The organism is Pseudomonas sp. GM60, from assembly GCF_000282415.1.
Taxonomy (GTDB): domain Bacteria; phylum Pseudomonadota; class Gammaproteobacteria; order Pseudomonadales; family Pseudomonadaceae; genus Aquipseudomonas; species Aquipseudomonas migulae.
Genome location: NZ_AKJI01000029.1, coordinates 56,752 through 111,581 on the forward strand (window position 1 = coordinate 56,752; position 54,830 = coordinate 111,581).

At 60.9% G+C, this 54,830-nt stretch carries 58 protein-coding genes and 1 pseudogene (2 of these 59 only partly in view); 23 read left to right on the top strand and 36 right to left on the bottom strand.

All coding sequences use genetic code 11. From position 1 onward, the window contains the following. The 5 genes from PMI32_RS22895 to PMI32_RS22875 form a co-directional block, all read left to right on the top strand. A protein-coding gene (locus tag PMI32_RS22895) for a putative 2-aminoethylphosphonate ABC transporter ATP-binding protein (protein WP_008026095.1) crosses the window boundary here: on the top strand, nt 1-523 show its 3' end. The gene continues 554 nt to the left of window position 1, outside the view; the window shows 523 of its 1,077 coding nt (coding positions 555-1,077); its start codon lies off the left edge, out of view; it ends in the stop codon at nt 521-523. Further along, on the top strand, nt 523-2,247 hold the full coding sequence (locus PMI32_RS22890) for a putative 2-aminoethylphosphonate ABC transporter permease subunit (protein ID WP_008026096.1): 1,725 nt from the start codon (nt 523-525) through the stop codon (nt 2,245-2,247). The genes PMI32_RS22895 and PMI32_RS22890 overlap by 1 nt, the downstream gene beginning before the upstream one ends. A 40-nt stretch (nt 2,248-2,287) precedes the next feature. Beyond that, entirely contained in the window at nt 2,288-3,313 is a 1,026-nt protein-coding gene (locus tag PMI32_RS22885) for a putative 2-aminoethylphosphonate ABC transporter substrate-binding protein (RefSeq protein ID WP_008026097.1), read from the top strand. A gap of 191 nt (nt 3,314-3,504) precedes the next feature. Next, nucleotides 3,505-4,638, top strand: coding sequence for a TIGR03364 family FAD-dependent oxidoreductase (locus tag PMI32_RS22880; RefSeq protein WP_008026098.1), 1,134 nt, complete (start codon nt 3,505-3,507; stop codon nt 4,636-4,638). Further along, nucleotides 4,638-5,195 (top strand): phosphonate degradation HD-domain oxygenase, encoded by a 558-nt coding sequence (locus PMI32_RS22875; protein WP_008026099.1) that lies wholly within the window; start codon nt 4,638-4,640, stop codon nt 5,193-5,195. The genes PMI32_RS22880 and PMI32_RS22875 overlap by 1 nt, the downstream gene beginning before the upstream one ends. A 112-nt stretch (nt 5,196-5,307) precedes the next feature. Here PMI32_RS22875 and PMI32_RS22870 read toward each other — a convergent pair whose 3' ends face one another. Then, nucleotides 5,308-6,684 (bottom strand): GTPase/DUF3482 domain-containing protein, encoded by a 1,377-nt coding sequence (locus PMI32_RS22870; protein ID WP_008026100.1) that lies wholly within the window; start codon nt 6,682-6,684, stop codon nt 5,308-5,310. Continuing rightward, complete coding sequence (locus tag PMI32_RS22865; RefSeq protein ID WP_008026101.1) at nt 6,677-8,047, bottom strand: DUF2868 domain-containing protein; 1,371 nt, start codon at nt 8,045-8,047, stop codon at nt 6,677-6,679. Before PMI32_RS22865 ends, PMI32_RS22870 begins: the two co-directional genes overlap by 8 nt. 99 nt (nt 8,048-8,146) lie before the next feature. Between PMI32_RS22865 and PMI32_RS22860 the strand changes: the two genes are divergently transcribed. Further along, on the top strand, nt 8,147-8,659 hold the full coding sequence (locus tag PMI32_RS22860) for a dihydrofolate reductase (protein WP_008026102.1): 513 nt from the start codon (nt 8,147-8,149) through the stop codon (nt 8,657-8,659). 122 nt (nt 8,660-8,781) lie between these two features. On the opposite strand, the gene PMI32_RS22855 is transcribed toward PMI32_RS22860, so the two are convergent. Continuing rightward, on the bottom strand, nt 8,782-10,173 hold the full coding sequence (locus tag PMI32_RS22855) for an L-cystine transporter (RefSeq protein ID WP_008026103.1): 1,392 nt from the start codon (nt 10,171-10,173) through the stop codon (nt 8,782-8,784). 240 nt (nt 10,174-10,413) lie between these two features. On the opposite strand from PMI32_RS22855, the gene PMI32_RS22850 reads away from it, so the two are divergent. Further along, entirely contained in the window at nt 10,414-11,469 is a 1,056-nt protein-coding gene (locus PMI32_RS22850) for an HAD family hydrolase (RefSeq protein ID WP_008026105.1), read from the top strand. A gap of 191 nt (nt 11,470-11,660) precedes the next feature. Here PMI32_RS22850 and ilvD read toward each other — a convergent pair whose 3' ends face one another. From ilvD to PMI32_RS22835, 4 genes and pseudogenes are all read right to left on the bottom strand, one after another. Beyond that, nucleotides 11,661-13,502: a dihydroxy-acid dehydratase gene (gene ilvD, locus PMI32_RS22845; protein WP_008026106.1), complete on the bottom strand. Its 1,842-nt coding sequence runs from the start codon at nt 13,500-13,502 to the stop codon at nt 11,661-11,663. Between the two features lie 258 nt (nt 13,503-13,760). After that, nucleotides 13,761-14,960 carry an MFS transporter gene (locus PMI32_RS22840; protein WP_008026108.1) on the bottom strand — a complete coding sequence of 400 codons (1,200 nt, stop codon included), beginning with the start codon at nt 14,958-14,960 and terminating at the stop codon, nt 13,761-13,763. Nucleotides 14,961-15,052: 92 nt separating this feature from the next. Then, a pseudogene (locus PMI32_RS30580) lies at nt 15,053-15,130 on the bottom strand (outer membrane lipoprotein carrier protein LolA); the annotation flags it as partial. Between the two features lie 37 nt (nt 15,131-15,167). Then, nucleotides 15,168-16,364, bottom strand: a complete 1,197-nt coding sequence (locus PMI32_RS22835; RefSeq protein ID WP_008026111.1) for a class I SAM-dependent rRNA methyltransferase — start codon at nt 16,362-16,364, stop codon at nt 15,168-15,170. Nucleotides 16,365-16,680: 316 nt separating this feature from the next. On the opposite strand from PMI32_RS22835, the gene PMI32_RS22830 reads away from it, so the two are divergent. From PMI32_RS22830 to PMI32_RS22820, 3 genes are read left to right on the top strand one after another with little or no spacing between them, the layout of a single operon-like run. Then, nucleotides 16,681-17,496, top strand: a complete 816-nt coding sequence (locus PMI32_RS22830) for an HDOD domain-containing protein (protein ID WP_162130726.1) — start codon at nt 16,681-16,683, stop codon at nt 17,494-17,496. Between the two features lie 29 nt (nt 17,497-17,525). Beyond that, nucleotides 17,526-18,338, top strand: coding sequence for a bifunctional DNA-formamidopyrimidine glycosylase/DNA-(apurinic or apyrimidinic site) lyase (gene mutM / locus PMI32_RS22825; protein ID WP_008026119.1), 813 nt, complete (start codon nt 17,526-17,528; stop codon nt 18,336-18,338). Between the two features lie 53 nt (nt 18,339-18,391). After that, on the top strand, nt 18,392-18,715 hold the full coding sequence (locus PMI32_RS22820) for a hypothetical protein (protein WP_008026125.1): 324 nt from the start codon (nt 18,392-18,394) through the stop codon (nt 18,713-18,715). Nucleotides 18,716-18,817: 102 nt separating this feature from the next. On the opposite strand, the gene PMI32_RS22815 is transcribed toward PMI32_RS22820, so the two are convergent. The 5 genes from PMI32_RS22815 to PMI32_RS22795 form a co-directional block, all read right to left on the bottom strand. Further along, a complete protein-coding gene (locus PMI32_RS22815; RefSeq protein WP_003195146.1) occupies nt 18,818-19,069 on the bottom strand; it encodes a YfhL family 4Fe-4S dicluster ferredoxin in 252 nt (83 codons plus the stop codon). Between the two features lie 175 nt (nt 19,070-19,244). Continuing rightward, nucleotides 19,245-19,724 carry a pantetheine-phosphate adenylyltransferase gene (coaD, locus tag PMI32_RS22810; RefSeq protein ID WP_003177462.1) on the bottom strand — a complete coding sequence of 160 codons (480 nt, stop codon included), beginning with the start codon at nt 19,722-19,724 and terminating at the stop codon, nt 19,245-19,247. Nucleotides 19,725-19,839: 115 nt separating this feature from the next. After that, nucleotides 19,840-21,435, bottom strand: a complete 1,596-nt coding sequence (locus tag PMI32_RS22805) for a GMC family oxidoreductase (RefSeq protein WP_008026128.1) — start codon at nt 21,433-21,435, stop codon at nt 19,840-19,842. A 132-nt stretch (nt 21,436-21,567) separates the two neighbouring features. Next, the gene (locus PMI32_RS22800) at nt 21,568-22,113 is read right to left on the bottom strand and encodes a hypothetical protein (RefSeq protein ID WP_008026129.1); all 546 of its coding nucleotides are present in this window, start codon (nt 22,111-22,113) and stop codon (nt 21,568-21,570) included. Nucleotides 22,114-22,141: 28 nt separating this feature from the next. After that, entirely contained in the window at nt 22,142-23,572 is a 1,431-nt protein-coding gene (locus PMI32_RS22795; protein WP_008026131.1) for a coniferyl aldehyde dehydrogenase, read from the bottom strand. Between the two features lie 146 nt (nt 23,573-23,718). Between PMI32_RS22795 and PMI32_RS22790 the strand changes: the two genes are divergently transcribed. Both PMI32_RS22790 and PMI32_RS22785 read left to right on the top strand, forming a co-directional pair. Next, nucleotides 23,719-24,390 carry a TetR/AcrR family transcriptional regulator gene (locus tag PMI32_RS22790; protein WP_008026133.1) on the top strand — a complete coding sequence of 224 codons (672 nt, stop codon included), beginning with the start codon at nt 23,719-23,721 and terminating at the stop codon, nt 24,388-24,390. A gap of 33 nt (nt 24,391-24,423) precedes the next feature. Further along, nucleotides 24,424-25,278 carry a sulfurtransferase gene (locus PMI32_RS22785; RefSeq protein ID WP_008026135.1) on the top strand — a complete coding sequence of 285 codons (855 nt, stop codon included), beginning with the start codon at nt 24,424-24,426 and terminating at the stop codon, nt 25,276-25,278. A 122-nt stretch (nt 25,279-25,400) separates the two neighbouring features. Here PMI32_RS22785 and PMI32_RS22780 read toward each other — a convergent pair whose 3' ends face one another. The 5 genes from PMI32_RS22780 to PMI32_RS22760 are packed head-to-tail and all read right to left on the bottom strand — an operon-like array spanning nt 25,401 to nt 30,751. Next, nucleotides 25,401-26,240: an AraC family transcriptional regulator gene (locus PMI32_RS22780; protein ID WP_008026138.1), complete on the bottom strand. Its 840-nt coding sequence runs from the start codon at nt 26,238-26,240 to the stop codon at nt 25,401-25,403. 4 nt (nt 26,241-26,244) lie between these two features. Beyond that, nucleotides 26,245-27,243: a hydrolase gene (locus PMI32_RS22775; RefSeq protein WP_008026140.1), complete on the bottom strand. Its 999-nt coding sequence runs from the start codon at nt 27,241-27,243 to the stop codon at nt 26,245-26,247. Nucleotides 27,244-27,298: 55 nt separating this feature from the next. Further along, nucleotides 27,299-27,913: a 16S rRNA (guanine(966)-N(2))-methyltransferase RsmD gene (gene rsmD / locus PMI32_RS22770; RefSeq protein ID WP_008026142.1), complete on the bottom strand. Its 615-nt coding sequence runs from the start codon at nt 27,911-27,913 to the stop codon at nt 27,299-27,301. After that, on the bottom strand, nt 27,913-29,403 hold the full coding sequence (locus PMI32_RS22765) for a M16 family metallopeptidase (RefSeq protein WP_008026144.1): 1,491 nt from the start codon (nt 29,401-29,403) through the stop codon (nt 27,913-27,915). The genes rsmD and PMI32_RS22765 overlap by 1 nt, the downstream gene beginning before the upstream one ends. Continuing rightward, nucleotides 29,396-30,751, bottom strand: coding sequence for a M16 family metallopeptidase (locus PMI32_RS22760; protein WP_008026145.1), 1,356 nt, complete (start codon nt 30,749-30,751; stop codon nt 29,396-29,398). The genes PMI32_RS22765 and PMI32_RS22760 overlap by 8 nt, the downstream gene beginning before the upstream one ends. A 343-nt stretch (nt 30,752-31,094) precedes the next feature. Between PMI32_RS22760 and ftsY the strand changes: the two genes are divergently transcribed. From ftsY to rpoH, 4 genes are all read left to right on the top strand, one after another. Then, complete coding sequence (ftsY, locus tag PMI32_RS22755) at nt 31,095-32,591, top strand: signal recognition particle-docking protein FtsY (protein ID WP_008026147.1); 1,497 nt, start codon at nt 31,095-31,097, stop codon at nt 32,589-32,591. After that, entirely contained in the window at nt 32,588-33,259 is a 672-nt protein-coding gene (gene ftsE, locus PMI32_RS22750; protein ID WP_008026149.1) for a cell division ATP-binding protein FtsE, read from the top strand. Before ftsY ends, ftsE begins: the two co-directional genes overlap by 4 nt. Beyond that, on the top strand, nt 33,256-34,278 hold the full coding sequence (gene ftsX, locus PMI32_RS22745; RefSeq protein ID WP_008026150.1) for a permease-like cell division protein FtsX: 1,023 nt from the start codon (nt 33,256-33,258) through the stop codon (nt 34,276-34,278). The genes ftsE and ftsX overlap by 4 nt, the downstream gene beginning before the upstream one ends. A gap of 112 nt (nt 34,279-34,390) precedes the next feature. Continuing rightward, nucleotides 34,391-35,245 carry an RNA polymerase sigma factor RpoH gene (rpoH, locus tag PMI32_RS22740; RefSeq protein WP_007897890.1) on the top strand — a complete coding sequence of 285 codons (855 nt, stop codon included), beginning with the start codon at nt 34,391-34,393 and terminating at the stop codon, nt 35,243-35,245. 200 nt (nt 35,246-35,445) lie between these two features. Here rpoH and mtgA read toward each other — a convergent pair whose 3' ends face one another. Then, nucleotides 35,446-36,168, bottom strand: a complete 723-nt coding sequence (gene mtgA / locus PMI32_RS22735; protein ID WP_008026152.1) for a monofunctional biosynthetic peptidoglycan transglycosylase — start codon at nt 36,166-36,168, stop codon at nt 35,446-35,448. Nucleotides 36,169-36,242: 74 nt separating this feature from the next. Here mtgA and PMI32_RS22730 point away from each other — a divergent pair, with 74 nt between their 5' ends. The 4 genes from PMI32_RS22730 to trmB all read left to right on the top strand — a co-directional run bounded on the left by PMI32_RS22730 (nt 36,243) and on the right by trmB (nt 38,596). After that, nucleotides 36,243-36,614, top strand: coding sequence for a DUF423 domain-containing protein (locus PMI32_RS22730; RefSeq protein WP_008026153.1), 372 nt, complete (start codon nt 36,243-36,245; stop codon nt 36,612-36,614). A 191-nt stretch (nt 36,615-36,805) separates the two neighbouring features. Then, the gene (gene thiS / locus PMI32_RS22725; protein WP_008026157.1) at nt 36,806-37,006 is read left to right on the top strand and encodes a sulfur carrier protein ThiS; all 201 of its coding nucleotides are present in this window, start codon (nt 36,806-36,808) and stop codon (nt 37,004-37,006) included. Between the two features lie 60 nt (nt 37,007-37,066). Further along, entirely contained in the window at nt 37,067-37,861 is a 795-nt protein-coding gene (locus PMI32_RS22720; RefSeq protein ID WP_008026159.1) for a thiazole synthase, read from the top strand. 9 nt (nt 37,862-37,870) lie between these two features. Then, nucleotides 37,871-38,596 carry a tRNA (guanosine(46)-N7)-methyltransferase TrmB gene (trmB, locus tag PMI32_RS22715; protein ID WP_008026161.1) on the top strand — a complete coding sequence of 242 codons (726 nt, stop codon included), beginning with the start codon at nt 37,871-37,873 and terminating at the stop codon, nt 38,594-38,596. Between the two features lie 120 nt (nt 38,597-38,716). Here the strand turns inward: trmB and PMI32_RS22710 are convergent, their stop codons facing one another. The 9 genes from PMI32_RS22710 to PMI32_RS22670 form a co-directional block, all read right to left on the bottom strand. After that, nucleotides 38,717-39,040, bottom strand: a complete 324-nt coding sequence (locus tag PMI32_RS22710; protein WP_008026163.1) for a DUF3392 domain-containing protein — start codon at nt 39,038-39,040, stop codon at nt 38,717-38,719. A gap of 22 nt (nt 39,041-39,062) precedes the next feature. Then, a complete protein-coding gene (gene hemW, locus PMI32_RS22705; RefSeq protein ID WP_008026164.1) occupies nt 39,063-40,268 on the bottom strand; it encodes a radical SAM family heme chaperone HemW in 1,206 nt (401 codons plus the stop codon). After that, entirely contained in the window at nt 40,265-40,861 is a 597-nt protein-coding gene (gene rdgB, locus PMI32_RS22700; protein WP_008026166.1) for an RdgB/HAM1 family non-canonical purine NTP pyrophosphatase, read from the bottom strand. Before rdgB ends, hemW begins: the two co-directional genes overlap by 4 nt. After that, the gene (locus PMI32_RS22695; RefSeq protein ID WP_008026167.1) at nt 40,858-41,292 is read right to left on the bottom strand and encodes a DUF4426 domain-containing protein; all 435 of its coding nucleotides are present in this window, start codon (nt 41,290-41,292) and stop codon (nt 40,858-40,860) included. Before PMI32_RS22695 ends, rdgB begins: the two co-directional genes overlap by 4 nt. Nucleotides 41,293-41,318: 26 nt before the next feature. Continuing rightward, a complete protein-coding gene (gene metW, locus PMI32_RS22690) occupies nt 41,319-41,939 on the bottom strand; it encodes a methionine biosynthesis protein MetW (protein WP_008026169.1) in 621 nt (206 codons plus the stop codon). A 7-nt stretch (nt 41,940-41,946) separates the two neighbouring features. Then, nucleotides 41,947-43,086, bottom strand: a complete 1,140-nt coding sequence (gene metX, locus PMI32_RS22685) for a homoserine O-succinyltransferase MetX (protein WP_008026171.1) — start codon at nt 43,084-43,086, stop codon at nt 41,947-41,949. A gap of 217 nt (nt 43,087-43,303) precedes the next feature. Further along, complete coding sequence (locus PMI32_RS22680) at nt 43,304-43,891, bottom strand: YggT family protein (protein ID WP_008026173.1); 588 nt, start codon at nt 43,889-43,891, stop codon at nt 43,304-43,306. 24 nt (nt 43,892-43,915) lie between these two features. Continuing rightward, complete coding sequence (proC, locus tag PMI32_RS22675) at nt 43,916-44,734, bottom strand: pyrroline-5-carboxylate reductase (RefSeq protein ID WP_008026175.1); 819 nt, start codon at nt 44,732-44,734, stop codon at nt 43,916-43,918. A 33-nt stretch (nt 44,735-44,767) separates the two neighbouring features. Continuing rightward, nucleotides 44,768-45,454, bottom strand: coding sequence for a YggS family pyridoxal phosphate-dependent enzyme (locus PMI32_RS22670; RefSeq protein WP_008026178.1), 687 nt, complete (start codon nt 45,452-45,454; stop codon nt 44,768-44,770). Nucleotides 45,455-45,511: 57 nt separating this feature from the next. On the opposite strand from PMI32_RS22670, the gene PMI32_RS22665 reads away from it, so the two are divergent. Further along, complete coding sequence (locus PMI32_RS22665) at nt 45,512-46,546, top strand: type IV pilus twitching motility protein PilT (RefSeq protein ID WP_008026179.1); 1,035 nt, start codon at nt 45,512-45,514, stop codon at nt 46,544-46,546. A gap of 131 nt (nt 46,547-46,677) precedes the next feature. On the opposite strand, the gene PMI32_RS22660 is transcribed toward PMI32_RS22665, so the two are convergent. Further along, entirely contained in the window at nt 46,678-47,298 is a 621-nt protein-coding gene (locus tag PMI32_RS22660) for a C40 family peptidase (protein ID WP_008026181.1), read from the bottom strand. Nucleotides 47,299-47,548: 250 nt separating this feature from the next. On the opposite strand from PMI32_RS22660, the gene PMI32_RS22655 reads away from it, so the two are divergent. Further along, on the top strand, nt 47,549-47,980 hold the full coding sequence (locus tag PMI32_RS22655) for an NINE protein (RefSeq protein WP_008026184.1): 432 nt from the start codon (nt 47,549-47,551) through the stop codon (nt 47,978-47,980). Between the two features lie 110 nt (nt 47,981-48,090). On the opposite strand, the gene PMI32_RS22650 is transcribed toward PMI32_RS22655, so the two are convergent. The 8 genes from PMI32_RS22650 to PMI32_RS30230 form a co-directional block, all read right to left on the bottom strand. After that, nucleotides 48,091-49,362 carry a dihydroorotase gene (locus PMI32_RS22650; RefSeq protein ID WP_008026186.1) on the bottom strand — a complete coding sequence of 424 codons (1,272 nt, stop codon included), beginning with the start codon at nt 49,360-49,362 and terminating at the stop codon, nt 48,091-48,093. After that, nucleotides 49,359-50,363, bottom strand: a complete 1,005-nt coding sequence (locus PMI32_RS22645) for an aspartate carbamoyltransferase catalytic subunit (protein ID WP_008026189.1) — start codon at nt 50,361-50,363, stop codon at nt 49,359-49,361. Before PMI32_RS22645 ends, PMI32_RS22650 begins: the two co-directional genes overlap by 4 nt. 27 nt (nt 50,364-50,390) lie before the next feature. Continuing rightward, the gene (gene pyrR, locus PMI32_RS22640; RefSeq protein ID WP_008026190.1) at nt 50,391-50,894 is read right to left on the bottom strand and encodes a bifunctional pyr operon transcriptional regulator/uracil phosphoribosyltransferase PyrR; all 504 of its coding nucleotides are present in this window, start codon (nt 50,892-50,894) and stop codon (nt 50,391-50,393) included. A gap of 82 nt (nt 50,895-50,976) precedes the next feature. Next, complete coding sequence (gene ruvX, locus PMI32_RS22635) at nt 50,977-51,414, bottom strand: Holliday junction resolvase RuvX (protein WP_008026193.1); 438 nt, start codon at nt 51,412-51,414, stop codon at nt 50,977-50,979. Further along, complete coding sequence (locus tag PMI32_RS22630; RefSeq protein WP_008026194.1) at nt 51,414-51,986, bottom strand: YqgE/AlgH family protein; 573 nt, start codon at nt 51,984-51,986, stop codon at nt 51,414-51,416. Before PMI32_RS22630 ends, ruvX begins: the two co-directional genes overlap by 1 nt. A 180-nt stretch (nt 51,987-52,166) precedes the next feature. After that, nucleotides 52,167-53,066: an energy transducer TonB gene (locus tag PMI32_RS22625; RefSeq protein ID WP_008026197.1), complete on the bottom strand. Its 900-nt coding sequence runs from the start codon at nt 53,064-53,066 to the stop codon at nt 52,167-52,169. A 77-nt stretch (nt 53,067-53,143) separates the two neighbouring features. Beyond that, nucleotides 53,144-54,097, bottom strand: coding sequence for a glutathione synthase (gshB, locus tag PMI32_RS22620; RefSeq protein ID WP_008026199.1), 954 nt, complete (start codon nt 54,095-54,097; stop codon nt 53,144-53,146). Between the two features lie 202 nt (nt 54,098-54,299). Continuing rightward, nucleotides 54,300-54,470, bottom strand: coding sequence for a hypothetical protein (locus PMI32_RS30230; protein WP_157214348.1), 171 nt, complete (start codon nt 54,468-54,470; stop codon nt 54,300-54,302). On the opposite strand from PMI32_RS30230, the gene pilG reads away from it, so the two are divergent. Then, a protein-coding gene (gene pilG / locus PMI32_RS22615; RefSeq protein ID WP_008026200.1) for a twitching motility response regulator PilG crosses the window boundary here: on the top strand, nt 54,459-54,830 show its 5' portion. 33 nt of this gene lie beyond the right edge of the window; only the first 372 of its 405 coding nucleotides appear in the window; it begins with the start codon at nt 54,459-54,461; the stop codon falls past the right edge of the window. The genes PMI32_RS30230 and pilG overlap by 12 nt on opposite strands.

The window sequence follows — 54,830 nt, forward strand, 5'->3', positions numbered from 1 at the left end:
ATTGCGCCAACTGCAGCGCAGCCTCGGCATCACCACGCTGATGGTCACCCACAATCAGGACGAGGCCATGCTGATGGCCGACCGCATCGCCGTGATGAACAACGGCAAGGTCGAGCAGTACGCCACGCCGCAGGAAATCTACGACCGCCCGGCCACGCCGTTCGTGGCGGAGTTTGTCGGCCAGGGCAACTGGCTGCCCTTCCAGCGCAGCAGCGACAGTCATGCACAGGTCGGCGGGATGAACATGCGCCTGGCGGATGGCAGCGCGAAAACCGCGTCGGGTCGTTTGTTCTGCCGGCCCGAGGCGATCAACGTCAACCCGCTGGTGCATGAAGAAAACCTGTTCCCGGCCAAGGTTCGTGAAATCACCTTTCTCGGCAATCGCTGCCGCATGAGCTTCGAGCTCGATCAACTGCCGGGCCACGCGTTGCTGGCAGAACTGGCGCCGGAAGCCATGCCACGCCTCGGCGCACAGCAGATCATGGTCGCCTTGCCGCCGCGCAGCCTGCAGGTGTTCGCCTGATGAGCGCGAACATCGCGCTGCCGATACCGCACAAGCAGGTTCGGCAGACCTCCCGTGCCGAGATCGGCGACCGGGTGTTCGTGGTCGGCGGCAAAGTCCTTTTATTGGTGTTGCTCGGCGTCGCGGTGCTGATGCCGTTGCTGGCGATCTTCTGGCGTGGCTTCAGTTCGGAGGCCGGGCAGGGCGGTGGTCTGGTGGCTGCCCGTGAACTGGTCACCAGTGCGAATTTCCACTGGTTGCTCGGCAATAGCCTGAAAGTGTCCCTCAGCGTCGCGGCGATTGTCGTACCGCTGGCCTACCTCTTTGCCTACGCGCTGCAACGCACCCTGATTCCGGGCAAAGGTATCTGGCGTGGCATGTCGCTGTTGCCATTGATGGCGCCGTCGATGTTGCCGGGCATTGCGCTGGTTTATCTGTTCGGTAACCAAGGCATGTTGCGCGGTTTGCTTTCGGACAATATCTACGGCTTCTGGGGCATTGTTCTGGGCGAGGTCATCTACACCTTCCCACACGCCTTGATGATTCTGCTGTCGGCGCTGTCCCTGGCGGATGCGCGACTGTTCGATGCCGCCTCCAGCATGGGCGCCAGTCCGGCGAAAGCCTTCCGCAGCATCACCTGGCCGGCGACGCGTCAGGCGGTGTTCGCCGCGTTCTGCCTCGTCTTCACCCTGACCATCACCGATTTCGGCGTGCCCGTGGTGGTCGGTGGCGACTATCAGGTGCTGGCGCTGGAAGCCTACAAAGCCGTGGTCGGTCAGCAACAATTCGGTCGCGGTGCATTGATCGGCATGGTCCTGCTGCTGCCGGCGCTGTTCAGCTTTGGTGTCGATGCGTGGTTACGTCGGCGTCACGGCGATTCCATGAGCGGTCGGGCGCAGGTCTTTCAACCGGCACCGTCGAAACTGCGCGACGGCTGCTACCTGGCCATCGTGCTGCTGATCTGTGCGGTGTTGCTGCTGGTGTTTGGCATGGCGGTGTTCTCGTCGCTGGTGAAATTCTGGCCGTACAACCTGTCGCTGTCGCTCAGCCATTACCAGTTCAACGATACGGCGGGCGGCGGTTGGCTGGCCTACGGCAACAGCGTGAAGATGGCCCTGTGCACGGCGTTGATCGGCAGCGTGCTGATCTTCACCGGCGCCTACCTGATGGAAAAAACCAAGGGCCAGCGCGGACTGAATCTGACATTGCGCATGCTCAGTTTCGTACCGATGGCGGTGCCGGGTCTGGTGCTGGGCCTGGGTTATGTCTTCTTCTTCAACCTCAGCGACAACCCGCTGCATGTGCTCTACGGGACCATGACCCTGCTGGTGGTCTGCACCATTGCTCACTATTTGACCACCGCGCAAATGACCGCGACCACGGCGTTGCGCCAACTCGACGCCGAGTTCGAAGCCGCCGCGCTGTCGCTCAAGGCGCCGCTGTACCGGCATTACCTGCGGGTCACCGTGCCGATCTGCATGCCGGCGCTGCTGGACATCGTGCGCTACCTGTTCGTCTCGGCCATGACCACCGTTTCGGCGGCGATCTTCCTCTACAGCCCCGACACCATCCTCGCAGCGGTGGCGGTACTGAACATGGACGACGCCGGCAACGTCGGCGGCGCGGCGGCGATGTCGACCCTGATTCTGTTCACCTCGGCGGGCGTGTCCCTGCTGCTGGCCTGGGCCTCGCGCGGTTTGCTGCGCCGCTCCCAAGCCTGGCGGCAAACCGCGCCCGGTCACTGATTTCCACTCCCGCAACCTCAACTCAAAACAGGAAAAGATCATGTTCAAGCCCCTGGCCCTGGCCGCTGCTGTCCTCACCGCTTTCAGCCTGAACGCCTTCGCGGCGAAAACCGAGTTGACGGTGTACACCGCCCTCGAAGCCGAACAACTGAAGACCTACAAAGAAGCCTTCGAAAAAGCCAACCCGGACGTCGAGATCAAGTGGGTGCGTGATTCCACCGGCATCATCACCGCCAAACTGCTGGCCGAAAAAGCCCGCCCGCAGGCTGACGCCGTCTGGGGCCTGGCGGCGTCGAGCCTGGCGATTCTCGATCAGCAAGGCATGCTGCAAAGCTACGCGCCGAAGGACCTCGGCAAGATCGGCGGCAACTACCGCGACGCCGCCAACCCGCCAGCCTGGGTTGGCATGGACGTGTGGGCCGCGACCATTTGCTTCAACACCGTCGAAGCGGAGAAGCAGGGTTTGACCAAACCCGTGAGCTGGCAGGACCTGACCAAGCCTGAGTACAAAGGCAAAATCGTGATGCCGAACCCGACCTCGTCCGGCACCGGTTTCCTCGACGTCAGCGCCTGGCTGCAAACCTTCGGCGAGAAGCAGGGCTGGCAGTACATGGACGACCTGCACCAGAACATCGGCCAGTACGTTCACTCCGGTTCCAAGCCTTGCAAACTGGCAGCGGCGGGTGAATTCCCGATTGGTATTTCCTTTGAATACCCGGCTGTTCAGTTGAAGCGCCAGGGCGCACCGCTGGACATCATCCTGCCGAAAGAAGGCCTGGGTTGGGAGATCGAAGCAACGGCTGTGATCAAGGGCACACCGCATGAAGACGCGGCGAAGAAACTGGCAGACTTCTCGGCCAGCCCTGCGGCGATGGAGCTGTACAAAGAGAACTTCGCCGTCCTCGCTCAGCCGGGTATCGCCAAGCCGCAGACTGAATTGCCAGCGGATTACGAGCAGCGCCTGATCAAGAACGACTTCGCCTGGGCGTCGAAGAATCGCGACGAAATCCTGACCGAGTGGCGCAAGCGCTATGACGGCAAGTCCGAGAAAGTGGCTGCCAAGTAAGATCTTTATTGGCTGACATGGCCTCATCGCGAGCAGGCTCACTCCTACATTAGATTTCCAGTGGATGGAGATTGGGGGGGAACCTGCTTTCACATTAGATCTCCAGTGGATGGAGATTCAGGGTTATCCCCGATCAAATGTGGGAGTGAGCCTGCTCGCGATAGCGGTCTTGAATTCAGGACAAAATCCTCATGACACAACACAACGACCTGCTGATCGTAGGCGCCGGCATCCTCGGCTTGTCCCACGCCTACGCCGCCGCCAGGCGCGGCTTGAAAGTCACGGTTTTTGAACGCAGCGAAACGCCCTTGGGCGCCTCGGTGCGCAACTTTGGCCAGGCTCTCGTCACCGGCCAACCACCAGGCCCGATGCTCGAACTGGCCAAAGCCAGCCGCGAGATCTGGGGCCAATGGGCGCAACTGGCCGGCCTGCAACTCAAGCGCAACGGCTCATACCTGTTTGCCCGCACAGAAGCCGAAGAACACCTGCTGGAAGTATTTTGCGCCGGCCGCGCCGTGGAACACGATTACCGCGTCGAGCTGTTGCGCGGTGCCGCATTGCGCGATCTGTACGGCGGCCAATTCCGCCATCACCGCGCTGCGCTGCACGGGATGGACGATCAGCAACTGTATTCCCGCGAAGCAATCCCGGCGTTGATCGATTACCTGCGCCGCGAAATGAACGTCGAGTTTCACTTCTCCACCCTCGTGCGCGACATCGAACCGGGCCGCTTGCACAGCACCGCCGGCACCTTCAACGCCGAGCACATCATCGTCTGCTCCGGTCACGATTATCAGACCTTGCTGGCCGAGTCGATTGCCGCGCTCAACCCGCAAATCTGCCGCCTGCAAATGCTCCGCGCCCGCCCGCAGATCAACCTCAACCTGCAACATGCGCTGCTCACCGGTTTGAGTTGTGTGCATTACGGCGCCTTCGCCGATCTGCCGGAAGCAGCGGCAGTGCAGGCGCAGATCCTGCGCGAGCAACCGCACCTGCACGAAAACGGCATTCACCTGCTGATCAGCCCGACACCTCACGGCGAGCTGATCATCGGCGATTCCCACCACTACGGCAGTGATCCGTCACCGTTCAATGCCGAGCAGGTGGATGACTGGATGATCGAACTGGCTGAGCAGACGCTGGGCTGCAAAGTGCAAGTGGTCGAGCGCTGGCAGGGGGTCTATGGTTCCCGAGGGCCAGGACCGTTTTCGTTCCTGCGGCCGATGCCGGGCGTGAGCGTGGCACTGATGCACACCGGCGTCGGCATGAGTGTCGGGCCGGCAATGGCCGAACGTAATGTCGCGACGTTATTGGGAGAGCGTTGATGGACCGCAAAACGCAAGTGATCGACGAGGTGTTTGGGCTGTATGAGCGCTTTGGCGACAGCGATTACATCGGCGAGCCGGTGTCGCAGATCGAGCACATGTCCCAGGCCGCACAACTGGCCATGGCGGAAGGCTTCGATGATGAAGTGGTGCTGGCGGCGTTCTTCCACGACATCGGGCACATCTGCGCCGACAGCGCGCCGAACATGGGCGGCTTCGGCGTGGTCAGCCACGAGCGGCTGGGCGCCGATTACCTGCGTCGCGCAGGTTTCAGTGAACGCATGGCGCGGCTGGTGGAATACCACGTTCAGGCCAAGCGTTATCTGACACTCAAAACGCCTGGGTACTACGAGCGACTGAGTGAAGCCAGCCGTCGGACCCTGGAGTATCAGGGCGGGGTGATGACCGAGGCTGAGGCTGAGGCTTTCGAACAGGATCCGTTGTGCGCCGTCAGTTTGCGCATGCGGCACTGGGATGAGTTGGCCAAGGAAATGTGGGTGCCGGTGATTGATCTCGACGTTTTGAAGGAGAAGGCGTTGCGGCTGTTGGCGGCGTAGACACCTGGAACCGAGTTGCGCCCATCGCGAGCAGGCTCGCTCCCACAGGGGAACGCGTACTCCTTGTGGGAGTGAGCCTGCTCGCGATGGGGTCAGAGCCGACGCCGCAAATTCAGAGCTGCTGCGCCAACACCTCGATCTGCTCCTGCCGCTCCGCCTGATTCAACTTCGCGTGTGGATTCAGCGACGACCACTGCGGATGTGCCCGAGCCTTGTTCAGGGCTTCGGGCAGTTTGCCTTCGCGCCAGCTCTTGTCCTGTGGCGTAGCGACCTGGATGCTGTCCATCGCCGCATGCCCACGCGCATTCAGCGCCTGAAGCAACTGCCGCTGCCGTAATGCCAACAACCGCAACACGCTGTCATCGACCGTCAATTCACGCTGGCCTTTAATCTTGCCCAGCAACCGGCTGCCGTAACTGCGCGCGGTTTGCAGGGCGCCGCCGGCAATCGCGCCGGCCAACGCCGCCGCGCCGAGGGTCAAGCCGCCGACCAGCAAATCCACCCCGGCCCCGGCGGCCGCACCCGCCGCGATGCCGCCGCCGACGCGCACGCCCAGTTGCTTGAGGGTTTCCGGGTTGAACAGGTCATCACCCCAGCGGCCATCGAGCAGCGGCAGATCACTGGCTGCCGCGTCTTGCGGGCGGAAGGCGTAGAGCTTGAGCAGCGCCTCGACACAACGCTGTTCCCGTTGGCGAACGGCTTTGCGCAGTTCGCTGATCGCCTGTTGTTCCTGCTTGGCGTCGCTGACCACGCTGCACCGACACGCCGCACAATCGATCAACAATTCGGCAATCAACCGCGCCGCGCTTTGTTGCCGGGCCAGACGCTGGGCCTGTTGATCGGCGATCAAGCGTTCCAGTTGCTCGCGAGAATTTTCCAGCAACAGCGCGAGGCTTTCATAAAGCCGCCGCTCGCCATCCTCCGGCGGCGCCACGCTGTCGAAACGCACCAGGGCATGCAAACCCAGACGCGCCAACGCTTCACGCCAATCCGGCTCGCGGTGGTTGGCGCTGCTGACGAAATTCAGCACCGGTAGCAACGGTTTGCCGCAGCTGGCCAGCACTTCCAGTTCGTCGCGGTACTTGGAAAGCACCGGTTCGCGGGCGTCGATCACATAGAGGCCGGCGTCGCAGGTGAGCAGTTGCCGCAGCACCTTGGCTTCCTGTTCGAACCGCTGCCGCGCTTCGCTGCCTTCAAGAAAACGCGCCAGTCGCGCCGGACCGTCGAGGCGTTCACCGGGGCGTTCCAGGCGTTCGAGGTAGTCGAGCAGGGCGATGGCGTCTTCCAGGCCCGGCGTGTCGAACAGGTCGAGCAAGGGCTCGCCGTCCACCGACAACCGCGCGCCTTCGACGTGCCGCGTGGTGCTCGGGCGATGGGAGACTTCGCCGAAACCGACATCACGGGTCAGCGTGCGCAGCAACGAGGTTTTGCCGACGTTGGTGTGACCGACCACGGCGAGCTTCAACGGCGCTTTCCACGGATTAGTCATGACCGGTCTCCAGCCAGTTCAGCGGCGCGCAATCGGCGAAGGGCAGCTCCAACTGTTGCAGCGCCACGTGCCAGTCGCCGAGGCGCTCGGCATCCAACGCTTCGCCGGGCGGCGCTTGCAGCAACCAGACGCGGGTGGCGCTGGCGTTGCGGGCCAGTTCGGCGATCAGCGCGAGGCTGCCGCGGTCCGGCGAACGCCTTGGATCGCAGGCGATGGCCAGGCGGGCCGGGGGGAAACGGCTGAGTTGTTCCAAGAGTTTGTGGCGCGATTCGCGACTGTCGAGGACGCCCGCGTCGTTCACGGTTTTCGGCAGCGGTGGCGGCCATGGCCGTTGATCGTCCAGCTCGATGGCCACCAGCAACGCGCCGTCGCTTTGCAGTTCGCTGACGCCGCTTTCCACGTGATGAAGCTGCGCAGGTGCCGCATCGCTGATGCCCAGGCGTTCGCTGGTGGGCATCAGGCGTTCGCGCAGTTGCGCGTAACCGGGCAGGTTCAGGTCCAGACGTAATCTGGCGCGACCACTTTTCCAGCGCCACAGGCACAACAGCGCCAACAACAACCTCGGCAAAACCCCGTAGACCAGCAATACGCCCACCAGCCACGCGGCCCAGGCCTGACGAGCGCTTTCAATGTTCAGTGCGGCATCGCCACTGGCGCGGATCATTTCCACGGTGGGCACGCTGAAACCCAACAGAGCCGGCAGGGCGCCCAGAGCCTGAGTCATGACGACGAACGTGTCGCCGCCAAGGATGGTGGTTTCCCAGACGAAGCCGTAGCGCCGGGTCGCCATCAGCATCAGCACAATCACCAACGCACTGAGCATCACCAGCAACCACAAGCCATTGACCAGCACACCGAGCGCCCAGCGATTGAGTTTCTGTCGTTGCAGCAGCAACAGCAGGGCGGGCGCCAGTTGCGCGGCTTTGGCGTCGCGGGCGAGTTTTTCGCTGAGCCACAACCACAAGCGTCCCAGCGTCGCGCCGTGCTCACCGGCAAACACCAGGCCCAGCGCCCAGCTCAGCAGCAGAATCAGGTTCAGCCCGAGCAAGCTGCCCAAGGCCCAAAACACATTGACCGGCGTTTGCCCGTCGCCCAGCGCGGCAAACGCCAGGCCGGCGCCGCTGACCACGGCCAGCACGGCCAACACCAACAGCGCCAGTCGCGCACCTTGCAGCCAATGCCTGAGTGCTTCGGTCAGTCCATCGCGCTGGGCCAGCCATAAGGCGCGGCGCGAAATCCGTGTCGGCAGATCGCCGCCCGCCGTGCGAGCCACTCGGTTGGCTTCCAGATCATCCAGAGGGCCGGCATGTTCTTCGCGCAGGCGAATGGTTTCCGTCAGCCAGAGGGTATTCAGTTCAGTCACGCGGCATCCCGTCGCTCAATTGAGTTGTGAGCATAACCGCTGTCGCGCTTGTCGGGGGGCTACGTTGCGAGAAGCGGAGCCTCTGGTATCCTCGCCGGCATGACTAAATCACTCCCCCTCAGCCTGATCGCAGCCCTCGGTGAAAACCGTGTGATCGGCGTCGACAACAGCATGCCCTGGCACTTGCCGGGGGACTTCAAATACTTCAAGGCCACCACCTTGGGCAAGCCGATCATCATGGGTCGCAAGACCTGGGATTCCCTCGGTCGCCCGCTGCCGGGCCGGTTGAACATCGTGGTCAGCCGTCAGGCGGATCTGGTGCTGGAAGGCGCGGAGGTTTATCCGTCGCTGGAGGCTGCCGTGGTTCGCGCGGAAGAATGGGCGAAAGAGCAGGGCGTTGATGAGTTGATGTTGATTGGCGGGGCGCAGTTGTATGCGCAGGGGTTGGCGCAGGCTGATCGGTTGTATCTGACGCGCGTGGCACTGAGCCCGGAAGGGGATGCGTGGTTTCCGGAGTTTGATTTGAAGCAGTGGAAGCTGGTGTCGAATGTGCCGAATCCGGCTGAAGGCGACAAACCTGCGTACAACTTCGAGGTTTGGGAAAAAATCTAAAAGCATCGCCAGCAGGCTGGCTCCCACAGTGGGTTTGAGGTGAAACACAGATTGTGTGAACACCCAAAATCCCTGTGGGAGCCAGCCTGCTGGCGATGAGGCCAGATCAGGTGCTAAAGAACTTATGCGTGAGCCAACTCCGCATGCTCATCCGCATCCAGCAAATCTTTATCGGTCTGCTGCATGATCTGGCTGGTAATCGCCCCGGCCGTGATCGAACCACTCACGTTCAACGCCGTACGCCCCATATCAATCAGCGGCTCAACCGAGATCAGCAACGCCACCAGTGAAACCGGCAAACCCATCGCCGGCAGCACGATCAGCGCCGCGAACGTCGCACCACCGCCCACGCCGGCCACACCGGCCGAACTCAAGGTCACAATCGCCACCAGCGTTGCGATCCACAGCGGGTCGAGCGGGTTGATGCCCACGGTCGGCGCCACCATCACTGCCAACATCGCCGGATACAAACCCGCACAGCCGTTTTGGCCAATGGTCGCGCCGAACGAAGCGGCGAAACTGGCGATGGATTGCGGAATGCCCAGACGGCTGGTCTGCGCTTCGATGCTCAGCGGAATCGTCGCCGCGCTGGAGCGGCTGGTGAAAGCAAACGTCAGCACCGGCCAGATTTTGCGGAAGAACCGCAGCGGGTTGATCCCGGCTACCGACACCAGCACGCCATGGACTACAAACATCAGGCCCAGGCCGATGTAGGACACCACGACAAAACTGCCGAGCTTGATGATGTCTTGCAGGTTGGAACCGGCGACCACTTTGGTCATAAGCGCCAGTACGCCGTACGGAGTCAGCTTCATCACCAGACGCACCAGACGCATCACCCAGGCTTGCAGGGTGTCGATGGCGTTGATCACTTTCTGACCTTTTTCGACGTCATCCTTCAGCAGTTGCAGCGCGGCGACCCCGAGGAACGCGGCGAATATCACCACGCTGATGATCGACGTCGGCTTGGCGCGCGCCAGATCAGCGAACGGGTTTTGCGGGATGAACGACAGCAACAGCTGTGGCACATTCAGGTCCGCGACCTTGCCTGCGTAGTCGGTCTGAATGGTTTGCAGGCGGGCCATTTCCTGTGTGCCGGCGACCAGGCCTTCAGCGGTCAGGCCGAACAGGTTGGTCAAACCGATACCGATCAGCGCCGCAATGGCGGTGGTGAACAGCAGCGTGCCGATGGTCAGGAAACTGATTTTGCCCAGCGATGAAGCGTTGTGCAGACGGGCCACGGCGCTGAGGATCGAGGCGAACACCAGCGGGATCACGATCATTTGCAGCAACTGCACGTAACCGTTGCCCACCAGATCGAACCAGCCGATCGAGGCTTTCAGCACCGGGTTGCCGGCACCGTAAACGGTGTGCAAGGCGACACCGAACACCACGCCCAACACCAGGGCGAGCAGGACTTTTTTCGCCAGGCTCCACGTCGTGTGACGGGTTTGCGCCAGTGCGACGAGCAGGGCGAGGAACACCAGCAGATTGAGAATCAGCGGCAGATTCATTGGAACTCCCATTAGACATGTGCCAACTGCCTTCCGGGGCAGCTGCGAACCGGCAAGCCTAACAGCTTGATTTTCAATGAATTAATATCAAAAAAGTCTGATGACTGTCGTTTTTGGAATAAGCGGGTGTCGCTTACAGGAATGCAGCTGGCGCGATAGGTGCGTTGGCCGTCGCTGACAGACGGGGACTGTCACACTTATTTGTTAGCGTCGATGTCTTTAATTCAGGGAGATCTATCGATGAAGTTCGCACCGAAATTTCTGCTCGCTGCACTGTGCATTGGCCTCGCCGGCCAGGCTTTCGCTACGGATTTGAAGCACTGGCCAGCTGATCAGGCCAAGGCACTGGATGCGATGATCGCGGCCAACGCCAACAAAGGTAACTACGCGGTGTTCGACATGGACAACACCAGTTACCGCTATGACCTCGAAGAATCGCTGCTGCCGTTCATGGAAAACAAGGGCCTGATCACCCGCGAGAAACTCGATCCCTCCCTGAAACTGATTCCGTTCAAGGACACCGCCGACCATAAGGAAAGCCTGTTCAGCTACTACTACCGCCTCTGCGAACTCGACGACATGGTTTGCTACCCATGGGTCGCCCAGGTGTTCTCCGGTTTCACCCTGCAAGAGCTCAAAGGTTATGTCGACGAGTTGATGGCGTCCGGCAAACCGGTGCCGGCTACCTATTACGAAGGCGACGTGGTCAAGAAGCTCGACGTTAACCCGCCGAAAGTCTTCACCGGCCAAACCGAGCTGTACAACAAGCTGATGGAGAACGGCATCGAGGTCTACGTGATGACCGCCGCTTCTGAAGAGCTGGTGCGCATGGTCGCCTCCGATCCGAAGTACGGTTACAACGTCAAACCGCAAAACGTGATCGGCGTGAGCCTGCTGCTCAAGGACCAGAAGTCCGGCGAGTTGACCACGGCCCGCAAGCAGATCACCGCTGGCAAGTATGACGAGAAGGCCAACCTCGGCCTGGAACTGACCCCGTACCTGTGGACCCCGGCAACCTGGATGGCCGGTAAACACGCGGCGATCCTGACTTACATCGATGAATGGAAAAAACCGGTACTGGTCGGCGGCGACACCCCGAGCAGCGACGGTTACATGTTGTTCCACGATGTTGACGTGGCCAAGGGCGGCATCCACTTGTGGGTCAACCGCAAGGACAAATACATGACCCAGATTAACGGCATGATGGCCAAGCACGCTGCGGCCCAGGCCAAGGAAGGGCTGCCGGTGACGGCGGACAAGAATTGGGTGATCGTCACACCAGCAGAAATCCAGTAACCGCAACACCGATCAACTGTAGGAGCCTGCTTGCCGGCGATAGCGGACTTTCAGACGAAGAATTTGCTGACTGACACACCGCCTTCGCCGGCAAGCCGGCTCCTACAGGGATTTGCGTATAACGTAGATCAAACGATCGGCAAAAAAATGCCCCGCACTTGGCGGGGCATTTTTATTTCTGCGGCTGACGCTTACAGCCCGTCAAGCATCGCCTTGTTACGCACAGCACCCTTGTCAGCGCTGGTCGCCAGCAGGGCGTAGGCTTTCAGTGCGGTGGTCACTTTACGTGGACGTTTCTCCACCGGCTTCCAGCCTTTCTGATCCTGCTCGGCACGGCGGCCGGCCAATTCTTCATCGCTGACCAACAGGTTGATCGAGCGGTTCGGAATGTCGATCAGCACTTTGTCGCCGTCCTGCACCAGACCAATCGCGCCACCGGCAGCGGCTTCCGGCGAAGCGTGGCCGATGGACAGGCCCGAAGTGCCGCCGGAGAAACGGCCGTCGGTGAGCAGGGCGCAGGCTTTGCCCAGGCCTTTGGATTTCAGGTACGACGTCGGGTACAGCATTTCCTGCATGCCCGGGCCGCCTTTCGGGCCTTCGTAACGGATGATCACGATGTCGCCGGCCTTCACTTCGTCCGCGAGGATGCCGCGTACGGCGCTGTCCTGGCTTTCGAAGATTTTTGCGTTGCCTTCGAACACGTGGATCGACTCGTCGACGCCCGCGGTTTTCACTACGCAGCCGTCCAGCGCGATGTTGCCGTAGAGAACGGCCAGGCCGCCTTCTTTCGAGTAGGCGTGTTCGACACTGCGGATGCAGCCGTTTTCACGGTCGTCGTCCAGGGTTTCCCAACGGGTCGACTGGCTGAATGCGGTTTGAGTCGGGATGCCCGCCGGGCCGGCCTTGAAGAAGTGATGCACGGCTTCGTCGTCGGTCTGGGTGATGTCCCACTTGGCGATGCCTTCGGCCAGGGTCTTGCTGTGCACGGTCGGCAGGTCGGTGTGCAGCAGGCCGCCACGGGCCAGCGAACCGAGGATGCTGAAGATCCCGCCGGCGCGGTGCACGTCTTCCATGTGGTACTTCTGGATGTTCGGCGCGACTTTGCACAGTTGCGGCACGTGACGGGAAAGACGGTCGATGTCGCGCAGGTCGAAATCGATCTCGGCTTCCTGGGCGGCGGCCAGCAAGTGCAGGATGGTGTTGGTGGAACCGCCCATGGCGATGTCCAGGGTCATGGCGTTTTCGAACGCCTTGAAGTTGGCGATGTTGCGCGGCAATACCGACTCGTCGTTGTCGTGGTAGTAACGCTTGCACAGCTCGACGATGGTGCGGCCGGCCTGCAGGAACAGCTGCTCGCGATCGCTGTGGGTGGCGAGGGTCGAACCGTTGCCCGGCAAGGCCAGGCCCAACGCTTCAACCAGGCAGTTCATCGAGTTGGCGGTGAACATGCCGGAGCACGAACCGCAAGTCGGGCAGGCACTGCGCTCGTACTCGGCAACCTTCTCGTCAGAAGCGCTGGAGTCGGCGGCGATCACCATGGCGTCGACGAGGTCGAGACCGTGGCTGGCCAGTTTGGTCTTGCCGGCTTCCATCGGGCCGCCGGAGACGAAGATCACCGGGATGTTCAGGCGCAGGGCGGCCATCAACATGCCTGGGGTGATCTTGTCGCAGTTCGAGATGCAGACGATGGCGTCGGCGCAGTGGGCGTTGACCATGTACTCGACGGAGTCGGCGATGATCTCGCGGCTCGGCAGCGAATACAGCATGCCGTCGTGGCCCATGGCGATGCCGTCATCCACGGCGATGGTGTTGAACTCTTTCGCTACACCGCCGGCGCGTTCGATTTCGCGGGCGACCAGTTGGCCCAGGTCCTTGAGGTGGACGTGGCCCGGTACGAACTGGGTGAACGAGTTGGCAATGGCGATGATCGGCTTTTTGAAGTCGTCATCTTTCATCCCCGTGGCGCGCCACAATGCGCGGGCACCGGCCATGTTGCGACCGTGGGTGGATGTTTTCGAGCGGTAATCAGGCATGAAGCACTCCGGGCGGCTAATCAGGTATCAAAAGGGAAGTGAGCTTCTATTGACGTCTGGAACACTCAGAAATGGCCGTGTGTCCGGAAGTTGCCGATAACTTTGCGGGATCGCCGCGCGCTTCAGCTTGAGCTCATAAACCCGCCGGGGGATGACTGGCGATGAATGTCGCGATTCTACACGGCTGGCGGCTGGAGGGAATGCCGGGAAGCGCTGATCCGGCGCCGGTGGCGTGCGCCGGATGACGACCGGCGTAAATCAACTCGCGTTCAGTGCCAGATTGCGCTGCATGATCAGCGCGTTCAAACCCAGGCCGGCGGCGCTAAGGATCAGGAAACACAAGGCGAGCGCCGTGGTGAGGTCTTCGGACGCGAGATTGATCATCACGCTGATCACGCCGCCGCACATGAAGATCATCACGCCGCCGACCGAGGAGGACGTACCGGCATCCTGTGGATAGAGGGTCATGGCTTTGGAATTGGCGATAGGCCGGGCAATGGTGGTGCCAGCCGTGCAGATGAGCATGGGGATCAGCACCGCAGCGGCCGTCAGCCCGAACTGATTCGCCAGCCACAGCATGACCAACCCCGACAATGCGATCAGGCCGAGGCCGATCACTATCTGTGAATTGGCCGGCAGACGCCGATGCAAGGCGCTGGCGACTATCCCGCCGAACACATACGCCACGCCATACAGCAACAATGTCCAGGCGAATTCGTAGGGCGTGAGTGCCAGGCGCTCCATGAAAATGATCGGCGACATGACGATGAATGAAAAATGGCAGGCGAAGGCCAGGGCCGAGATCAGCCAGTAACCCATGAAGCGAAAATCCGCGCATAGCCGCCAGTAGGCACTGAAAAAGCGACTGGGCGCCGCATTGCGACTGCGCGGGGTTTCCTTGAGGAGCACGCCAGCCCTTATCCAGACGAAGACCGCCAGTGCGATAAAGACATAGAAGCTGCCCTGCCAGCCCAGATGCATCTGCAACCAGGTTCCGAGCAACGGCGATATGGAAATGAACACGCCGGCGGCGGTGGTCATCCAGATCCTCATTCGTTCCTGTTCCTTGCCGACGAACAAATCCTGAATCAGCGCTTGCGACAGCACAAAGGACCCGCAACCCACGGCCTGAATGACGCGAAATACCAGGAACCAGCTGTATTCGCTGGAAAGCAGACAACCCGTTGCACCGATGATCGAGATGGCGATGCCAGTCAGCAAAAGGGTTTTGCGCCCCCACAAGTCCGACAGCGGTCCGACCAGCACCACGGATAGCCCAAGGCCAATGGCGAACAGGCTGACGGATAACGCTATGTCGGACGCTGAGGTCAGGAAGTAATCAGAGAGCGCGGGAAAGGACGGGAGCACCACGTCCAACGGGAAAACACCCAGTAGCGTCATCGTCATCAAAAGCAGGATGAGCGACGATTTTTTCGCGGTATGCGGGGAAGGGTTCATCAACAACGCTCTCGATCCGTGAGGGGTAGCCGAGAGTCGACTTGATGAATAGGGAAGTCAATGCAGGAGGTGTGGGACTGTTCTCAGACCGTTGTAGGAGCGAGCCTGCTCGCGAAAAACGAACAGGCTACGCGGGGTGTCAGGCAGCCAGCATCATCGTTGACGACCATCGCGAGCAGGGCTCGCTCCTACAGTAGTTCCGAGCGGTTAGCTGTTTGGCAGCAACCGGCAGGTGATGCTCTTGATGTAGCGGGTTTCAGCAATCGCCGGGTGTACCGGATGATCCGGACCCTGACCGCCACGTTCCAGCATCTGGATGTTGCGATCCAGGTGACGGGCGCTGGTCAGCAGGATGTTCTGCAGGTCATCTTCCGGCAGGTGCATCGAGCACGAAGCGCTGACCAGGATGCCGTCTTTGCTGAGCAGGCGCATGGCTTGCTCGTTCAGGCGACGGTAAGCGCCTTCGCCGTTTTTCATGTCTTTCTTGCGTTTGATGAACGCCGGCGGGTCGGCCACGATCACGTCGAAGCGTTCTTCGCTGGCTTTCAGTTCTTTCAGCGCTTCGAAGACGTCACCTTCGAGGCAGGTAATTTTTTCAGCGAAACCGTTCAGCGCGGCGTTGCGCTCGACGCCGTCGAGGGCGAAGGCCGAGGCATCGACGCAGAACACTTCACTGGCGCCGAATGCAGCGGCTTGCACGCCCCAACCGCCGATGTAGCTGTACAGGTCGAGGACGCGTTTGCCTTTGGCGTACGGGGCCAGGCGTGCGCGGTTCATGCGGTGGTCGTAGAACCAGCCGGTTTTCTGGCCCTGGATGACCGGCGCTTCGAACTTCACGCCGTTCTCTTCCAGCGCAACCCACTCCGGCACCAGGCCGAACACGGTTTCGACGTAGCGGTTGAGGCCTTCGGCGTCACGGGCGGCGGAGTCGTTCTTGAACAGAATGCCGCTTGGCTTGAGCACTTGGGTCAGCGCCGCGATCACGTCGTCTTTATGCGCTTCCATGGTCGCCGAAGCGATCTGCACCACGAGGATGTCGCCGAAACGGTCGACCACCAGGCCTGGCAGCAGGTCGGAATCGCCGTAGACCAGGCGATAGAACGGCTTGTCGAACAGGCGATCACGCAGGGACAGAGCGACGTTCAAGCGATGCACCAGCAGCGATTTGTCCAGCGGCAACTTGACGTCGCGCGACAGCAGACGGGCGCAGATCAGGTTGTTCGGGCTCATGGCAACGATGCCCAGCAGCTTGCCGCCGGCGGCTTCGAGGATCGCCTGGTCGCCGGCCTTGAAGCCGTGCAACGGGGTGGCGGCCACGTCGATTTCGTTGCTGTAGACCCACAAGTGGCCGTTTCGCAGGCGACGGTCGGCGTTGGCTTTGAGGCGCAGGCTAGGCAGGGACATGACGTCGCTCCGGAAAAAAGAGCGGGAGTATAGCGTGTTGAGGGTGGTGGCGGGCTGGGTGGGCGATGAAACGCTGATGACGCCTTCGCGGGCAAGCCTCGCTCCTACAGGGGGACGCATTCCAAATGTAGGAGCGAGGCTTGCCCGCGAAGGCAATTTCAAATGCTCCACGGAAATGAAACTTTGGCCGATGTTGCCCGCCGGTGTGTCGGATCCAACTTTATAAAGGTTAGAATCGGCGCCTGTCCCAGAGTGTGTACTTATGTCCCAAGAGCTGACCACCGAACAGATCCAACAGTCCCTGCAAGGCATCAGCGTGCCGGCCCAGCCGCAGATCATGGTGGATCTGCAGATGGAGCAGTACATGCCCGACCCGGATCTGGAAGTGATCGCCAAGCTGATCTCCCAGGACCCGGGCCTCTCTGGTTCCCTGCTGAAAATCGTCAACTCGCCGTATTACGGCTTGAGCAACAAGATCGCCTCGATCCAGCGCGCGGTGAATCTGCTGGGCAGCCGTTCGATCATCAACCTGATCAACGCGCAGTCGATCAAGGGTGAAATGAACGATGACACCATCGTTACCCTGAACCGTTTCTGGGACACCGCTCAAGACGTGGCGATGACCTGCCTGACCCTGGCCAAACGCATCGGCGTCCAGGCCGGCGATGAGGCATACGCCTTGGGCCTGTTCCACGACTGCGGCGTGCCGCTGATGCTGCAGCGCTTCCCGGACTACATGACCACGCTGGAAGAAGCCTACGCCAGCGCCAGTGCCGAATGCCGCGTGGTGGACACGGAAAATCGGGTGTTCAATACCAACCATGCGGTGGTCGGTTATTACACGGCCAAATCCTGGCGCCTGCCGGAGCATGTGAGCACGGCGATCGCCAACCACCACAATGCGCTGGCGATTTTCAGCGATGAGTCTTCGCGCAACAGTCAGCTGAAAAACCTGTTGGCGATCCTGAAAATGGCCGAGCACATTTGTGCGTCCTACCGGGTACTGGGCAACCAGAACGAGGACCGTGAATGGAACACCATCGCGCCGCTGGTACTCGATTACGTGGGCCTCTCGGACTACGACTTCGAAACCCTCAAACAAACGATTCGCGACCTCGGCACTCACCGCTGAGTGCCGTCAGCGCCTGATTCGAGAGCACCATGCCTGAACTGCCGGAAGTCGAAACCACCCGCCGCGGTATTGCGCCGTACCTGGAAGGCCAACGCGTCAGCCGGGTGATCGTGCGTGACCGTCGCCTGCGCTGGCCGATCCCTGAAGACCTGGATGTGCGGCTCTCCGGCCAGCGTATCGTGCTGGTTGAGCGGCGCGCCAAGTACCTGCTGATCAACGCCGAAGTCGGCACGCTGATCAGCCACTTGGGCATGTCGGGCAATCTGCGCCTGGTGGAAGTCGGCCTGCCGGCCGCCAAGCATGAGCATGTGGATATCGAGCTGGAATCGGGCCTGGCCCTGCGTTACACGGACCCGCGACGGTTCGGCGCGATGCTCTGGAGCCTCGATCCGCTCAACCATGAATTGCTGATTCGCCTGGGGCCGGAACCGTTGACCGACCTGTTCGACGGCGAGCGCTTGTTCCAGCAGTCTCGCGGGCGTTCGATGGCGGTCAAACCGTTCATCATGGACAACGCGGTGGTGGTCGGCGTCGGCAATATCTATGCGACCGAAGCGCTGTTTGCGGCCGGTATCGACCCGCGTCGTGAGGCCAAGAGCATTTCCCGGGCGCGCTATTTGAAATTGGCGATCGAGATCAAACGCATCCTGGCCGCTGCCATCGAGCGCGGCGGTACGACGTTGCGCGACTTTATCGGCGGCGACGGTCAGCCCGGTTATTTCCAGCAGGAATTGTTCGTGTACGGCCGTGGCAGTCAGCCGTGCAAGGTCTGCGGAACAGAGTTGCGGGAAGTCAAACTCGGGCAGCGCGCCAGCGTCTTTTGCCCGCGCTGCCAGAGCTGATATTCCTGCGGTCTATAGTCAGTGTTCTCACTGCCTAGTCGAAGGACCGTGCCATGAACCTGTTCCGAACCCTTGCCGTCGTATGGCTGCTGAGTGCCGGTGCACCAGCGCTGGCAGCCAATACCGGCAGCGGCGACCCGCGCTACACCATCCAGAATCCCCCGGCGTACGCCATGCTCGGCGACTTGCTGATTGCCCGACCCTTGCTGGTCGTGGCAACGGTGATTGGTGCGGGGGCGTTTGTGGTGTCGTTGCCGTTTACCGCGCTGGGCGGCAATGTCGGCGACGCGGGACAGGCGTTGGTGGTCGACCCGGCGAAAGCGGCGTTCGTGCGGTGTCTGGGATGTATCGGGGAGGGGTTTGAGCAGCGGGAGTGAAGCCTAAAAGCTTCGCGGGCAAGCCTCGCTCCTACAGGATCTACACGACCCTTGTAGGAGCGAGGCTTGCCCGCGAAGGCGCCCTCACAGACGCCTCATGGCTCACGCCTTACCGGTAATCTTCCGGTACTTCTCCATCAACTGCTCTTCAGTCTCCGGATGCGCTTCGTCCAGTGGAATGCAATCCACCGGGCACACCTGCTGGCACTGAGGTTCGTCGTAGTGGCCGACACACTGGGTGCACAGGTTCGGGTCGATCACGTAGATCTCTTCGCCCTGGGAAATGGCGGCGTTCGGGCACTCGGGTTCGCAGACGTCGCAGTTGATGCAATCGTCGGTGATGATCAGGGACATGCTAACTCCAGCCGGGGCGGCAGGCCCGGGCGCTAAAAACCAATGCGCAATTGTGCCGCATTGGCGCTGTAGGAGCCAGCTTGCTGGCGATGGGCGGGAGAGCGCTGCGTTCATTCAGGCAGCACTCGTCTCGTTAACATCCATCGCCAGCAAGCTGGCTCCTACAGGTCTGGTGCTATTTTTTAAATCGAAGTGTCAGGGCATCCGCCACCGCAGGGTGGACGAACTTGGTGATATCGCCGCCCAACGCCGCGATTTCACGGACCAGCGTCGAGGAAATGAACGAATAGCGCTCGGACGGTGTAAGAAACAGGCTTTCCACATCCGGCGCCAACTGACGGTTCATGTTGGCCAGCTGAAATTCGTATTCGAAGTCCGAGACCGCGCGCAAACCACGCAGGAACACGTTGGCATTCTTCTCTTTGGCGAAATGCGCCAACAGCGTCGAAAAGCCGACGACTTCAACGTTCGGCAGATGTTTAGTGACCTCGCGGGCCAGCTCCACACGCTGTTCCAGGGGAAACAACGGGTTTTTTTTCGGGCTGGCGGCGACGGCGATGATCACATGATCGAACAGGCGCGCGGCGCGTTCGACCAGATCGCCATGGCCCTTGGTAATAGGGTCGAAGGTACCTGGGTACAACACTCGGTTCATCGCGTCGTCCTGGCGGGAGTCCGTTGGGGAGTCGGATGGTATCGCAGCCTTCCCGGTCGGCCAAGTCGCCTGTTGGGTAAGAAAGCACTATAGACGATAGGAATATTCGCTCTTTTCATGGGTTTTTCAAACGTTCGGCCAACGAAGTCGCCAGTTGCGCCGTCAGCCCGTAGACCGACAATTGCGGGTTTGCGCCAATGCTGGTGGGGAACAGCGAGCCGTCGTGGATCGACAGGTTGCTGAGCTGATGATGCCGGCCGAGGCTGTCGGTCACGGCGTTTTTCGGGTCTTGGCCCATGGCGCAACCGCCCATCACATGGGCACTGCCCAAGCGTGTGCGATACAACTCAAGGCTCAGGCCGTCGATCAGCGTGCGCGCCTCGGCCAGGGTTTTCACATAGCGCGCATCGGCGTGCATCGGCATCACGGCGTTGGCGCCGCCGGCGAACTGGATCTCGGCCATGCTGTGGAAGGCGCGGCGCAAGCCGTCCCAGGCGTAGGGTGAAACCTGATAATCGAGCACGGGCGTGTTGTCGCCGCGCAACTCGACGCTGCCACCGGGGCTGTCCGGGTGAAAGCCATCGCGCAGTAACGCCAGCATGGCGTGGGTATGCGGCAGGTTTTCCATGTGTCGGGCGCTTTCCTGGCCAAACCCGCCGAGCAATGTGGCCGCCAGCGCTGGGTGCAGGGGTGGCACTTCGAGTTTGTAGGCCATCGGGCCGGTGGTGCCGTTCTGCCATTGGAAATGGTCGGAATAGATCGACTGCGGCGCGCCGTAGAACGGGTTGATCACCTCGTCGAACAGCCCGGCGGACATGTTCACCAAATGCAGAAACGTGCGCTTGCCCAAACGCTTGTGCGGATCGGGCGCGTCGGAACGCAACAGCAACGCGGGGCTGTTGATGCCGCCGCCGGCCAGCACGTAATGCCGCGCCTTGACCGTGATCGTCTTGCCCGTGGGCGCGACGCAACGATCATCCATCGCCACGCATTGCAGGCCGGTGACCTTGCCGTCCTTGATCATCAGTTTTTCGGCGCGGGCCAGGTAAAGCAGCTCGCCACCCTTTTCCAGGGTCGCTGGAATCGTCGTGACCATCATCGATTGCTTGGCGTTGGTCGGGCAGCCCATGCCGCAGTAGCCAAGGTTCCAGCAGCCGCGCACGTTGCGCGGGATCACGTGCCAGCTGTAGCCAAGCTGCTCGCAGCCTTTGCGAATCACATCGTTGTTGGCGTTCGGCGGGACCATCCAGGGTGCGACGCCCAGACGTTGCTCCATTTTCTCGAACCATGGCGCCATCTCGGCCGGGCTGTGGCCTTTGACGTTATGCTCCCGGGCCCAGTGTTCGAGCGTCGGCTCCGGCGTGCGGAAACTCGAGGTCCAGTTGATCAGCGTGGTGCCGCCCACCGCACGGCCTTGAAGGATGGTGATTGCGCCGTCCTTGCTCATGCGGCCGATGCCTTCTTGATAGAGGCTGGTGTAGGCCTGGTCTTCAAGCATCTTGAAGTCGCTGCTGGTCTTGAGCGGACCTTCTTCGATCAACAGCACCTTGTAGCCGGCGGCGCTGAGGATTTCAGCGGTGGTGCCGCCGCCCGCGCCGCTGCCGATGATCGCCACGTCCGCTTCCAGGGTCTGGTCCTGGGTCAGTTGCGAGCCGTTGTGGGTTTTCCAGCCACGGGCCATGCCTTCGCGGAACGGATCGGGTACGGGCATATTCGGGTTCTCTTATTTTTATATTGAGAAATGTGTCGTTCATCAGGCCGCCTTCGCGGGCAAGCCTCGCTCCTACAGGGGCGCGCGATCCCTGTAGGAGCGAGGCTTGCCCGCGAAGGGGCCAACTCGGTCTCAAACCGTAGGCGGTCCGGGATACCCGCAATGCGCCCACGACTCACCCCGGCTGTACCACGCCATCATCACCAGTTGCAGCAACGAGCTGTGCCCCATGCGCAACAGGCTCAACGAACTGTTTTCCCAGCGATCAAGAAAGTGCCGGATCTCATCGGCACTGGCGTTTTCCCAACTGCCCCAGATCCCGGTCAGCGGCCCGCGAGTCACGGCCATCCCCAGCACATCGAACAACTGCTGAGTGAGCTTGAGCATTTCCGGCGACAGGTGATTGAGGCCGTTATCCAGGCAATGCAGGGTCTGGTCGAGCGCTATCGGCATTTTCCCGGTGACCACGGCGCCATCGAGCATCACCGGAATCAGCGCCCGCAAAAACAATAGATCGCCGCTGCGCAGGATCGCGAAACCGCTGGCCGGGATGCTCGACGAACACCCGCTGAGGCTCGCGCCGAGTCCGGCCGTGGCCAGGAACGCGCTCGCGCCGAGGCTGAATTTAAGCAGGCCGCGCCGTGACAGCTCGGGTGTATCGGACAGGCTTGGGCTCATTATTGTTATTACCCGGCGGTGAAGGTCGTTAGCGGATAAACAGCTTCTGGATCAGTTTCTGAATGGTTTTTCCGTACGGCGGGTAGATCAGTTTCGCCGCGTTGAAACGCTGTTTGATCAGCACACCTTTGGCCTTGCTGAACGTCAGAAAGCCTTCGTGGCCGTGGTAATGGCCCATGCCCGAGGGGCCGATGCCGCCGAAGGGCATGTCGTCCTGCGCGACGTGCAGCAACGTGTCGTTCAGGCACACGCCTCCGGAATGGGTCTCGTGCAGGACACGGTTTTGTTCGCGCTTGTCGTAGCCGAAGTAATACAGCGCCAACGGACGAGGTCGCTGGTTAATGTAGGCAAACGCTTCATCCAGATCCTTGTACGGAACGATCGGCAGCAGCGGACCGAAGATTTCGTCCTGCATCACCATCATCTCGTCGGTGACGTTCAGCAGCAGGCTGTGGCTCATGCGCCGGCCCTGGCCCTGGTCGAACAGCGGAATCAGCAGCGCGCCCTTGCTGGTGGCGTCGCTGATGTAGCCGTTGAGCCGGGCCAGTTGTCGGTCATTGATGATCGCGGTGTAGTCCGGGTTGTCAGCCAGTGTCGGATAAAACCCGCAAACCGCCTGACGGTAGGCTTCGACGAAAGAACCCACGCGGTCTTCCGGCACCATTACGTAGTCCGGGGCGACGCAGGTTTGCCCGGCGTTGAGCGTCTTGCCGAACGCAATGCGTTCAGCGGCGTCCTTCAACGGCACGTCACGAGAGACGATGGCCGGGGATTTGCCGCCCAGTTCCAGCGTTACCGGCGTCAGGTTCTCGGCCGCCGCGCGCATCACGTGTTTGCCGATGCTGGTGGCGCCGGTGAACAGCAGGTGATCGAAACGCAGGCGGGAGAACGCCACGCCGATATCGGCCTCGCCGAGCACCACGCAAACCAGGTCTTCGGGGAAGATCCGGCCCAGCAATTCCTTGAGCAACAGGCCGGTGGCGGGGGTCGATTCGCTGAGTTTGAGCATCACCCGATTGCCCGCCGACAACGCGCCAACCAAAGGGCCGATGGCCAGAAACAGCGGGTAATTCCACGGCACGATCACCCCGACCACGCCCAGCGGCTGGTAAACGACTTTCGCCGAGGCCGGCTGAAAGGCTACGCCGACCTTGCGTCGTGAAGGTTTCATCCAGCCTTTGAGGTGCTGGCTGGCATAGTGGATGCCGTGCAGGCTGGGCATCAGTTCGGCGAGCAGGGTTTCATCGGCGCTGCGGTGGCTGAAGTCCTGGCTGATCGCATCGATCAGGGCCTGACGTTCATTGCTCAACAAATCGCGCAGGGCCTTGAGCCATTGAAGTCGCTGGGCGGCGGGCGGCATCGGGTTGGCGGCATAGGCTGCGCGCTGATCGTCGAAGCGGTTTTGAAGTTCCTCCAGGGGCTGCTGCAGCTTCTGCAGGTAGGCGATGTCAGCAGTCATGGTCGGCTCCGGATTTATTGTAGTGAAGAACTTTTTAGAGTCTATGCTCTATAAAGTCAAATGAGATCCTGACATCGCGTTGTTTTATCCGCTCGCGGTTAGGTCGTAAGATGCCCCTCAACGCACTCTGAATTAAAGCTCAAGCCATGGCCCCTCGGATCAAAACCAGCGAGCGCATCGTGCAGAACAGCCTGGAGCTGTTCAACCAGCAGGGTGAGCGCAGCATCAGCACTAACCACATTGCTGCCCACATGGACATTTCTCCGGGCAACCTCTACTACCACTTCCCCAACAAGCAGGCGATCATCGCCGTGCTGTTCAGTGAGTACGAAAGCCTGGTGGACAGCTTCCTGCGCCCGCCCCAGGGGCGGGCCGCGACGGTTGAAGACAAGCGCTTCTACCTTCAGGAGTTGCTGGCGGCGATGTGGCGCTACCGGTTTTTGCATCGTGATCTCGAGCACTTGCTCGACAGCGATCCGGAACTGGCCGCCCGTTATCGGCGCTTTTCCCAGCGCTGCCTGATCTATGGCACGCACATCTACGCGGGATTCGTCGAGGCCGGCATCCTGTCCATGGATAAAGTGCAGATTGAATCCCTGACGCTCAATGCGTGGATCATCCTCACGTCCTGGGTGCGTTTCCTGTGCACCACACGGGAAAATTCCAATCACCTGAGCGAGCAGGCGATCAAACGCGGCGTGTATCAGGTGCTGGTGCTGGAGGCCGGTTTTGTCACCGATCAGTCACGCGATGCGGTGAACGCGCTGTACGAGGAGTTTTACGTGCCGCTGGCCCAGGCGCTGGAAGAAGTGCAGTAGGATTCAAAATCGACCATCTCACAGGAGCCCGTTATGCCCATTGCGCAACTGATCAGCCCGCAAGCACTGGACCTGAAAAAGGACCAGCCGGGGTTGGTGATTCTTGATTGTCGTTTTGCCCTCGAAGACCCGGACTACGGCCAGCGCAGCTATGCCGAAGGGCACATCGCCGGGTCGAGCTTCGCCGATCTTGAGCGTGATTTGAGTGGGGCGGTGGTCAAGGGCGTGACCGGGCGCCATCCGTTGCCGCAACCTGCGGACTTGATCGAACGCCTGCAAGCCTGGGGCATCAATGCCGACAGCGATGTGGTTTTGTATGACGACGGCCCCGGTGCCTACGCGGCGCGGGCGTGGTGGTTACTGGCCTGGCTGGGCAAGCGTGATGGGGTGTTTATCCTCGATGGCGGGCTCAAGGCCTGGCACGCGGCGGGTTTGCCCTTGAGCCTTGATGCGCCCGGTATTGAACGTGGCACCTTCGCGGGAACGCCGGACAATACGCTGCTGTTGAACGCCGAACAGCTTCAGCACCGTCTCGGCCAGCCCGATTTGACCTTGCTCGATGCCCGCGCCTTGCCGCGCTTCAAGGGGGAAGTGGAGCCGATCGACCCGATTGCCGGGCACATTCCCGGCGCGCAATGTGCGGCATTCACCGACAACCTGGGCAGCGACGGGCGTTTTCTGCCGGCCGATCAGCTCAAGCAGCGCTTTGCTGCGAAACTCGGTCAACGTTCGCCGACCGATCTGGTGGCGTATTGCGGTTCCGGCGTGACGGCGTGCCATAACCTGTTCGCCTTGTGCCTCGCGGGTTATCCGTTGGGTTCGTTGTATGCCGGCTCGTGGAGCGAATGGATCAACGACCCCGCGCGTGGCATCGCCACCGGCGAATAAACACCGCAATTCCCTGTAGGAGCGAGCCTGCTCGCGATAGCGGAGTCTCAGTCAACATTTCCGTCGGCTGACACTCCGCCATCGCGAGCAGGCTCGCTCCCACATTTTGATCTTCGTTGTTATCAAATTTTGGTTAGTTGCCGAGCAGTGCGATACGCCCCCGGCCCCACCCCGTAAACCTGCTTGAACTGTCGACTCAGATGACTCTGGTCGGCAAACCCCAGTTGTGTCGCCACTTCCAACGGCAAACAGCCGCCCTGCAACAACGCCCGCGCCCGAGCGATGCGCTGCTGCATCAACCAGGTGTGCGGTGGCATGCCGGTGGCGCTGCGGAACACCCGGGCGAAATGAAAGGGCGACAGATTGACCGCTGCCGCGAGTTCTTCCAGCGACGGCGGCGCCGCCAATTGCGCTTGCAGCAGTTCCTTGGCCTGCGTCACCGCCCGGTGTTCCTTGCCGGGTTTGCCGGCGTCCGGAACGGCGGCGTGACGTTGCAGCAGCGACAACATCAACTCTCGCCAGGCAGTCTGCTGTTGCAGGGCGGTGGAGGGCGTTTCGAGCAGACGATGCAGTTGGCAGAAGCCCTTCACCAGGTCCGGATCGCGATACAGCGTGGCGCCAAATGCCGGCAAGTTGTGGGTCGGCAGTTCCAGCTCATCGAGCAACGACAGAATCTGCCCGCTGTCGGGATAAAACGCCCGGTACAACCAACCGTCTTCCGTGCCTTTGTGGCCGGTGTGCAACTCGTCGGGGTTGATCAAAACGAGCGTGCCGCTGCCCGCCAGATGTTCGGCGCCGCGATAGCGGTAACGCTGGGCGCCGGCCATGATCATGCCGATCACGTAACCGTCATGCACATGCGGGGCGAAACGGTGTTCGATGTAGCGTGCGGACAACAACTCGACCCCGGCCAAAGGCGCCGTTTGCCAGAAACGGATCGACTCGCCCTGATCGATGTCCATCGGTTTACCCGCGACCTGCAGCGGCCAGCCATTGCGGGATGCGCCGTTCCAGGTAGTAACCCGGCTGCCGGAACGAGCCATCGACGAAGCCGACATGCCCACCCTTGGCTTGCAGTTCGAATTGAGTGCTGGCGGACAGTTCCTCGGCCTGCGGCAGGCTGTGAGGAAATACGAACGGGTCGTCGGCGGCCTGAATGATCAGCGTCGGCGTACGGATTTCGCCCAAAAAGTAGCGGCTTGAGGCGCGGCGATAGTAATCCTGCGCATCGGTGAAACCGTGCAGCGGCGCGGTCACCCGGCCATCGAAGTCCCAAAACGTGCGCATGTTTTCCAGCGAACCCAGCGCGGCCAATTCCGCCAGGCCATCCTCGCGCCCGTCATGCTGGAACTGCCGCTGCTTGTTCTTGATGTAGGCGACCATCTCGCGCATGAAGTGCGCCTGATACACCTTCGAAAAACCCTGGCCGATGCGGTCGGCGCACTGATCGAGCCGAAACGGCACCGACACCGCCACGGCACCGAGCACGCCGCTGTCGCTGCCGGTCTCGCCCAAGTGTTTGAGCAAAACGTTGCCGCCGAGGGAATAACCGACCGCATACAGCGGCGCGAGTGGCCGTTTGGCCCGCAGGTGCTTGATGGTTTCGGCCAAATCTTCACTGGCGCCGGAATGGTAGCTGCGCGGCAACAGATTCGGTTCACCCGAGCAGCCGCGCCAGTTCAGCGCGACGCTGGCCCAGCCTTGGTCGCCCAAGGCTTTTTGCACGCCGGCCACGTAAGGCGAATTGGAAGAGCCGGTCAGGCCATGCAGCACCAGCACCAGCGGTGCATCGGCGCTGTGCGGGCCGTGCCAGTCCAGGTCAAGAAAGTCGCCATCTTCGAGCCACAAGCGTTCGCGTTCGCGCTCGATGTGCGTGGTTTTGCGCCAAAGCGGTCCCCACAAGGTCTGCAAGTGCGGGTTGCCGAGGCCGAAGGCAGGGGTGAAGCGTTCTGACGGAAAAGACACGATTGCTCTCGATGCAGCGGTGCGCAACCTGTGCGCACCTTTTCAGGCCGGTCGGTTAACCGGCGATCTCTGCCATACGTTGCCACAACGAATAGTAGACGCGCCCGGATTTCTGCTCACGGTGCAAGCGCCAGTTGGCCGGCAGGCCAAGCGTCGAGGGGGCGGTTTCGCTTTCGGTGTACACCCACGCGTCGTCCGCCAGCCATTGGCGCTCTTCGAGCAGGGTGCATACGGTCGGCAACAGGTTCTGGTTGAACGGCGGGTCGAGGAACACCAGGTCGTAAGCCACTGCTGGCTGGGTTTCCAGATAGCGCAAGGCGTCGGCAGTCTGAACCTGGCCGGTGGTGCAACGCAGCGTGCCCAGATGTTCCTTCAGGCTGGACACCGCGATATTGCTCGCATCCAGCGCCTGGCCCATGGCCGCGCCACGGGACAAGGCTTCAAGAAACAGCGCGCCGCTGCCGGCGAACGGGTCGAGTACCTTGGCCCCGGCCACATACGGCGCGAGCCAGTTGAACAGGGTTTCACGCACCCGGTCCGGGGTCGGGCGCAGGCCCGGTGCGTCAGGGAAGCTCAGCTTCCGGCTGCGCCATTCGCCGCCGATGATGCGCAGTTGGTTCACGCCGTTGTGCACGTTATGAACAGGTTTTTTTGGACGGGAAGTGGCCATTAATGCTCCGGAACCCCGAGCGGCTGCTCGGCAGGTTTATCAGTAGGGGCCGGTAACGGCTTTTGCGGCACGGTCGGGCCAGCGCTGACGATGACCATTTTGTCCGTGCTCAAGTGTTTGTTCAGTGCGGTTTTGACTTGTTCCACAGTCAGGCTCTGGGACTGCTGCATGAAGTCCTCCAGATAGCTCAACGGCAGATTGTAGAAACCCATCGCGCCGAGCTGGCCGACGATGTCGGCGTTGCTGGCGGTGGACAGCGGGAAGCTGCCGGCCAGTTCACGCTTGGCGTCGTCGAGTTCTTTTTCGGTCGGGCCGGTTTTAAGGTAGTCGGCGAGCACGTCCTGCACCAGTTTCAGCGTACCTTCGCTCATCTCGGCGCGGGTTTGCAGGTTGATCATGAACGGGCCGCGCGTCTGCATCGGGGTGAAGCCCGAATACACGCCGTACGTCAGGCCACGCTTCTCGCGCACTTCACTCATCAAACGGGTGCCGAAGCCACCGCCGCCGAGGATCTGGTTGCCCATGGACAGCGCGGCGTAATCCGGATCGTCACGGTCGATGCCCAGTTGCGCGAGCATCAGGTTGGTCTGCTTGGACGGGAACTCGATGTGGCCGATGCTGGCTTTCGGTTCTTCAGGTTGCGGCAGTTTCGCCAGAGCCGGGCCTTTTGGCAGCGCACTGGAGACTTGCTCAGCAATCGCCTCGGCTTCGGCGCGGGACAGGTCCCCCACCAGCGCTATCACCACGTTGCCGGCGGCGTAGGCTTTTTCATGGAACGTCTTCAACTGAGCCAGGGTGATGGCTGGTACGGTTTTCGCCGTGCCATCGCTGGAATGCGCGTACGGGTGATCGCCGTACAAGCGGTTCATCAGCTCGATACTGGCCAGTTTGCCGGGGTTCTGTTTCTGGTATTCGAAGCCGGCGAGCATCTGGTTCTTGATGCGCGCAAACGAATCGGCGGGGAAGGTCGGTTTGCCGACAACTTCGGAGAACAACTTCAACGCAGGCTCGCGTTTGTCGGTGGCACTGAGGCTGCGCAGCGACGCCAGCGCCATGTCCTTGAACGCACCGTTGCCAAAGTCAGCGCCCAGGCCTTCGAAGCCTTGAGCGATAGCGCCGACATCTTTGCCGGCCACACCTTCGTTGAGCATCGCATTGGTCAGTACCGCCAGGCCCGGCGCATCGCCGTCCTGGCTGCTGCCGGCGGCGAAGATCAGGCGCATGTCGAACATCGGCAACTCGCGGGCTTCAACGAACAACACCTTGGCGCCTTCGGCGGTGTTCCAGGTTTGCACGTTGAGCGAGCGGCGGCTCGGTGCCTTGCCGTCGAGTTCGGCCAGCGATTGCAGTTTCTGGCTGGACTTGGCCTTGTCGAGGGCTTCGCTGGCGCTGGAGTGGTCGGTCTTCAGGAAATAGAAGGCAGCGGAGCCAATCAATGCGACAGCGACCAGGCCGATCAGGGCCAGACGTGGTTTTTTATGCTCACTCATGAGTCGTCTCCAGTGGCAGGACATGGGCGACGCTGAGACGTTCGCGGGTGAAATACAGCTTGGCGGCTTTCTGGATGTCCTCCGGCGTGACGCTTTCCAGTTCGGCCAGTTCGGTGTCCATCAGTTTCCAGGACAGGCCGACGGTTTCCAGTTGGCCGATAGCGGTGGCCTGGCTGGTGATCGAATCGCGCTCGTAAACCAGTCCGGCAATCACTTGAGCCCGCACGCGCTCCAGCTCTTCGGCGGACGGCGCGGTGGTTTTCAGCTGTTCGAGCAGCTTCCACAAGCCGGCTTCGGCCTGGGCCATGGTTTTGTTTTTCTGGGTGTTCGGCGATGCCGACAGGGTGAACAGGCTGTCGCCGCGGGTGTAGGCGTCGTAGCTCGACGAACCGCCGGACACCAGCTCTTCGCCGCGCTCCAGTTGCGTCGGGATGCGTCCGCTGTAGCCGCCGTCGAGCAGGGCCGAGATCAGGCGCAAGGCGTTGACCGAACGTTTGTCTTCGGCGGTGGCGATGCTTGGCACGTTGAAGCCCAGCATCAGGCTCGGCAGTTGGGTCTGCACGTGCAGCGTAATCTGCCGTTCGCCGGGCTCGGCCAGTTCCATCGGTTTCTTCGCCGGCGGCACATCACGCTTGGCGATTGGACCGAAGTAGCGCTGGGCCAGGGTTTTCACTTCGTCCGGGGTTACGTCGCCGACGACCACCAGCGTGGCGTTGTTCGGCACGTACCAGGATTGGTACCAGTGGCGCAGCTCTTCGACTTTCATGCGGTCCAGGTCAGCCATCCAGCCGATGGTCGGCGTGTGGTAACCGCTGGCCGGGTAGGCCATGGCCTTGAAGCGTTCGTAGGCCTTGGACATCGGCTTGTCGTCGGTGCGCAGGCGACGTTCTTCTTTAATGACCTCAATCTCGCGGGCGAACTCATCGGCCGGCAGGCGCAGGCTGGCCATGCGGTCGGCTTCGAGTTCGAAGGCCACGCCCAGACGGTCGCGAGCCAGCACCTGGTAATAAGCGGTGAAGTCGTCGCTGGTGAACGCGTTCTCTTCGGCGCCGAGGTCGCGCAGGATCAGCGAGGCTTCGCCGGGACCGACTTTCTCGCTGCCCTTGAACATCATGTGTTCCAAAGCGTGGGACAAACCGGTCTGCCCCGGCGTCTCGTAGCTGGACCCGACCTTGTACCAGACCTGGGAAACCACCACCGGCGCGCGATGGTCTTCGCGCACGATGACCTTCAGGCCATTGTCGAGGGTGAATTCGTGGGTGGGTTGCGGATCGGCAGCAAAGACTGAAAGTGGCAGACAAACTGTGCTGAGCAGCAGGCCTGCAGCGCGGCGGGCTAGAGCATTCATTCGTTTTTAAACCTGTTGAGCTGCCCGCTTGGTCTTAGCGTCGGCGGGCGAGAGGGTGCTAGGATACTGATCCGTTTTACTGGCGGCCACGCCTATCAGGCCTTTGCGTTTGATCAGGTTGTATGGGTTTGCGGCAGAAGGTTGGAATTTATCAACTAAACTCTGCTTTTTCGCCGATTTTGCCGCGTTAGTCCTTCGTGAAATCGTTTCCGTGAGGTGCCACTTGCACCTCTACAAAATGTTGCGCGTGAACAAGCTGGGTCAATCGCAGTCTGTTCTGCATCGAATATTTATTTGCCGAGGCGCCCTTTGGCGCGTCGCTACCGTGAGATAGCCGTCCTCCATGTTTGGTTCCAACGACGACAAGAAAGCCCCAGCTGCGGCTGGCGAGAAGAAAAGCCTGTTCGGATGGCTGCGCAAAAAGCCGCAGGAAACCGTCGTCGAACAGCCACAGCCCATTCCTGAGCCAGTACCTGCGCCGGTAATAGATGAAGCGCCGGCGCCGGTTGTCCTGCCGATCTCCGAGCCGGTGCTGCAAGCGGTGGTTGAGGCGCAACCTGACGTCGTGGCTGAGCAGCCGCTGACGCCTACCGCCGAGCCGTGGCTGACCTTGCCGGTAGCGGAAGAGCCGGTATCGTTGGTCGAAGATGAGCTGGCGCCGCACATTACGCCGCCGATTCCTGCGCCGAGTGCGTTTTCTCCTACGCCCGTTCAGGTGCCAGTGATTGAGCCAGTTGTTGTGGCCGAACCTGCGCCTGTTGTTCCTGAGCCTGTGATTCCAGCCTTTGTTGCGCCGGCTGCTCCAGTTGTTCAAGCACCAGTGCCTGCGCCGGTCGTCGCCCCCGTTGCCGCCGCGCCCGTCGTGCCGGTCGAAACACCCGCCGAGCCAGTGCGTACCGAAGAAACCAAAGCCGGTTTCTTCGCCCGCCTCAAGCAAGGCCTGTCCAAGACCAGCGCCAGCATCGGCGAAGGCATGGCGAGCCTGTTCCTTGGCAAGAAAATCATCGATGACGAGCTGCTTGAAGACATCGAAACCCGTCTGCTGACCGCCGACGTGGGCGTTGAAGCGACTTCGGTGATCATCCAGCGCCTGACCCAAAAGGTTGCCCGCAAAGAGCTGGCCGACGCCGACGCGCTGTACAAGTCCTTGCAGGCGGAACTGGCGGCGATGCTCAAGCCGGTCGAGCAACCCCTGAAAATCACCTCGCAGAACAAGCCGTTCGTGATCCTGGTCGTTGGCGTCAACGGCGCCGGCAAGACCACCACCATCGGTAAGCTGGCGAAGAAGCTGCAACTCGAAGGCAAGAAAGTCATGCTGGCGGCGGGCGACACCTTCCGCGCCGCCGCAGTCGAGCAATTGCAGGTCTGGGGCGAGCGCAACAAGATTCCGGTGATCGCCCAGCACACCGGCGCCGACTCGGCTTCGGTGATCTTCGACGCTGTGCAAGCCGCCAAGGCCCGTGGCATTGACGTGTTGATCGCCGACACCGCCGGCCGCCTGCACACCAAAGACAATTTGATGGAAGAGTTGAAGAAGGTTCGCCGGGTTATCGGCAAGCTCGACGCCGACGCGCCGCATGAAGTGCTGCTGGTGCTCGACGCCGGCACCGGGCAGAACGCCATCAACCAGGCCAAGCAATTCAACCAGACCGTCGAACTGACCGGCCTGGCGCTGACCAAGCTCGACGGCACCGCCAAGGGCGGGGTGATTTTCGCCCTGGCCAAGCAGTTCGGCCTGCCGATTCGTTACATCGGCGTCGGTGAAGGCATCGATGACTTGCGTACCTTTGAAGCAGAACCCTTTGTCCAGGCACTGTTTGCCGAGCGGGAGCGTTCATGATTCGTTTCGAACAGGTCGGTAAACGCTACCCGAACGGTCACGTCGGCTTGCATGAGCTGAGCTTTCGAGTCCGTCGGGGCGAATTCTTGTTTGTAACCGGCCATTCCGGCGCCGGTAAAAGCACCTTGTTGCGCCTGCTGCTGGCCATGGAGCGTCCGACCACCGGCAAATTGCTGCTGGCCGGTCAGGATCTCGGCACCATCAGCAACGCGCAGATTCCTTACCTGCGTCGGCAGATCGGCGTGGTGTTCCAGAACCACCAGTTGTTGTTCGATCGCACGGTGTTCAATAACGTGGCCCTGCCGTTGCAGATTCTTGGTTTGTCCAAGGCCGAAATCGCCAAGCGTGTGGATTCGGCACTGGAGCGCGTGGCGCTGTCGGACAAGACCGATCTGTACCCCGGCGACCTGTCCACCGGCCAGCAGCAGCGCGTCGGCATCGCCCGCGCCATCGTTCACCGCCCGGCCTTGCTGCTGGCGGATGAACCGACCGGTAACCTCGACCCGCGCCTGGCGGCCGAGATCATGGGCGTGTTCGAAGACATCAACCGTCTGGGCACCAGCGTGCTGATCGCCAGTCACGACCTGGCCCTGATCGCCCGCATGCGTCACCGCATGCTGACTCTGCAACGCGGCCGACTGATCGGTGACGGGGAGGCTGGGGAATGAGTGCGACACGCAGCCCTAAAGTCTCCGAACGCGTGGCGCCGAAAGCCGCCGATCCGCAACCGCAGAAGAAAAAACACGACGATGACGACGGTCCGGACTTCGCCACGCTGTTCCGCGCCTGGATAGAAAGCCATCGCGCCAGTCTGCTGGACAGTCTGCGGCGCCTGGGCAAGCACCCCATCGGCAGTTTCTTCACCTGCATGGTGATGGCGGTTGCCCTGAGTTTGCCGATGGGCCTGTCACTTCTGCTAAGTAACGTCGAACGTCTCGGCGGTTCCTGGCAGCGCGCGGCGCAGATTTCCCTGTACCTGCAACTTGAGGTCAGCCCGGCTGAAGGCGAATCGTTGCGCGATCAGATCAAAGGCATTCGGGGCGTAGCTGATGCCGAATATGTCGGTCGTGATCAGGCGCTGGAAGAGTTTCAGCAGCAGTCCGGCCTGGGCGAAGCGTTGAAGGAACTGCCGGAAAACCCGCTGCCAGGCGTGGTGCTGGTGACCCCGAACGAGGTCGACAAGCCCGCGCTTGAAGCATTACGACAAAAACTTTCCGAGCTCCCGAAGGTACAACAGGCGCAACTTGATCTAGTCTGGGTCGAGCGTCTGGCAGCCATCCTCAAGCTGGGTGACCGTTTTGTCTTCGGTCTGACCGTGCTTCTGATTTCTGCATTACTTTTGGTGATAGGCAATACCATTCGTCTTCATATTGAAAACCGCCGCACAGAGATAGAAGTGATTAAACTCGTCGGCGGCACTGACAGCTATGTGCGCAGGCCCTTTCTATATATGGGTGCGTTGTATGGCTTCGGTGCGGGGATACTTTCCTGGGGCGTATTGGCGTTTGGCCTGAACTGGCTGAACGAGGCAGTGGTTGGACTGGCGGGTTTGTATGGCAGTAATTTTGCGCTGGCCGGAGTGCCAGTTGCCGACGGTCTGTCTCTCTTGCTTGGCGCGGTGCTGTTAGGGTATATCGGTGCATGGATTGCAGTCGCACGCCACCTGAGGGAGCTTGCGCCTAAGTAGTATCATTTTGCTCGTATTGACCTTTCAGCGTTTATGGGAACTTGTCTTTTGGTTTCCGGTCAATTTTCGCAGTGCTGAACTGCACGAGTTTGTAAGACGGAGGTTTTTTCGTATGACCAATTCTTTGCAACCTGCATATGCTCTGGTCCCGGGTGCGAACCTGGAGGCCTACGTGCACACCGTCAACAGCATTCCATTGCTGACGCCGGAGCAGGAGCGTGAACTGGCCGAGAGTCTCTACTATGAGCAGGATTTGGGGGCGGCTCGGCAGATGGTGCTCGCCCACCTGCGTTTTGTCGTACATATCGCCCGTAGCTATTCTGGCTACGGTCTGGCTCAGGCTGACCTGATCCAGGAAGGTAACGTTGGTCTGATGAAGGCCGTGAAGCGCTTCAACCCGGAAATGGGTGTGCGTCTGGTTTCGTTCGCTGTGCACTGGATCAAGGCGGAAATTCACGAGTTCATTCTGCGCAACTGGCGCATTGTGAAAGTCGCGACCACCAAGGCCCAGCGCAAGCTGTTCTTCAACCTGCGCAGCCAGAAGAAACGTCTGGCGTGGCTGAACAACGAGGAAGTCCATCGCGTGGCGGAAAGCCTCGGCGTAGAGCCGCGGGAAGTGCGCGAGATGGAAAGTCGACTGACCGGCCATGACATGGCCTTCGACCCGGCCGCAGAAGCGGACGACGACAGCGCTTTCCAGTCGCCGGCCAACTATCTGGAAGACCACCGGTACGACCCGGCCCGTCAACTGGAAGACGCCGACTGGAGCGACAACTCCAATCACAACCTGCACGAAGCGCTGGAAGTGCTGGACGACCGCAGCCGTGACATCCTTTATCAGCGCTGGTTGGCTGAAGAGAAAGCCACGCTGCACGACCTGGCGCAGAAGTACAACGTGTCGGCCGAGCGTATTCGTCAGCTCGAGAAGAGCGCGATGAACAAGCTCAAGTTGTCGATCGCCGCCTAAGCTGCGCAAAGGCAATAAAAAACGCCCCGATCATTGATCGGGGCGTTTTTGTTTGTATCGGCTATTTCTGATTCACGTCCCAACCCCTGTAGGAGCGAGCCTGCTCGCGATGGACGTCAACGATTACGCGTAATTGCTGGAAGAACGCGTTGTCTGCGCGTTTTTCGCGAGCAGGCTCGCTCCTACAGGGATAGCGTCAATCACTGGGCCCAAGGCGCCCGGCGCGAATCGTTGAGCCCCAGCAGATAACTGTCGCCACCCAACTGGCTCATCTGCTGCCGAATCCACCCGGCGCGACGTGCGACGTAATTCGTCGGGTGACTCGCGCTCCACACCCGTGGGTTAGGCAATACAGCCGCCAGATAACTGGCCTGCTGCCGGGACAGCGACTTGGCGCTCACGCCAAAGTGATGCCGAGCCGCCGCTTCCGCGCCAAACACCCCGTCATCCCACTCGACGCTGTTCAGGTACACCTCAAGAATCCGCTGTTTGGGCCAGAACACTTCGATCAGCCCGGTAAACCAGGCTTCCAGACCTTTGCGCAGCCAGCTACGGCCGGACCATAAAAACAGGTTTTTCGACACTTGCTGGCTCAAGGTGCTGGCGCCGCGAACCGACCCCCCCAGCTCGTTGTGCGCCAGGGCTGCGCGGATCGCGCCGAGGTCAAAACCCCAGTGCTCCGGGAATTTCTGATCCTCACCGGCAATCACTGCGACTTTTAGGTCGTCGGAGATTTCATCCCAGGGTTTCCAGGTGCGTTGCAGGTCGATGGGCTCGCCGTCGAACCAGGATTCGATCTTGCGCTCGACCATCAGCGTCGTGCCCGGTGGCGGTACCACGCGGAAAATCAGCACCAGCAATACGCTGCCGCCCGCGAACCAGAGCACGGCCTTTGTAAATCGTCGTAAAAATAAACGCAGCATAGAGATGGCTTGGCCGAACCCATTGAGCGGGCCATTATACAGACCCTGTTGATCGAGTCTGACTGGAGTTCTTCATGCTGCGTGGCTTTCTGATGCTGGCCGCTTTCTTCGGTTTCACCGGCGTTGCCCTTGGCGCATTCGCCGCCCATGGCTTGAAAAGCCGCCTGACGCCTGAATATCTGACGATTTTCCACACTGGCGTCACCTACCAATTGGTGCACACCTTGGCGTTGCTGGGTGTGGCGCTGCTTGCCACGCAGATTCCGGGTCGTTTGATCACGTGGGCCGGCGCCTCGTTTGCCATTGGCATCCTGCTGTTTTCCGGCAGTTTGTACGTGTTGACCACGACTGGCATCGGCAAGCTCGGGATCATTACCCCTTTCGGTGGCCTGGCATTCCTGATCGGTTGGCTCTGTCTGGGCCTTGCCGCCTGGCGGTTGGCCTGATCTGTAGGAGCGAGACCTGCTCGCTCGCGATGGACGTCAACGATTACGCGTAATTGCTGTAAGAGCGCGTTGTCCGTGCGTTTTTCGCGAGCAGGCTCGCTCCTACAAGGTCCGTGTCTGACGAATGGCTTGGGTCGCCAAGACTGATCGGGCTAGAATGCCAGCCCCTAAAAATGATGGCGGCATCCGGCATGCGCATTCAGTTGAACGGCGAATCCCTTGAACTGCCCGACGGTGAAACCGTTGCGGCCCTGCTGACCCGTCTGGAACTGACCGGACGCCGGGTAGCGGTCGAACTCAATCTGGATATCGTCCCGCGCAGCCAGCATGCGGACACCACATTGAACGACGGCGATTCCGTCGAAGTGGTACACGCCATCGGCGGCGGCTAGTCGCCCGGCCCGCAAGGGCACAGAATTCTGCAAGAACCTCACCCCTACAGAGGATTTCCCATGAGCATCGTTCGTAGCGACAAGCCCTTCGTCCTGGCCGGTCGTACTTACCAGTCGCGTTTGCTGGTAGGCACCGGCAAGTACCGCGACATGGAAGAAACCCGCCTGGCCATCGAGGCCTCGGGTGCCGAGATCGTCACCTTCGCCGTGCGCCGCACCAACCTCGGCCAGACCCCGGGCGAACCGAACCTGCTCGAAGTCCTGCGGCCGGATCGCTACACCTTCCTGCCTAACACCGCCGGTTGCTTCGACGCTACCGAGGCTGTGCGCACCTGCCGCCTGGCCCGTGAGCTGCTCGGTGGCCACAACTTGGTGAAGCTGGAAGTGCTGGCGGACCAGAAAACCCTGTTCCCCAACGTGATCGAAACCCTCAAGGCCGCCGAAGTGCTGGTCAAGGAAGGCTTCGACGTGATGGTCTACACCAGCGATGACCCGATCATCGCCCGTCAACTGGCGGAAATCGGCTGCATCGCGGTCATGCCGCTGGCCGGTCTGATCGGCACGGGCCTGGGGATCTGCAACCCGTACAACCTGCAAATCATCCTCGAAGAGGCCAAGATTCCCGTGCTGGTGGATGCCGGTGTCGGTACCGCTTCCGATGCCACCATCGCCATGGAGCTGGGTTGCGAGGCGGTGCTGATGAACTCGGCCATCGCCCATGCCCAGCAGCCGATCATGATGGCTGAAGCCATGAAACACGCCATCGTTGCAGGCCGCCTGGCCTACCTCGCCGGCCGCATGCCGAAAAAACTCTATGCCAGCGCCTCTTCGCCGCTGGATGGTCTGATCAAGTAAGAGCCATTGATGACTGAATCAAACGACACGCCAATCCAGACGGAAGAAGGTGACGAGCGCCAACACCGCCGCATCAAGAGTTTCGTGATGCGCGCCGGGCGCATGACCGAAGGCCAGCAAAAAGGTCTGGAGCAGGGCACGCCGCTGTTTGTGCTGCCATTGGCCGACGCACCGGTGGACTTCGACCAGGTGTTCGGTCGCTCGGCACCGCGTTCGCTGGAAATCGGTTTCGGCATGGGCCATTCGCTGCTGGAAATGGCCGCCGCTTCGCCGGAACAGGATTTCATTGGCGTGGAAGTGCACCGTCCGGGTGTGGGCGCGCTGCTCAATGGCGTGCTGACTCAGGGGCTGACCAACCTGCGGGTCTACGATTGCGACGCGATCGAAGTGCTCAACCGTTGCGTGGCCGACAACAGCCTCGATCGCCTGATGCTGTTTTTCCCGGACCCTTGGCACAAGAGCCGCCACCACAAGCGTCGTATCGTTCAGGCGTCGTTCGCTGAACTGGTGCGCAGCAAGTTGAAGGTCGGCGGTATTCTGCACATGGCCACCGACTGGGAACCGTACGCTGAGTACATGCTGGAAGTGATGAACGTTGCGCCGGGTTATCGCAACCTCGCCGAAGACGGCAAGTGCGTGCCACGCCCGGCCGAGCGCCCGATCACCAAGTTCGAACGCCGTGGCGAACGTCTTGGGCATGGCGTGTGGGACCTGAAGTTCGAAAAGCAGTCCTGAGCCCTACGCAATAAACCTGTAGGAGCCGGCTTGCTGGCGATGGAGTGTCAGACATATCAATGTTGACTGACACACCATCGCCAGCAAGCTGGCTCCTACAGGTTTTTTTGTGTCCGGAAATCAGCGGCGGTCGGCGACTACGCCAATCAGCACCAACACCACCAACAATACCGGTGCCAGGCTGTAGTTGTTGAACTGGCTCAAACCACGAACGATCCACGGTGTGGCGTAGATCAGCGCGGCACCGCTGCCGATCATGCACACCAGCGCGAGCAACGGGACGCGCAAAGCGCCGGCGATGCTGCCAAGGCGTTGATCGATCCAGGCTTTGATGTCCGCGCCGAACAGCACCAGCAAACAGCCCACCAGCGCCAGAGAGATTTCCGACAGGTTACTGCGGCTCCAGCGGGAGACGGTGGCGAGCAGGTCGAGTATCAAATCCATTCGTTTTCCCTTACGGCTGAAATCAGCTCAGAAATGTTTGCAGCAAATCATTGAGGAACAATTGCCCGCGCTCGGTGGCCGCCAGGCGTGACGGTTCGACCTGCAACAGGCCGCTTTGTTCGGCTTCGCGGCGGCCTTCGGCGAGGCTTTCCAGGCTCAGCCCGGTGCGCTCCGGATACAGCCGCGATTCGACCCCATCAGTCAGGCGCAAAGCGTTCATCAGGAAATCGAACGGCAGTTCATCGTTGGTCAGCGCTTTCTCGCCAGCCTTGAAGCTTTTCGCCGGGTTCAGGTAATCCTTCGGCAGGCGCGTCTTCCAGGTGCGCACGATGCGCCCGTCCGGGTGACTGAGCTTGCCGTGGGCGCCGGCGCCGATGCCGATGAAGTCGCCGAAGCTCCAGTAATTGAGGTTATGCCGCGCCGGACGACCGGGCTGGGCATACGCCGAGACTTCGTATTGTGCGTAACCGTGTTCGGCGAGCAGCGCCTGGCCGGCTTCCTGAATATCCCACAGCGTGTCGTCTTCCGGCAGCAGAGGCGGCTGGTTCCAGAACACCGTGTTCGGCTCCAGCGTCAGCTGATACCAGGACAAGTGGGTCGGCTTCAGGGCGATGGCCTGGCGCAGATCGCTCAAGGCGTCGTCCAGCGACTGATCGGGCAAACCGTGCATCAAGTCCAGGTTGAAGTTATCGAACCCGGCCTGGCGCGCCATGCCGGCGGCACGCACCGCTTCATCGCCGTTGTGAATCCGCCCCAGAGCCTTGAGTTTCTCTTCCTGAAAGCTCTGGATGCCGATCGAGAGCCGATTGATGCCCAGCGCGCGGTAGGCCACGAACTTCTCTTGCTCGAACGTGCCCGGATTGGCCTCCAGGGTGATTTCAATGTCGCTGGCAAACGGAATCCGTTGCTCGACGCCTTTGAGCAAGCGGCCCAAGGCTTCGGCGCTGAACAGGCTCGGCGTGCCACCACCAAAGAAGATCGAGCTCAACTCGCGGCCGTAGACCGCGTGCAAATCCTGATCAAGGTCCGCCAGCAAGGCGTCGACGTACTCTTCTTCCGGCAGCACCGGGCTGGCGGTGTGGGAGTTGAAGTCGCAATAAGGGCATTTGCGCACACACCACGGGATGTGGATGTACAGCGCCAGGGGCGGCAGCACGGGAAGCGCAGCCCGAGGCGATTGTGCGCCGCCGCCGTAGATCAGCGGTGGCGCGGATGATTCACGGGTCATTTCAAGCCCAGACGCTGGCGCAGCAGATCCATTGCACGGGCGCGGTGGCTGATGAGGTTCTTGTCGCTCGGGCTCAGCTCGGCGCTGGAGCAATCGCGCTCGGGCACCCAGAACAGCGGATCGTAACCGAAACCGTGCTCGCCACTGGCTTGGGTCAGGATGCGCCCATGCCACAGCCCTTCGCAGAGGATCGGCAGCGGATCATCAGCGTGACGCACCAGCGCCAGCACGCAGACGAACTGCGCACCGCGCTCGGCTTGCGGCACGTCTTTCAAGGCATCGAGCAGTTTGGCGTTGTTCGCCGCATCACCCTTGCCGTCAGCGTAACGAGCCGAGTAGATCCCCGGCGCGCCGCCAAGGAAATCCACCGCCAACCCGGAATCGTCGGCCAGCGCCGGCAGGCCGGAAATGCGCGCGGCATTGCGGGCCTTGAGAATGGCGTTCTCGACGAACGACAGACCGGTTTCTTCAGGCTCGACGCTGCTGAACTCGCCGATCGAGCGCAGATGCACCGAGTCGCCGAGCATGGCCTGGAGTTCCTTGAGTTTGCCGGCGTTGTGGCTGGCCAGTACGAGTTGCGTGAAATTGATCATTCGCCGGGGAAAAGCTCTTGGTTGAAATTGATGGTGTTGATTTTGTCGCCGGTCTGCACCTTGATTTCGAAGGTGCGGATTTCCTGCTGATCGACCGGGTATTGCGCGATGTAGTAGACCGCGCCTTGTTCGGTGATCTGCTTGAACTTCAACGGCACACTTTGGCTAGTGAGGTCTTTGACCGTGCCGCTGACGTTAGAGACCAGCGGTTTGCCATCCTTGATCACCGACACGTTGATCACGCCCTGGTTCTTGCTGCGGATCAGTTCGGCCGATTTGGCGATCTCCGGTGTCAGGAACGTGGAGTTGAAGGTGTTGTAGTGCACCGTCACATCACCGAATTTTTCCTGACGCTCACCTTTGATGGCATCGGCAGCCATGGCGGTGACGCTCAGGCAGGCAGTGAGTAAAAACAGCGCTAGACGACCCATGATCGTTCTCCTTGGAATGTCGTGGTTCAGACCGCGACCTTGTGATCCTGCAGTCCTGGACTGCTGACGCGGTAAATACCGATCTCACCTAACAGATTAGGCCATAGCTTACTGGCCCACCCGTGCCGATGCTGTTGATCCACGGCAAGCCGATCAATGACCTTGGCTTCACGTTCGCGGCAAAGTGCTTCAAAGTCTTCGAAAGTGCAAAAGTGGATGTTCGGCGTGTTGTACCAGGTGTACGGCAGAAACTCGGACACCGGCATCCGGCCCTTGCTCGCCAGGTACCAGCGGCAGCGCCAGTGACCGAAGTTGGGGAAGGTGATGATGCATTGGCGACCGACCCGCAGCATTTCGTCGAGGATCTTGTCCGGGTAGTGCACGGCTTGCAGCGCCTGGGTCATGACCACGACGTCGAAACTGTTGCTGGCAAAGTTGCCCAGGCCCTTGTCCAGGTCCTGCTCGATCACGTTGATGCCCTTGGCCACGCACTCGGCGATGTTGTCCGGGTCGTTTTCCAGGCCGTAGCCGGTGACTTGCTTGTTGTCGCGCAGCCACGTCAGCAGCTCGCCGTCACCGCAACCGAGGTCGAGCACGCGGCTGCCGGCGGGGATCCATTCCTGGATGATTTCCAGATCAGCTCTCATGGCTTTCTCACAACGTAATGCGGTTCATGTAATTGCTGAACGCCTGCAAGTAACGCGGGATCGGAATCAGGAAGGCGTCGTGGCCTTGCGGAGCGTCGATCTCGAGGTAGCAGACGTCTTTCTTGGCCGCCATCAGCGCGTCCACCAGTTCCCGCGAGCGGGCCGGGGAGAAGCGCCAGTCGGTGGTGAAGGACATCACGCAGAACTTGGCCGAAGCGCCGGCGAAGGTTTTCGCCAGGTCATCGTCGAAGTTCGCCGCCGGGTCGAAGTAGTCCAGCGCCTTGGTCATCAGCAGGTAAGTGTTGGCATCGAAACGCCCGGAGAACTCTTCGCCCTGATAACGCAGGTAGCTTTCAACCTGGAACTCGACGCTGTGGAAGTCGTAGTTGAGCTTTTCGCTCTTCAGGCCACGGCCGAATTTTTCGCCCATCGAGTCATCGGACAGATAAGTGATGTGCCCGACCATCCGCGCCAGCATCAAGCCGCGCTTGGGGATCACGCCCGCTTCCTGGAACGAACCGCCGTGGAATTCGGGGTCGGTGAGGATTGCCTGGCGTGCGACTTCGTTGAAGGCGATGTTCTGTGCCGACAGTTTCGGTGCCGAGGCAATGGCCAGGCAGTGACGAATGCGATCGGGGTAGGTGATGCTCCATTGCATCGCCTGCATGCCGCCGAGGCTGCCGCCAATCACGGCGGCCCATTGGCTGATGCCGATCCGGTCGGCCAGGCGCGCCTGGCTGTGCACCCAGTCTTCCACGGTCAGCACCGGGAAATCGGCGCCGAACGGCTTTCCGGTTTCCGGGTTGACGCTGCTCGGGCCCGTGGAGCCGTTGCAACCGCCGAGGTTGTTCAGGCTGACCACGAAGAACTTGTTGGTGTCGATTGGCTTGCCGGGGCCGATGCAGCTGTCCCACCAACCGGGTTTGCGGTCGTCGGGGCTGTGGAAGCCGGCGGCGTGATGGTGACCGGACAAGGCGTGACAGATCAGCACGGCGTTGCTCGCCGTGGCGTTCAGCGTGCCGTAGGTTTCGTAAATCAGGTCATACGCTGGGAGCGAACGGCCACAGGCCAGGGCCAGGGGTTCACTGAAGTGCGCCACTTGCGGCGTCACCAGACCAACAGAATCGGCGGGAAAGGCAGTTGGCATCGACCCTGCTCTCGTTGAAATGAGGCGTAAGTCTAAAGACCGGTGGGGTTAGCGGCAAGCAAAGGCCGGGCCTGATTTCATTCAGTTGAACCGAGGCGCTACATTCGCGGGCAAGCCTCGCTCCTACAGGTAATGTGTCGTTCGCCAATATCGCGATCGACTCTAAATCTGTAGGAGCGAGGCTTGCCCGCGAAGAACGATGATGCGGTCTTCCTGATCAGATCAGACCAAGCAGCCCCTGCGGCATCAGGGCAAAGTACGCCAGCCGCGGAATCAGCCAGCTTTGCAGCAACTGGATCACGATAAACGCAAAGATCGGCGAGATGTCGAGGCCGCCCAGGTTCGGAATGATCCGGCGGAACGGAGCCAGTACCGGTTCGGTAATCTGCGCGACCAGCTCGGCGCCCGGATTGTGGCTACCCGGCGCGACCCAGGACAGAATCACGCTGATGATCATCGCGTAGAACAGGATGTTCAAAAACAGCGAGAACAGCGCAATCAGCGCCCACGGCACCAGCAGCACCCAGTCGACCATGAAGCCTTTGAGCGACACGATGACCGCGATCAGCAGCATCTGCACGATCAGCGCCAGCACCAGTGACGACATATCCAGCCCGAACATGCTCGGGATGACCCGGCGCAGCGGCTTGAGCAGCGGCTGGGTAGCCTTGACGATGAACTGGCAGAGCGGGTTGTAGAAGTTCGCCCGGACCAGTTGCAGGATGAAGCGCAACAGCACAATCAGCAGATACAGGCTGCCCAGGGTCTTGATGATGAAAATGGCAGCGTCGTTGAGTCCTAGCATCATTTATTCCTTTGTAAGGGCTGATTAGCGACCGAGCTGCTCAGCCATCTCGGCCGAGCGGTGCGCAGCGGCGCCGAGTGCTTTTTCTACCAGCGCTTCGAAGCCGCCAGCCTGGAACGATTTGATTGCAGCTTCTGTGGTGCCCGCCGGCGATGTCACACGGCGACGCAGTTCAGCCGCGTCGACATCGCTGGCAACCGCCATGTGTGCGGCGCCCAAGGCAGTTTGCAGGGTCAGTTGGGCGGCGATGTCCGCCGGCAGGCCGAGCTTCACGCCGGCGGCGGTCATGGCTTCGATCAACAGGAAGAAATACGCCGGGCCCGAGCCGGAGACAGCGGTGACGGCGTCCAGTTGCTGCTCTTCATCCAGCCACAAGGCGATGCCCACGGCCGACAGCAGTTCTTGCGCCTGTTGGCGCTGTTCTGCGGTGACTTCGGCGGTGGCGAACAAACCGCTCACGCCCTGACGCAGCAGCGCCGGGGTGTTGGGCATGCAGCGCACGATCGGTTGCGCGCCGAGCCAGTTGTTCATGCTGGCGCAGGTGATGCCGGCAGCGATGGACACCACCAGTTGATCCGGTATCAAGCTCGGGCGAATCGCTTCGCACACGGCTTTCATCGCTTGCGGTTTGACCGCCAGAACGACCACGTCGGCGCCTTGAATGGCCTCGGCGTTGTCAGCGAATACTTCGATGCCGTGTTCGGCGTTCACTTTGGTGCGGGTTTCTGCGCCCGGATCGCTGGCGCGGATCTGCGCGGCGTCCAGACCTTTGGCGCGCAGGCCGCCGATCAGGCTGGCGGCCATGTTGCCGGCACCGATAAAGGCAATACGAGTTTTGCTCATGTCAGGTCCTTATAGAGAAGTAGGTCAGCCATTTCACGGTTGACCGTAATCACGGGCGCCAAACAGGGCCGTACCGATGCGGACCCAGGTGGCGCCTTGGGCGATGGCTGACTCGAGGTCATGGCTCATTCCCATGGAAAGTGTGTCGAGCGGCAGGTTCAGGCTGGCTTGCAGGCTTTGCACGGCAGCAAAAGCGGCGTCCTGGGCGGCGCGATCTTCCGTCGGCTCGGGAATCGCCATCAGCCCGCGCAGCTTGATGCGCGGCAGTTCGCTGATGGCGTTGGCCAGGGCCGGCAGATCGGCCGGGGTGCAGCCGGATTTGCTGGCCTCACCGCTGACATTGACCTGGATGCAGATGTTCAGTGGCGGCAGATCGGCAGGGCGTTGTTCGGACAGGCGTTGTGCGATTTTCAAACGATCCACGGAATGCACCCAAGCGAAGTGCTCGGCGATAGCGCGAGTCTTGTTCGATTGAATGGGGCCGATGAAGTGCCAGATCAAGGGCAGGTCGGCCAATTCGAGCTGTTTGCCCAGGGCTTCCTGCAGGTAGTTCTCGCCAAAGTCGCGCAGGCCGGCGGCATGTGCTTCGCGCAGGGCCTCGGCGGGCTTGGTCTTGCTCACGGCCAGGAGCTGGACGCTGTGTTCGTCACGGTGGGCGGCGAGGGCGGCAGCCCGGATGCGTGAACTAACCAGTGCAATGTTGTCTGCTATCGTGGACATTCAAGAGGCGCCAGCGGGTCTGAGGTTGGCGGCATTCTACTGGAATTGAGGAGTGCTATGGATATCACTGAACTGCTGGCGTTCAGCGCCAAACAAGGAGCGTCCGACTTACACCTGTCGGCAGGCCTGCCACCGATGATTCGCGTCGACGGCGATGTGCGACGCATCAATCTGCCAGCCCTGGATCACAAGGAAGTTCAGGAGCTGGTCTACGACATCATGAACGACACCCAGCGTGTGGATTTCGAGAAACACCTGGAAACCGACTTTTCCTTTGAGGTGCCCGGTGTTGCGCGTTTCCGGGTCAATGCGTTCAACCAGAGCCGTGGCGCCGGCGCGGTGTTCCGGACCATTCCGTCGAAGGTCCTGAGCATGGAGGACCTCGGGATGGGGGAAGTGTTTCGCAAGATTACCGACTCCCCCCGTGGCCTGGTATTAGTCACCGGCCCGACCGGTTCCGGCAAGTCCACCACCCTGGCGGCGATGATCGACTACCTGAACAACCATCGTCATCACCACATCCTGACCATTGAAGACCCGATCGAATTCGTCCACGAATCACGCAAATGCCTGATCAATCAGCGCGAAGTCCATCGCGATACCCGCAGCTTCGCCACGGCCCTGCGTTCGGCGTTGCGGGAAGACCCGGATGTGATTCTGGTGGGCGAGATGCGTGATCTGGAGACTATTCGCCTGGCGCTGACGGCTGCCGAGACTGGCCATCTGGTGTTCGGCACGTTGCACACCACGTCGGCGGCGAAAACCATCGACCGGATCGTGGATGTGTTTCCGGGGGATGAGAAGTCGATGGTGCGTTCGATGTTGTCCGAGTCGCTGCTGGCGGTGGTATCGCAGACGCTGGTGAAGAAGATCGGTGGTGGGCGGATCGCGGCGCACGAAATCATGCTGGGAACGTCGGCGATTCGTAACCTGGTCCGCGAGGACAAGGTGGCGCAGATGTACTCGTCGATTCAGACCGGCGGGAATCTGGGGATGCAGACGCTGGATATGTGCTTGAAGGAGATGGTGACCAAGGGCTTGGTCAGCCGCGAGCATGCGCGGGATAAGGCGCGGTCGCCGGATAATTTTTGACCAGTCCGAATACGCCTTCGCGGGCAAGCCTCGCTCCTACATTGGAATGCGATCACCTGTAGGAGCGAGGCTTGCCCGCGAAGGGGACATTATGGTCAAAAAAAATCCCGGGTTGGGCCCGGGATTTGGAATCAGCGCTGAACAACCTGCAAGCTGTTCTTCTCTTTAGGCAGAACCCGCTTGGCAACCACGTAGTGGCTTTCCCAGTACGGTTTCTTCAAGGTGTCGATGGTCACCGACTTGCCACGACGTGGTGCGTGGATGAAGCGGTCGTTGCCCAGGTAGATGGCAACGTGATTGACCCGGCGGCTCTTGATGTTGAAGAAAATCAGGTCCCCCGGCTTCAGGTCGCCGCGTTCGACTTTCTCGCCATGACCGCTGGCCATGGCGTTCGAGGTGCGCGGCAGGTCAAATGTGGCGTCGTTGAACGCGTATTTCACCAGGCCGCTGCAATCGAACCCTTTACTTGGGCTGCTGCCGCCCCAACGGTAAGGTGTACCGAGGACGTTGACGGCACGGCTCAGCACATTGCTGCTTTCCTTGGTCGCCATCGGCGGGACAAGCTTGCTGTTGGCTTTGCTCAGCGAAGTCGGTTGCTTGGCAGTTTGTTTGTTTTTGCTCGAAGGAGCAGAAACATGGGATTTTGGGGTGTAACCATTAACGTTAGGAAGACGTTGCTCACGATTGGTGGCGTGGGCGGCCAGTGGCATCAAAAGGCAAATGGTTAGCCATGTCTTGAAAAATGGACGCATTAGGCAAGGCTCGTGTTGGTTAGCGCGAAACTTTATAACAGCTTTTTTTGTCATTCCGAGGCCGTTGGTCGATTCAACCTGGCGGTCAACGGAGCCCAATACGCGGCAAATAGACGCAATTGTCGGACAGAAGTCAGGTGCTATAAGGGTTTGACGGGAGACACGGTAGCATTTGCCATACGTCGGCCACCTGTAAAAAAGTCACAAAGAATTCAAGAATATTTATCTATCGTGTGATTCGAGGCCATTCATGAACACCTATCGACACCCCGTTCCACATCAAGATACCCACAGCAAAGTGATCGGTTACCTGCTGTGGATTTTCGGTTTTACCGGCGCTCACCGCTTTTATTACGGTAAGCCGGTGACCGGGACGATCTGGTTTTTCACCCTGGGTTTGCTGGGGATCGGCTGGCTGATCGACGTGTTCCTGATCCCGGCCATGGACCGTGAAGCGGACCTGCGTTTCACCGCCGGGCCTATCGAATACAACGTTGCGTGGATTCTGCTGACGTTTCTGGGAGTGTTCGGCGTGCACCGGATGTATCAGGGGAAGTGGATCAGCGGATTGCTGTACCTGGTGACGGGCGGGTTGTTCTTTCTGGGGGTTTTGTATGACTTCTGGACGTTGAATGACCAGGTTTCCGTGCGTAACGCGCAGAATCGCGGCACCTTTCAGTAAAAGCATCGCCAGCAAGCTGGCTCCTACAATGGGTGTGTGGTGTCCGCAATTTCACGGCCAACCAATAAACCTGTAGGAGCCGGCTTGCCGGCGATGGGGATAACGCGGTCTTACGCCTGGTGGCTAATCCGCCCATCCACCAGCGTGTAACGCACCACGCCCGGCAAGCTATGCCCAATGAACGGGCAGTTCTCACCCTTGGACAGCCAGGTTTCACCGGCCACGGTCGAAGCCGCCGGATCGAACAGCACGATATCCGCCGCACCACCTACCGCCAGTTTCCCCGCCGGCAAGCGCAAGGCTTGCGCAGGCCCGGCACTCAGGCGTGCCAGCAACGTCGGCAGGTCGAGCAAACCGTCTTCCACCAGCGTCATCGCCAGCGGCAGCAACAGTTCAACGCTGCTGATCCCTGGTTCCGTCGCACCGAACGGCGCCAGTTTGGCGTCCCGTTCATGGGGCTGGTGATGACTGGAGATCGCCGAAACCACCCCGGACTTCACCGCCTCACGCAAGCCATCACGGTCTGCGCGGGTGCGCAGCGGCGGCTGGACGTGATAGAGGCTGCTGAAGTCGATCAGCGCTTCATCAGTCAGGATCAACTGGTACAGGGCGACATCCGCCGTCACCGGCAATCCACGCGCCTGAGCCTGAGCAATCAGGGCCACGCCGCGAGCGCTGGTCAGCTGGCTGAAGTGCGCACGCACGCCACTTTGCTCGACCAGCAACAGATCGCGGGCCAGCGCCACGGTTTCTGCGGTTTCCGGAATACCCGGCAAGCCGAGGAAGCTGGCGGTCGGGCCTTCATGCGCCAAGCCACCTTCGGCCAGATCATGGTCCTGCGAGTTGAAAATCACCGTCAGGTCAAAGGTCGCCGCGTACTCCAGCGCCCGGCACAGGGTGCGGGTGTTGCGAAAGCTTTCCAGACCGTTGCCGAAGGCTACGCAACCGGCATCGCGCAACGCCACGAGCTCGGCCAGTTGCTCGCCGTCCAGGCCTTTGCTCAGGGCGCCAATCGGGAACACCTTGGTGTTGCCGGCCTCGCGGGCGCGGTCGAGGATCAGTTCGGCCACGGCCGAGGTGTCCAGCACCGGTTTGGTTTTCGGCGGGCAGCACAGGCTGGTCACGCCACCGGCAGCGGCGGCGCGGGTTTCGCTGACGATCGAGCCTTTGCGGCTGTAGCCCGGCTCGCGCAGGGCGACGTTCAGGTCAACCAGCCCCGGTGCAGCCACCAGGCCTTGGGCGTCGATGGTATCGACGGCAACAAAACCGGCGGGTGCGGCGCCAAGGGCGACGATCTTGCAGGCTTCGATGTGGATATCAGTCACTTGATCCAGCCCGCTGACTGGATCGATCACGCGGGCGCCGAGAATGCTGAGCTTCACTGAACGTTCTCCTGCTCGAATTGGCGCTGGGCAGTCTGCCCGCTCATGGCCATGGACAGCACGGCCATACGAATCGCGATGCCGTAGGTTACCTGGTTGAGAATCACCGAATGCGGACCGTCGGCCACCGCCGACTCAATCTCAACTCCCCGGTTGATTGGCCCCGGGTGCATGACGATGCAATCCGGTTTGGCCCCGGCCAGGCGCGCGGTGGTCAGGCCGAACAGGCGATAGAACTCGCCCTCGCTCGGCAGCAGGCCGCCAGTCATGCGTTCGCGTTGCAGGCGCAACATGATCACCACGTCGACGTCTTTCAGGCCTTCGGTCATGTCGGTGTAGACCTTCACGCCGTATTGCTCGATGCCGATCGGCAGCAGGGTTTTCGGCGCGATCACGCGGATGTCCGGGCAGCCGAGGGTTTTCAGCGCCAGCATGTTCGAGCGCGCTACCCGCGAGTGCAGGATGTCGCCAACGATGGCCACGGAAAGGTTTTCGAAGCTGCCTTTGTGCCGACGGATCGTCAGCATGTCGAGCATGCCTTGGGTCGGGTGCGCGTGACGGCCGTCGCCGCCGTTGATGATCGCCACTTGCGGGCACACGTGTTCGGCGATGAAGTGCGCGGCGCCGGAATCACCGTGACGCACGACGAACATGTCGGCGGCCATGGCTTCCAGGTTGCGCAGGGTGTCGAGCAGGGTTTCGCCCTTGCTCGCCGACGATGTCGAGACGTTGAGGGTGATCACGTCCGCCGACAAGCGCTGGGCCGCCAGTTCGAAGGTGGTGCGGGTGCGGGTGGAGTTCTCGAAGAACACGTTGCACACGGTCTTGCCGCGCAGCAACGGGACTTTCTTCACTGCCCGGGCGCCGACTTCGAGGAACGAGTCGGCGGTGTCGAGGATTTCCGTCAGCAGCTCACGGCGCAAGCCGTCGAGCGAGAGGAAGTGGCGCAGCTGGCCCTGATCATTGAGCTGCAGCGGGCGCTTGGTTTCTAGAGGCGTCATCGCGAGGGGGACTCTCAATAGGGCGAATTAAAGGGCGAGGTCTTGCAGTTCGAGCTTGAGTTCCGGGCCGGACAGCTTCACACGCTCGTGGGCGGCCAGCGATAGCGTCGCGCCGACCACGTTCGGGCGGATCGGCAGTTCGCCGGCGTCCAGGTCCAGCAGGCACACCAGCGTCACGCTGGCGGGGCGGCCGTAGTCGAAGAGTTCGTTCATCGCGGCGCGGATGGTGCGGCCACTCATCAGCACGTCGTCGATCAGCACCAGGTCCTGGCCTTCGATCTCAAACGGCAGCGCCGAAGGGCGCACCTGCGGGTGCAGGCCGTTCTGGCTGAAATCGTCACGGTAGAAAGACACGTCCAGGGTGCCGAGCGGCGCATCGCTGCCCAGTTCTTCGAGCAACGCCTGGGCAACCCAGACGCCGCCGGTACGAATACCGATGTAGCGCGGTTCGCTGATGCCACGGTGTTCCAGATGTGCCTTGAGACGGATCGCCATCTGGCTGATCAGTTCGGCGGGATTGGGCAGGCTCATGGTTGCTCCTTCTTGGGCCCGAGCCGGGTGCTGCTGGAGGTGGCTCGGGTTGTCGCTATAGAGAGTCGCTTGTTACGGCTCTTCAGGATTCGAACAGTGCGCTGTTTTCATCGAGCCAGCCTTGCAGCAGCAGGGCGGCGGCGATGGCGTCGACCGGGTTGTCGCGGTAACTGCCCTTTTGCCCGCCGCGATCACGTCGTTCGCCCTTGGCTTCAAACGTGGTCAGGCGTTCATCGTGGGTATAGAAGGGCAGGTTGTAGCGGCCGTTGAGGCGGCGGGCGAATTTCTCGGCGCGCAGGCACATGTCGCTGGGCGTGCCGTCCATATTCAACGGCAGGCCGACCACCACGGCATCGGGTTTCCACTCTTTGATCAGCGCTTCGACCTGATTCCAGTCGGGCACGCCGTTTTGTGCCTTCAAGGTGCACAGCTCGCGGGCCTGGCCGGTAATCACCTGGCCAACCGCCACGCCGATCTGTTTGGTGCCGTAGTCGAAGCCCATAATCAGCCGCAGGGCCATCAGGCGTGTCCTGCCTGGCTGGTGAGCAGGCTGAGGTTGACGCCCAGGTGCTTGGCCGCTGCTTCGAGGCGCAGTTCGCTGCTGGTGTTGAACAGGATGTCGGCATCGAACGGGCAGGTCAGCCAGGCGTTCTGCGCCAGTTCGGCCTCAAGTTGCCCGGCTTCCCAGCCTGCGTAACCGAGGGCGATCAGGCTTTTTGCCGGACCGACGCCATCGGCGATCGCGAACAATACGTCCTGGGAGGTGGACAACGAGAGGTCGCCTTCCAGATCAACGGTCGCCTGAAACTGCTTGCCCGACGGGTGCAGGACAAAACCGCGATCGGTCTGCACCGGGCCGCCGATGAAGATCGGCACATGCTGGCAGAGCAGCAGTGGCTCGATATTGGGGCGCAATTGCTCGAGGATATCGGCCAGATTCAGGTCTTGCGGACGGTTGACCACCAGCCCCATGGCACCATTGGCCGTGTGCTCGACGATGTAGGTCAAGGTGTGGGCAAAGTTCGGGTCGGCCATGTGAGGCATGGCGATCAGGAAGTGATGCTTGAGGTAGCTTGGGCTGACGTTCTTCATGAGCGCTAGTGTGGCGTTGGAGGGGCGAACTGACAAGCTGGGGATGCCGCAATTTGGCTGTCGACACAGATCAAATGTGGGAGCGAGCCTGCTCGCGATGACGGCGGCACATTCAAAATTGAGGTGTCAGACAGACCGCCATCGCGAGCAGGCTCGCTCCCACAGGGTTGTACGCTGTGGTTAATTACTGGACAGCCGGTCCCCGCGTGCAAATTTCCAGGTGCGGATGATTTCCAGTCGGTCGATGTCCGACAAATCCCCGGTAAACGGCGAAAACGGCGCAGCCAGCCGCACAATTCGCTGTGCCGCCTGATCCAGCAGCGGTTGCCCGGACGACTCCAGCACCAATACTTCAAAAAGCGAGCCGTCGCGGTTGATCGAAACCATCAAGCGCAAATTGCCGTAAATCTGTTTGCGCCGCGCTTCATCCGGATAATTGAGGTTACCGATGCGCTCGACCTTTTTGCGCCACTCATCCTTATACCAGGCGCCTTTGTCGCGCATGGTCGAGGCCGCGCTCAGGCGGTGGATACGCGGGCGCTTGGCGTACAGCTGTTGTTCGTTGGCCAGTTCCGCTTCGAGGCTGGCGATGTCGCTGGACAGCTGTTCACTGTCGAACGTCGGCGCGGCGATGGCGGGTTTGGTGGCAGGTTTGGGCTCTTCGGTCTTGGCCGCGGCTTTCTTCGGCTTCGGTGCGACGGTGGTCACGGCAGCCTTGGGCGCTGCTTCCTGGACTTCAGGCTTGGCGGCCGGCGGTGGCGTGACTTTTTGCACCTTGTTGTCCTGGAACGGCGCGACCTCGGTGGTCTTGGGAATCGCCTTTTTATCCAGGGTGCCGCTGCCTTCCTGATTTTCCTGCGCGAGAAAGTCGGCCTTCGCCGGTTTCTTTTCGCTCTTGAAGGTGGCGAGGGTGATTTCCAGGGTTTTGCTGATTTGTTTGGGTTCGACCATCGTAAAGCCGACGCCCAACAGCAAGGCCAGGTGAATCAACGCCGCGAGAAACAGGGTAAATCCGAGGCGATCAGCCGGGCGCACGCCACGATGGGCGAGTTCAGCGGGCAGATCGGACGGAAGTGTCATGACAAGAAAACCAACATCGCGTTTTTCAGAGGCCGCGCATGATAGCGCAATGTTGGTTTCATCTTGGGTGTTCTATATCAACGGGCCTTGAGCTTCTGATCGATGGCATCCATCAACAGGCCGCCGATGTCGGTGCCGAAGGCGTTATCAATCTCGCGAATGCAGGTCGGGCTGGTGACGTTGATTTCCGTCAGGTGCTCGCCGATCACGTCGAGACCCACGAACAGCAGGCCTTTCTCGCGCAGGGTCGGGCCGACCTGGGCAGCGATCCAGCGATCCTTGTCGCTCAACGGACGGGCTTCGCCACGACCACCGGCGGCGAGGTTGCCGCGGGTTTCGCCGGCCGCCGGAATCCGCGCCAGGCAATAATCCACCGGCTCGCCGTCGATCATCAGGATGCGTTTGTCGCCGTCCTTGATCGCCGGCAGGTACGCCTGGCCCATGATCTGCTGGGTGCCCAGCGCGGTCAGGGTTTCCAGGATCACCGACAGGTTCGGGTCACCTGCGCGATGACGGAAGATCGAGGTGCCGCCCATGCCGTCCAGCGGCTTGAGGATCACATCGCCATGTTTGGCGGCGAATTCACGCAGCACGTCGGCGCGGCGGCTGACCACGGTCGGCGGCGTGCACTGCGGGAACAGGGTGGCGAACAGTTTTTCATTGCAGTCACGCAGGCTCTGCGGCTTGTTGACCACCAGCACGCCCGCGCGCTCGGCTTGCTCGAGCAGGTAAGTGGAGTAGACGAACTCCATGTCGAACGGCGGATCCTTGCGCATCAGGATCACGTCCAGATCGCTCAGCAGCGCGTCGGTCTCGTCTTCCAGCTCGAACCATTTTTCCGGGTTGGCAAAAACTTTCAGCGGCCGCATCCGCGCCCGGGCTTCACCTTCGCCTTGATACAAGTCGCGCTGTTCCATATAGAACAGTTCCCAGCCGCGCTTCTGTGCGGCCAGCAGCATGGCCAGCGAGCTATCCTTTTTATAGGAGATGCTGGCAATGGGATCCATGACAATCCCGACGCGAACGCTCATGGGTTTTTCCTCTGAAGTGGGGGAGGCCTATGTAAGTCCCCTGTAGGAGCGAGCCTGCTCGCGATGGACTTCAGGACACCGCGCTTATCCTGCTGGCACGCGTCATCGTTGACGACCATCGCGAGCAGGCTCGCTCCCACAAAAGATCAATCCAAAGGACCGTATAAAAGTGGCGTCAGAGTGGCGCTGAGTGTGTTCCCGGTCAAGGAAAAACCACTTCAAAGGACGCCCGATAGATTGCATTTGGAGACTGTGCTAAAAAGGCTGCCATGTCGTGCTGGCCCTTGAGTATCAAGGGTTTCAAGCCGCCGGTAACCGGAAAACGGACAATTTGATTCGCAAAGGCGACGGTAGAGCATTTATGGGCCAGCATTCCAGCGCCTTGAAGGTCATGGTGATCGACGATTCGAAGACGATTCGTCGCACCGCCGAAACGCTGTTGAAGAATGTGGGTTGTGAAGTCATTACGGCCATCGATGGTTTCGATGCGCTGGCGAAGATTGCCGATCATCATCCCGGCATCATCTTTGTCGACATCATGATGCCGCGTCTGGATGGCTATCAGACCTGCGCTTTAATCAAGAACAACAGTGCGTTCAAGTCCACGCCAGTGATCATGCTGTCGTCCAAGGACGGGTTGTTCGACAAGGCCAAGGGGCGCATCGTCGGCTCCGACCAGTTTTTGACCAAGCCTTTCAGCAAGGAAGAACTGCTTAACGCGATCCAGGCCCAT

Excerpts from the sequence above, each read along its gene's own strand:
- PMI32_RS22890 (WP_008026096.1), top strand. The coding sequence starts at position 523 with ATGAGCGCGAACATCGCGCTGCCGATACCGCACAAGCAGGTTCGGCAG.
- PMI32_RS22885 (WP_008026097.1), top strand. The coding sequence starts at position 2,288 with ATGTTCAAGCCCCTGGCCCTGGCCGCTGCTGTCCTCACCGCTTTCAGC.
- PMI32_RS22880 (WP_008026098.1), top strand. The coding sequence starts at position 3,505 with ATGACACAACACAACGACCTGCTGATCGTAGGCGCCGGCATCCTCGGC.
- PMI32_RS22875 (WP_008026099.1), top strand. The coding sequence starts at position 4,638 with ATGGACCGCAAAACGCAAGTGATCGACGAGGTGTTTGGGCTGTATGAG.
- PMI32_RS22870 (WP_008026100.1), bottom strand. The coding sequence starts at position 6,684 with ATGACTAATCCGTGGAAAGCGCCGTTGAAGCTCGCCGTGGTCGGTCAC.
- PMI32_RS22860 (WP_008026102.1), top strand. The coding sequence starts at position 8,147 with ATGACTAAATCACTCCCCCTCAGCCTGATCGCAGCCCTCGGTGAAAAC.
- PMI32_RS22855 (WP_008026103.1), bottom strand. The coding sequence starts at position 10,173 with ATGAATCTGCCGCTGATTCTCAATCTGCTGGTGTTCCTCGCCCTGCTC.
- PMI32_RS22850 (WP_008026105.1), top strand. The coding sequence starts at position 10,414 with ATGAAGTTCGCACCGAAATTTCTGCTCGCTGCACTGTGCATTGGCCTC.
- ilvD (WP_008026106.1), bottom strand. The coding sequence starts at position 13,502 with ATGCCTGATTACCGCTCGAAAACATCCACCCACGGTCGCAACATGGCC.
- PMI32_RS22840 (WP_008026108.1), bottom strand. The coding sequence starts at position 14,960 with ATGAACCCTTCCCCGCATACCGCGAAAAAATCGTCGCTCATCCTGCTT.
- PMI32_RS22835 (WP_008026111.1), bottom strand. The coding sequence starts at position 16,364 with ATGTCCCTGCCTAGCCTGCGCCTCAAAGCCAACGCCGACCGTCGCCTG.
- mutM (WP_008026119.1), top strand. The coding sequence starts at position 17,526 with ATGCCTGAACTGCCGGAAGTCGAAACCACCCGCCGCGGTATTGCGCCG.
- PMI32_RS22820 (WP_008026125.1), top strand. The coding sequence starts at position 18,392 with ATGAACCTGTTCCGAACCCTTGCCGTCGTATGGCTGCTGAGTGCCGGT.
- PMI32_RS22815 (WP_003195146.1), bottom strand. The coding sequence starts at position 19,069 with ATGTCCCTGATCATCACCGACGATTGCATCAACTGCGACGTCTGCGAA.
- coaD (WP_003177462.1), bottom strand. The coding sequence starts at position 19,724 with ATGAACCGAGTGTTGTACCCAGGTACCTTCGACCCTATTACCAAGGGC.
- PMI32_RS22805 (WP_008026128.1), bottom strand. The coding sequence starts at position 21,435 with ATGCCCGTACCCGATCCGTTCCGCGAAGGCATGGCCCGTGGCTGGAAA.
- PMI32_RS22800 (WP_008026129.1), bottom strand. The coding sequence starts at position 22,113 with ATGAGCCCAAGCCTGTCCGATACACCCGAGCTGTCACGGCGCGGCCTG.
- PMI32_RS22795 (WP_008026131.1), bottom strand. The coding sequence starts at position 23,572 with ATGACTGCTGACATCGCCTACCTGCAGAAGCTGCAGCAGCCCCTGGAG.
- PMI32_RS22790 (WP_008026133.1), top strand. The coding sequence starts at position 23,719 with ATGGCCCCTCGGATCAAAACCAGCGAGCGCATCGTGCAGAACAGCCTG.
- PMI32_RS22785 (WP_008026135.1), top strand. The coding sequence starts at position 24,424 with ATGCCCATTGCGCAACTGATCAGCCCGCAAGCACTGGACCTGAAAAAG.
- PMI32_RS22780 (WP_008026138.1), bottom strand. The coding sequence starts at position 26,240 with ATGGACATCGATCAGGGCGAGTCGATCCGTTTCTGGCAAACGGCGCCT.
- rsmD (WP_008026142.1), bottom strand. The coding sequence starts at position 27,913 with ATGGCCACTTCCCGTCCAAAAAAACCTGTTCATAACGTGCACAACGGC.
- PMI32_RS22765 (WP_008026144.1), bottom strand. The coding sequence starts at position 29,403 with ATGAGTGAGCATAAAAAACCACGTCTGGCCCTGATCGGCCTGGTCGCT.
- PMI32_RS22760 (WP_008026145.1), bottom strand. The coding sequence starts at position 30,751 with ATGAATGCTCTAGCCCGCCGCGCTGCAGGCCTGCTGCTCAGCACAGTT.
- ftsY (WP_008026147.1), top strand. The coding sequence starts at position 31,095 with ATGTTTGGTTCCAACGACGACAAGAAAGCCCCAGCTGCGGCTGGCGAG.
- ftsE (WP_008026149.1), top strand. The coding sequence starts at position 32,588 with ATGATTCGTTTCGAACAGGTCGGTAAACGCTACCCGAACGGTCACGTC.
- ftsX (WP_008026150.1), top strand. The coding sequence starts at position 33,256 with ATGAGTGCGACACGCAGCCCTAAAGTCTCCGAACGCGTGGCGCCGAAA.
- rpoH (WP_007897890.1), top strand. The coding sequence starts at position 34,391 with ATGACCAATTCTTTGCAACCTGCATATGCTCTGGTCCCGGGTGCGAAC.
- mtgA (WP_008026152.1), bottom strand. The coding sequence starts at position 36,168 with ATGCTGCGTTTATTTTTACGACGATTTACAAAGGCCGTGCTCTGGTTC.
- PMI32_RS22730 (WP_008026153.1), top strand. The coding sequence starts at position 36,243 with ATGCTGCGTGGCTTTCTGATGCTGGCCGCTTTCTTCGGTTTCACCGGC.
- thiS (WP_008026157.1), top strand. The coding sequence starts at position 36,806 with ATGCGCATTCAGTTGAACGGCGAATCCCTTGAACTGCCCGACGGTGAA.
- PMI32_RS22720 (WP_008026159.1), top strand. The coding sequence starts at position 37,067 with ATGAGCATCGTTCGTAGCGACAAGCCCTTCGTCCTGGCCGGTCGTACT.
- trmB (WP_008026161.1), top strand. The coding sequence starts at position 37,871 with ATGACTGAATCAAACGACACGCCAATCCAGACGGAAGAAGGTGACGAG.
- PMI32_RS22710 (WP_008026163.1), bottom strand. The coding sequence starts at position 39,040 with ATGGATTTGATACTCGACCTGCTCGCCACCGTCTCCCGCTGGAGCCGC.
- hemW (WP_008026164.1), bottom strand. The coding sequence starts at position 40,268 with ATGACCCGTGAATCATCCGCGCCACCGCTGATCTACGGCGGCGGCGCA.
- rdgB (WP_008026166.1), bottom strand. The coding sequence starts at position 40,861 with ATGATCAATTTCACGCAACTCGTACTGGCCAGCCACAACGCCGGCAAA.
- PMI32_RS22695 (WP_008026167.1), bottom strand. The coding sequence starts at position 41,292 with ATGGGTCGTCTAGCGCTGTTTTTACTCACTGCCTGCCTGAGCGTCACC.
- metW (WP_008026169.1), bottom strand. The coding sequence starts at position 41,939 with ATGAGAGCTGATCTGGAAATCATCCAGGAATGGATCCCCGCCGGCAGC.
- metX (WP_008026171.1), bottom strand. The coding sequence starts at position 43,086 with ATGCCAACTGCCTTTCCCGCCGATTCTGTTGGTCTGGTGACGCCGCAA.
- PMI32_RS22680 (WP_008026173.1), bottom strand. The coding sequence starts at position 43,891 with ATGCTAGGACTCAACGACGCTGCCATTTTCATCATCAAGACCCTGGGC.
- proC (WP_008026175.1), bottom strand. The coding sequence starts at position 44,734 with ATGAGCAAAACTCGTATTGCCTTTATCGGTGCCGGCAACATGGCCGCC.
- PMI32_RS22670 (WP_008026178.1), bottom strand. The coding sequence starts at position 45,454 with ATGTCCACGATAGCAGACAACATTGCACTGGTTAGTTCACGCATCCGG.
- PMI32_RS22665 (WP_008026179.1), top strand. The coding sequence starts at position 45,512 with ATGGATATCACTGAACTGCTGGCGTTCAGCGCCAAACAAGGAGCGTCC.
- PMI32_RS22660 (WP_008026181.1), bottom strand. The coding sequence starts at position 47,298 with ATGCGTCCATTTTTCAAGACATGGCTAACCATTTGCCTTTTGATGCCA.
- PMI32_RS22655 (WP_008026184.1), top strand. The coding sequence starts at position 47,549 with ATGAACACCTATCGACACCCCGTTCCACATCAAGATACCCACAGCAAA.
- PMI32_RS22645 (WP_008026189.1), bottom strand. The coding sequence starts at position 50,363 with ATGACGCCTCTAGAAACCAAGCGCCCGCTGCAGCTCAATGATCAGGGC.
- pyrR (WP_008026190.1), bottom strand. The coding sequence starts at position 50,894 with ATGAGCCTGCCCAATCCCGCCGAACTGATCAGCCAGATGGCGATCCGT.
- ruvX (WP_008026193.1), bottom strand. The coding sequence starts at position 51,414 with ATGGCCCTGCGGCTGATTATGGGCTTCGACTACGGCACCAAACAGATC.
- PMI32_RS22630 (WP_008026194.1), bottom strand. The coding sequence starts at position 51,986 with ATGAAGAACGTCAGCCCAAGCTACCTCAAGCATCACTTCCTGATCGCC.
- PMI32_RS22625 (WP_008026197.1), bottom strand. The coding sequence starts at position 53,066 with ATGACACTTCCGTCCGATCTGCCCGCTGAACTCGCCCATCGTGGCGTG.
- gshB (WP_008026199.1), bottom strand. The coding sequence starts at position 54,097 with ATGAGCGTTCGCGTCGGGATTGTCATGGATCCCATTGCCAGCATCTCC.
- PMI32_RS30230 (WP_157214348.1), bottom strand. The coding sequence starts at position 54,470 with ATGCTGGCCCATAAATGCTCTACCGTCGCCTTTGCGAATCAAATTGTC.